This is a genomic window from Vulcanisaeta sp. JCM 14467 (assembly GCF_001316245.1).
GTDB lineage: Archaea > Thermoproteota > Thermoprotei > Thermoproteales > Thermocladiaceae > Vulcanisaeta.
Genome location: NZ_BBDM01000001.1, coordinates 163,384 through 214,262, shown reverse-complemented (window position 1 = coordinate 214,262; position 50,879 = coordinate 163,384). Strand labels below are relative to the sequence as shown.

The window sequence follows — 50,879 nt, the reverse complement described above, 5'->3', positions numbered from 1 at the left end:
CTGGTCATAATAGGCTCTGTGGCTGTTAACCCAGGTAGTGGACGTAGGCTTGGTAAGTCGCATGGTTATGCCGAGATTGAGTGGGGAATCGCTAGCGCCTTGGGCAGGGTAAATGAGGGTACGCCGGTGATGACCACGGTGCACGAGCTGCAGTTGGTCGGTGATGACATTCCCAGGGAGCCCTTTGACTTGCCTGTGGATATTGTGGTGACGCCGAGTAGGGTGATTAGGGTGAGTCGTGTCGACCCTAAGCCGCGCGGTATTTATTGGGAGTTTGTGACCGAGGACATGCTTAGGGAAATACCAATACTTCGCGAGTTAAGGAACATACTCGGCAATAGGCATTAACGCTGGTTGATGGCTTATCCACGTCGATATAGGATTACGCAGTTACTTCGTGGCTTGCTTTATCAGTGTTTCGTATATCCTGCCCAGTAACTCGTATAGCTTGTCGATCCTCTCGCTCAATGCCTTATTGACTGCGTCCAACCTATTGTCTAGCTCATTTGTTCGTGAATCGATCTTACCATTCAACTCCTTTATTCGTGCATCTACGTAGGCCCTTAACTCACTTATTTGGGCATCAGCCTACTACTCACCGCTCTTATCTCGCTCCTCAATTCCTCAACGCTCGCGCTTAATTTATTGCTCAATTCATTTATCCTGGCATCAACCTTATCACTCAACTCGCTTATCCGCTTGATTAACTCGCCATATACCGCGTCGATCCTGGCGTTCACGGCATCAACCCTCGCATTTAATGCGTTATCCCTCTCCTCAGCCCTCTTATCCACATCATCAATCTTCCTCAATAGCTCATTAAACTTCTCATCAACCTTTTTATCAAGCGTTGCGAACTTCTCGTCAATCTTCCTATCGAGCGTTGTAAACCTTTCATCGATCTTCTTATCAAGTATCGCAAATTTCTCGTCGATCTTCTTATCGAGTGCGTTCAACCTCTCGTCATACGCATTAAACCTTGCATTAATCGTGTTTTCCAGGGCATCAATCCTCTTATTGAGGGAGTCAGATAGTGTGTCAATCCTCCTATTGGTTTCCCTGAACATGCCTATCATGAGGATTACGAGGTCTTCCATACTCAGCTTCTTGCCGCTTTCCACCTTCTTCATAATCGCCTCCAACGCCTTATCAATGGCTGGGCCTATCACGGACTCCATAGCTCTAAGCCAAGTCTATTTACCGAGTGTGGGTATAAAAGTGTTTATTCTCTACCGTGGCTTCACGTCGATGGTTTATGGCGCATGCTCAATCAATTCCCAATGAGCAAGGCTTGGTTATACACCTAGTTTGGCGCACAGGTAGTGCTTTAATACCTGCCTGTCAGGTCTTTCCTGCATGACATTGACTAACCTGGCAGACCTGCCCTTACTCTACGGCTACGCACTAATTACCTACATGGCCGTGGCCGGCGTCCTCTGGATCCTGCACAGGCTTGGTAGGGATGACCTACTCCTTCCGGTGGCGGCCATGAACTACGTGCTACTCCTCACCATTAGCCAGTACATAGCCTCAAAGATCGGCGCCTTCATTGGTCCGCTGGTGATACCCATGGGGGTCTTTACATACAGCGCCAGCGTGGCAATGCTCGACTTCCTAACGCTTAGGTTTGGTAGGAGGTTGGTTACTGGGTCGTTAGGGTCGCCGCCTACCTCCAGGCCCTAATCTTCATAGTTAACTGGCTAGTTATTAACTACCCACCGGCACCCTTCTGGGAGTCACTGCAGGGCGCCTTCGCGAGTATAATGGGCGTCTCAGCCAGGGTCGCCATCGCCTCAATAACGGCATTCCTAGTCTCCGAGACATACGACGTATTCCTAGTGAGTAGGATTGGCGGTGGCGTGCTCAGGAGGGTCGGCTACTCAGACCCGGTGGCCATGACCATTGACACGCTGGTCTTCATACCCATTGCGTTCTACGGCGTCGTACCAAACATTTGGCTTCTAATGGCGTCGCAATTGATCGTTAAGGTGAGCCTAGTCCCAATGACCATGCTAGCCGTTTGGATCAACAGAAGGGCCCTCCAGTACGGTTACGTAGCCAGCAGGGCCTAGGCTATAAACACTATGTAGTATCGCTACAACGACTACTTAACTCCATTACGTTCGTCATGGTTAATAAATTGGTGGTAAAGCTTATTAACTCAACTAAAGAGCCTATATAGGGGACCTCCATTGCACAGACAATCACGTTAAGGGATCTGGTATACCCATGGTTACTCGAGGCTGAGGAGTACAGTTTTGAGGATATAAAGGACGGCGTTAGGATGCACCTCAATGAATCACCATACCCACCGCCTAAGCATGTAATCGAGGCAGTGATCCGATATCTCCAATTTTCGAATAGGTACCAGCATCCTGAGTTGTTCAGGAGATTCTCCGAGTTGGCTGCCGAGTATAGCGGTGTCGAGCCCAGCAATGTATTGCCAACGCCCGGCGGTGATGGGGCTTTAAGGATCATATTCTACAACCTGGCCCAGCCTGGGGATAAGGTGGTTACGCTCTACCCATCATACAGCATGTATAGGGTCTACTCATCAGTTAGGGGTCTCAGGCACGTCAGGGTTGGGCTTGTTGAGGGTGAGGATTGGTGGTACGTCGATAGGGATGGGTTGCTCAGGGAGGTTCGTGATGCGAGGCTTGTGGTTATTGATAATCCGAATAATCCCACGGGCTCCGCGGTGCTGGATAAGGACTTGGTCGAGGAGGTGGCAGGCAGTGTTAAGGGCTTCCTGGTCATTGACGAGGCTTACTACGAGTTTTACGGCAGGTCCTTCGCCCAGTTGGTTTATGATTACCCAAACATCCTAATCGTTAGGACTCTTAGCAAGGCCTTCTCCCTGGCTGGGCTTAGGGTGGGTTACCTAATTGGGGATGGGGATGTTATTAAGGCGTTGAGGAAGACCACGACGCCATTTGATATCGCGCTACCCAGCCTAGTGGCTGGTATTAAGGCCCTGGAGGACCCATCTTACGTTAGGGACATCGTCAATGAGGTCAGCGCCAACAGGGAGTACCTGCGTGAGGGACTCATGAAGCTTGGGCTTAGGGTGTTTAATTCATACACGAACTTCCTACTCATTAAGGACAATAGGGACCTATTCACGCCGCTCATGGCTAGGTCCATAGCCACTAGGAATGTACTCTCAGGTTATTACAGGGTTACCGTGGGGACCAGGGAGCAGTGCGAGCTATTGCTGAGGGTGTTGGGTGATGTCCTTGAGGATCGCAATACCGAATAAGGGTAGGCTTCAGCAGCCCGTGCTTCAGTTCCTGGCTAATGTTGGTATTAGGCCGTTGATGAGTGATGAGAGGGCTTTGATTGTTCCGACGAATTGGGAGGGTGTGCAGTTGGTCATGGTTAGGACTGAGGACATACCGAGCATCGTGGAGACTGGGGCTGCGGAGCTTGGGATCACCGGGCATGATTATGTCGTTGAGTCGGGAGCCGACGTTGAGGAATTGTTGAGACTGGACTTCGGTAGTGCTAAGATGGTCCTGGCAGTGCCAGTATCATGGAATATATCATCGCCTGAGGAGATTAGGGGCGAGGTACGCATTGCCACTAAGTATGTCAACATCGCCAGGAGGTACGTTGAGGAGAGGGGTATTAGGGCGAGACTCGTGAAGGTTAGTGGCGCGGCTGAGGTGATGCCGTCGCTGGGTGCTGCGGATGCCATAATTGACGTGATGAGCACGGGAACCACCCTGAGACTCCATGGTTTGAAGCCGATTGACGTTGTCATGGAGACCAGCGCCGTGGTTATTGGCAATAGGGATTGGGCCAGTAGTGAGGAGTATGAGCGGATAAACATAATACTCACACTCATGAGGGGCGTATTGTCGGCTAGGGGCAAGAAGATGCTCTTCATGAACGTGCCCAATGAGAGTCTCGAGAGGGTACTATCCGTCCTACCAGCCATGCTATCCCCAGCCATATCAAAGCTTGCCAATACCAATGCGTGGGAGGTTATCACCGTCGTTGATGAGACAGGTTGCCCGAGGTCGTGGGTAAGGCCGTGGCCAATGGGGCTAGGGACATAGTGGTGATCAACATGGAGAAGGTGATTGGGTGATGCTCGAGGTAATGCCAAGCATAGATATTAGTGAGGGGATTGCCGTGAAGAGGGTCAAGGGCCAGCGAGGCACTGGACTAATCCTAGGCGACCCGTTTAAATTGGCTCAGGAGGCTTATGGTGATGGCTATGATAAGGTTCACATAGTGGATCTTGATGCTGCTGAGGGCGTTGGTAGTAATGAGGATGTCATTAGGAGGATTTGTAGGGAGGTTGGGTTTAGCCATGTGCAGGTCGGCGGTGGCATTAGGGGTATTGAGAAGGCTAGGAGGTTACTGAGGGATTGCGACTACATCGTGGTATCCACACTGCCCGTCACGGACCGAGTGAGTTCGAGGAGTTGGTTAGGGAGGTCGGTAGGGATGGGGTTCTCGTATCCATTGACTATGATGAGCAGGGCAATGTATTGATTAGGGGTTGGAGGGAGAGAGGTAGCGTTAAGGTTGAGTACTTGCTCTCGCTTGAGGTTTATGGCTTCATATTCACCTACGTACAGGGAGGGCACTGGGGAGGGTATTGACGAGAATGTGGGGCTCTACGCCAGTAAGGTTAGGGGTGTTAGGGGAGTACGCGGGCGGCATTAGTACTGTGAATGACCTAGTGAGACTCAGGGAGTTTGGTTTCAATTACGCAATTGTTGGGATGGGCTTTTACAACGGTGCCTTGAGGGGTGTTAGGTTTGTCTAGCAGGGTTGCCAGGTACGTGAGGGAGACCAGGGAGACCAGGGTTGAGGTTGAGCTCAACATTGACGAGAAGGGTGAGGTTAGGGTTGAGACGCCGATAAGGTTTCTAAACCACATGCTTGCCACGATGCTCTACTACATGAATTCCACATCCACGGTCATTGCCGAGGATAGGCAGGGCTATGATGACCACCACGTGGTTGAGGACGTAGCCATAGCACTTGGCGAGGCGTTCAGGGAAGCACTCGGTGATAAGAGGGGTATCAGGAGGTTTGCCAATGCCGTAATCCCCATGGATGACGCCCTGGTGCTTGTTGCAGTGGACATATCGGGTAGGGGAGTGAGTAATGTGGAGTTGAGACTGAGGAGGAGTGAGATTGGTGGGTTGTCCACTGAGAATATACCCCACTTCCTACAGACCTTCTCATACCACTCGGGCGTAAACCTACACGTAATACAGCTCAGGGGATCCAACACGCACCACATACTTGAGGCGGCATTCAAGGCATTGGGCATTAGTCTCTACGAGGCGAGTAGGGTGGTTTCCAGGGAAGTGCCTAGCCTGAAGGGGATTCTATGACGACGAAGAGGATAATAGCGTGCCTAGACGTTAAGGATGGGAGGGTCGTTAAGGGCGTCAACTTCATGAACCTCAGGGACAAGGGTGACCCAGTTGAGTTGGCGGCTAGGTATGAGGAGGAGGGTGCTGACGAGATAGTGTTCCTGGACGTAACTGCGACCATCGAGGGTAGGAGGGCGATGCTCAGGGTCGTTAGGGATACGGCCAGCGTGTTGTCAATACCGTTGACGGTTGGTGGTGGGATTAGGACCATCGACGACGTATCGGCAATACTGGGTAATGGTGCCGATAAGGTCAGCATAAACACGGCAGCAGTCGAGAATAAGCAATTAATAGCCGAGCGCTCGCCAATTCGGCTCGCAGGCCATTGTTGTGGCTATTGATGCGAAGATGGTCGGCAATTATTACGTGGTCTTCATTAGGTCCGGGACGTATAATACGGCTTAAACGCCGTGAAGTGGGCTAGGGAGGTTGAGGAGTTGGGCGCCGGCGAGATACTACTCACGAGCATTGATAGGGATGGTACCAGGGAGGGCTATGACCTAATACTGACTAGCTAGTCGCCGAGTCGGTAGGCATACCCGTAATTGCCAGTGGTGGTGCTGGTAGGATGGAGCACTTCCTTGAGGTCCTCAAGATCGCCGACGCCGCGTTGGCCGCTGGTGTCTTTCATGATGGGGTTATTCGAATACAGGAACTCAAGAGGTACCTGAGGGATCACGGGATCGAGGTGAGGTTATGATATCCCTTGAGCTACCCAGGCTAGGCCTAATGACTTCACGAAGGTTCTACCAATGGTTGAGGAGATAATTAGGGAGGTTAGGGAGGGCGGTGATAGGGCCTTGATTGAGCTTGAGGAGAGGTTTGACGGTGTTAAGCTTGACTCGGTGGTTGAGGATAGGGTTGATGAGCTGGCTAGTAGGGTGCCCAGGGAACTTAGGGATGCCATTGACCACATCTATGAGCAGTTGGTGGAGTTCCATAGCTCAATAAAGCCGAGGGACTTCGCCGGCCGTTCAAGGGGAGTTGAGTATGGGGTTGTTTGGAGGCCGATCAGGAGGGTGGGTATATACGTTCCGGGTGGTGGGAGGGCCTACCCATCAACACTGCTGATGGCTGGTGTACCTGCCAGGGTTGCGGGTGTTGGGGAGATTTACGTAGCAACACCGCCAAGCAGGATTGACCCAGTCATATGCTATATCTCGAAGAAGCTCGGCGTTAAGAGACTTTACAGGCTTGGTGGGGTTCAGGCAATAGCGGCCTTTGCCTACGGCACGGAGTCCGTTATTAAGGTTGATAAGGTTGTGGGTCCAGGCAATATCTACGTCCAGGCGGCTAAGTTCCTCGTGAGTAAGGATGTTGGTATTGACGGTATTGAGGGACCCACGGAATTGGTTATCATAGCTGACGAAAGCACCAACGAGGGATGTAATCCTTGACATGAGGGCCCAGGCCGAGCATGGACCAGCAACGCTCATAGTGCTTATCTCAACATCGAGGGAGTTAATCAACGAGGTAGCAAATGAGTTGAGGAGTGATGAAAACATGTACTACCTGGTGGAGGTGAGCAGTGCAGATGAGGCGATTGAGATCGCCAATGAGCTTGCGCCCGAGCACCTTTCCCTCTACGTTAGGGATCCGCACAGGTACCTGGGTAGGGTAGTTAATGCCGGCGCCGTGAGTCTCGGCCGCACACCACCGGCAATTATTGATTATGCAGCAGGCCCAAACCACATACTACCCACTAATCAATGGGCCAGGTTCAGGGGTGGTTTAACCGTGTATGATTTCCTAAAGCCCATCATGTACGCTAACGCTGAGGAGCCTGGGGAGGAGTTAGTCAAATCGGCCATGGCCCTGGCTAGGCATGAGGGCTTTGAGTTACATGCAAGGAGTATTGGTGTTAGGTATGGCTGGGAGTGATGTGTTGGATAGGCTGTATGAGGTGATACTCGATAGGATTAACACGAGGAGGGAGGGGAGTTACACGGCCATGCTTTACGAGAGGGGTAAGCCGTACATAGCGCAGAAGGTTGGTGAGGAGCCAGTGAGGTGATCGTGGCTGCACTAGCCGAGGGTAGGGAGAGGTTCATTAGTGAGGTTGCTGATCTGCTGTATCACTTACTGGTGCTCATGGCCGTGAATAACGTTAGGCCTGAGGAGGTTTATGAGGAGTTAAGGAGGAGGATGAGGCCATGAGGGCCACGATCATTAACTACGGCGTTGGCAACCTATTCAGCATCTACTCAGGGCTGAGGAGTGCTGGCTTCGAGGTCTCAATAAGCCTGAGCCAACTGGTAACGAGGATCTAATCGTCTTCCCAGGCGTTGGCTCCTTCAGCGCCGTCTCTAGGTACTTGGTCTCGCGCAGGGGATTGTTTGATGACTTGAGGAGGGGTGGTACGTACTTCCTGGGCGTCTGCCTTGGCATGCAGGTGATGTTTGAGGTTGGTACGGAGGGCGGCGTTAATAATGGGTTGGGCTGGTTCAGGGGTAGGGTGGATAGGATCGCTGGGGTTGGGCTTAAGGTGCCGCACATTGGTTGGGATAGGCTAATCGTGATCAACTCAACATGTCCATTAACCAATGGGCTGGACGGCCAGTACGTTTACTATGTCCACAGTTACGTGGCTTACCCAGTGGATGAGGATGTTGTTAAGGCTATAAGCATTTACGGCAGCCCATACCCAGCCATTGTGTGCAGTGACAATGTGGTTGGGACTCAGTTTCACCCTGAGAAGAGTGGTTGGGTGGGTAAGGTTTTCCTGAATAACTTATACAGATGGGTGAGGAGATGATCAGGCTTTCGTATGAGGACGCCGTGAGGATTGCGGATAAGTTCTGGTTTAGGCATACGGACTCAACAATAGTGGCCGTGCTACAGGACGTGGAGACCAAGGAGGTCCTCATGGTGGGACACATGAATAGAGAAGCCCTAATACGAACACTCACGACAGGTTACGTACACTTCTGGTCCCTAAGCAGGAAGAGACTATGGCTAAAGGGCGAGACCAGCGGGCATTACCAAATAGTTGAGGGTTTCAGGATCGACTGTGACGGAGACGCAATACTACTGCTCGTCAAGCCAATGGGGCCCGCTTGCCACACGGGCAATAAGTCATGCTTCTACAGGTCTTACAGGGACATAATCAATGAGTTAAGGAGTGAATTAACAATGCAGGGCAAGAATGAGAACCACAAACCTCCACGTAACTAAGGATAAACATAGAGAATATTACCATCACCATTAAGTCAATGCCCATGACGATCATCAGCGCGCAGGTCTCCGATCCTCATTGCTCAGATCCGTCCCCGCTTTACATCACTCACGATATAGAGCAACAACGTATTAAAAATCCTTTCCAATACGATGCACTACAACTCTCTTAGTCATGTCCTATGCCAATCTATGCTTATCATATTGGGTATGACGTATAGTGAGCTTCTACTAGCATTAGCTTAAAATATACCGTAATTGTTCATGGGCTTATTTTTAAATGGCCCTTACCTGACTAACTCGTGAGGTTTAATGGGCAGTGCTGATGTGCTTAACTTATTGATCAGAGCCAACCCCGTGGAGCTGGAGCGGGATTTTGACTCCAGGGTAGTCACTAGTATTGTTAAGCCACCAATCGTTGTTAGGCTTGACGGCGCCGGCTTTGGCAAGGCCCTTAGTAGCTTTACCTGGCCCAGGGATGAGAGAGTCCACAGGGCCATGCTTGATGCAGCCAGGGAGTTAATGAGGACCTTCTCAGGCGATTACGCATTGGTGATTAGTGATGAGATTAACGTATTCCTCCTCAACTACGTACCATTCAATGGGCGTGAGTATAAGCTGGTCAGCTCAATGGCTGGGTTGGCATCGGCCATTGTTAGCAACGCCCTGGGCAAGATACTGCACTTCGATGCAAGGGTCATAACGCTTAATGACAATTGTCGCGACGTGGCTAGGTACATGCTTTACCGCGTCAGAGTTGGCTTCAATAATTACCACGTTGAGATTGCCCAGAGGAGTAAAGCCATACCGCCAAGTAAGACTCCGCACATTAGCGATGTCATTAAGGCCCTGGGTGGGCCAAGACTAACCTGGGAGTCCCTGGGCACCTGCCTCGTGAGGGTTAGGGTTGAGCTTGAGGGTGTTGATAGGAGGAGTGGCGCCAGGGTTAGGTACGTGAGGAGGAGGATCATTGAAAGGAACCCTATTGAGGTTATTAACGAACTCGGCTCATGCAGTGTTCAATAACATTGTTAATAATGCTTAATAACTGTGTAATTACAGCATTAGTGTATGGTTAGTACTCACGAGAGGCTCAGGGAGTTAGTTGGTGAGTTATGGGATAGGTACGTTAGACATGAGTTTGTCGAGAGACTGAAGGATGGCTCATTACCGATTGACGTGTTTCGGTATTATCTTATTCAGGACACGAAGTACGTTAGGGAAATGCAGAGGACCGTTATTGAGGCAGCCAGCAGGGCACCGCTTAGTGAGGCTATTGACGTGTTGACGGCCGTGTTTAGTAACGTTGAGAGAGGTGCGGAGGTTCATGAGAGGTTGTTCAGGGAATTATCAATAACCGAGGACGAGGTCAATAACACGGGATTCAACCTCGTGAATTACGCATACACAAGGCACCTGCACTACTACGCATCACTGGGTTGGCCGCAATTCCTCGCCGCGTGGGCACCATGCATGTGGGGGTACGGCGAAATAGGCAGGTACGTCGTTGGTACTAGGAATGGATTATTTAATGCGTGGGCGGAATTCTACGCATCGAGTGATTACTGGTCGAGGGTTGAGGCCGTGCTCAGGGCGCTGGATAGGTATGAGGTTACGCCCGAGATGGAGAGGGCCTTTAGGGATAGTGTGAACTTCGAGATAATGTTCTGGGAAGCCTCGCTGAGGAAGGACCCAGCAATATTTTATTGATTATTTAAATTAAATTGAAAGTAATAATAAACACCTAACTCGGTGCTACGTAATAACCCTCTACCACATCATAGCAGTTTCTCTAGCAAATCAGTAAGGCAGGACATTGATGGCACAATTAATCTACCTAGCATCTCTATCCTCCTAATGAACTCCACGGCCAAATTACCCTTAATCTCTGGTGATTCTTTCAGAAGCTCATAATACCTAGCCTCAAGCATCTTCGCCAATTTCCCACGGGCCGTATTAGTCTTCGTTGCATTCATCATAAACGATTTATTTAAGGCTAATATAAAGCTTACATTGTTGAGAACTACGATATGCCACACCGTTAACGCAGTTTCTGAAACACTGCATATATTAAGAATCACTACTTAGGCATAACCATCCCATTTAATGGAAATATCTCAATTATGCCCATTTAAGTATTGAAATTAATTAAAGTTAATCCTCAGGGAAAGGTTTATTAATGCCAGGGAATCATTATACTGATAACTTTATGGACTTGAGCGAGTTAATGAATCTGCTGATTAGTAGAGGCGTGGACTACGTAATGGCGCAGTTGCCAAGTTGGATCAGTAGGAGGGAGGTCTCGAGGGAGGATGCCTCAATAATACTCATGTACATAATGAGCAACAAACTAGACGAGTTGGGCAAGAAAATCGATGACTTAAGTAAGAAGGTTGACACGGGGTTTAACGACTTGAGTAGGAAGATTGATGACTTGCGTAAGGAGGTCATTGATAGGCTAGACTTAATAAGCAATCAATTAAGGGTCTTGAACTCAAACATTGCAGCCACGTATGAGTTAACCTCGAAGGTCATGACAAAGATCATGGAAACCAGCTTCGTGCAACCGCCGCGCTCGTAGTAATTAATCAGCCACAGAAGCTAGTGGTGTATTCATTCTCGAAGCCCGTTACTTGGGTTCCCGAGTTTGGGAAGCCGCTGGGTATTTCGTGCTGGCCATAATTACTTGGTGTCATTCCTGGGCAGGACTCCATGGTTATTGCATAAGCCGTGTAACTAGGCGAGGATAGGCTGGCTAGTGATACCTATTCGCCGAGGTTATTATCGTAAAAGACTACGTCATACACAAGAACATAACCTGGACTTATGGATGCCAGTTCAGCCATTCTAACCAGCCCAGTTAGTGAGTGATGGCCCTCAACCGTATACTTAGCACTATCTAGAGTTGAGACCCTCATTCTCGGCATAAGCCGTACACTCATTATTACCGAGCCGTTTCGGTATTGAACATCAGCAATTATTACACCGACCCTCGTACCATTTCTAGAAAGCACGTTAAACACGAATTCATAACCAACACTGATTACGACATAATAATCACCCTCAAAGCGGCCTGACCAATAAATACCGTAAGATACCAACCTAACACTCCCGCCATCAATGTAATTCCTGACCCCAGACGTTACAGTGAAGTAGTAGGTCAATACCCTGTCCAGGCATTGACCCACCGTTAATTTCCAAAACCTTGCATTTAGAGTATCATTGGCTATATCATTCATAACCTTAGAAATGATGAGACTTCTCAGCGATGGTGATGCATTGGGCATATTAATCGTGGCATTAACGATTAATGATACTGCTGGGCAAAAGTTATTACTCGCGGGAAATTGGTAATACTCCCTAGCCTAGTTATAACCCACTATGGCTACGGCAACCTCGGTCACAACAGCATTCACCGTATACCTACCCCCATTGAGGTTAATGGTCTCCGTCACACTAACGGTATATGGCTGAACCCGTAGCGATGGAACATGCATAGTGGGTTCTGCACAGTTACATTGGTTAACTCACCATTAACGATGATTAATGGGCTGAAGAGCTGCTGCTTCGGTATATTAACTACCACACGAATATCTGGTCCAGCCATTGGTATATGAAGCAATGTCAATAAACCCTCCCAGAATGGCACGCCAGGCATGCTCGATGAAACCATCAACACTAGTATAGACATTAGTATTAGGGTTATGCCAATAGCCATGAACACAGCAGCTAAAACCTTACTGCTCATCAAGATTATGGACAATCACCCATATTTATGAATTTAACATGAGGCTCGCATAATTTCGTTAAAAAAATAATGTTTATTAAGGGGAATTGAATTGAATAGCCACAATGAGTGAGGGATTGAGTGACACAGTAGCGACAATAATCCTCACCGCAGTAGCAATAACGCTGGCCGTGGCTATCATCATTTGGGTATTTGGGATTGCAGACTCATCATCAAGGTCGTTTGGCATAAGGGCAGTCATTGAGGGTCCGAGTATGTCCCAGGGTAATACTACGTTCATAATAATTAATTCAGGCACTGAGTACGTGGAGTTAGCATACATAGTCATTAACAACGCCAAGTTCACACCAAGTAGTAAATGCGCCATACCGCCTGGTGGCTATGCCCTACTTACAATAATCAGTAATGGAACACATTACATAGGCGCAACATTAAAAGTTAGCGAATGCATGGCGAATTATAGTGGTGATTCCAGGATATATGGAATAAACACTGCAGAGGCAGTACTAACCAATGGTCAACAGATAATATACGAAACACTTAACCTACAGGGTCAGTAAAATTATCAAGCCCTTAACTGCGACACCAGGACTCCAATAAGAGCTATTGCCGAACCAATGATCTCCGTCATAGTGGGTACCTTACCGAGGATTAGCAGGGCGAATATGTATGCCGATGCAGGTACGAGTATCGAGATCGAACTAGCGGTGATGGGCCCAAGATCCCTAACACCAAGGAACCAAAACAGGAAACCAGCCACTTGCGCCACCAGGGCCACGAGCACACCCCACACAACAGCATTCACGGATAAAGACATGTAAGGATTGATTATAAGTACGGGAGACGCTATCAACGCCGATATAATAGACATTGATGCGTTCAACTTAATAAGGTCCTCATTAACCAGGTTCCTCCTAAAGTAATGAGTACCGACAGCCCAGGTAAAAGCCCCAAGCAATGCGATGGCGTCACCAATGTCAAAGCTATACACACCAACGGCTATTAATAAGCCGGTGAATGCGAGTGCTATGCCAATGACCTGTAGAGCCCTTGGCTTCTCGTGGTATAGGACTATGGAGAGTATTAGTACGAATATGGGCTGGGTGTAAACAAGTACGGAAACCAGGGCTGGGTTCGTGCTGTACTGAATGGCGATATTGAGGAAAACAACGAACAACGCGCCATTCAGTAATGCATTAATTACATACTTGCGATTAATGATTAGGCCCCTACCAACCAGGGCCAGCACTAACCCGCCGATGGCGAACCTGTACATGGTTAGTACGAATGGCGACATGTAGTACATTGCCACCTTGGATATGGAATATGAGGAACCCCACGCAGTGAGTACGCCAATCATTGCCAGGTACCCACGTAATTTATTATTCATTACCATGACCCAATGCATGGGCGTCATTAATCATTATAAGGATTACTCGGCACCCAAGCCGCAAGGCATTTAAGGACTTACCATTCATTCTAAGTTAATGAGCTTGGGTGCACGCCTGCTTAATAGGCTTGCTTGGTTTTACGTAGGCTTTGTACTGGTTAACTTCGCGTCGTTGCTTTGGCTCTTCATAAGTAGTTACCTAACCATATACACGGACTTACCACTGCCCTACTTCATGCTCTACATACCCAACAACATAGCCATAGTCGCCCTAGTCACCCTGGCCCTAATCCTAGGCCTATACACATACATGGGCGTCACGCTAGTGCGTGGGGGCTTTAGTAGGGGTTACGTGCCTGTGTTTTTCACGGCCTCTGTAGTCGTCGGCCTAGCCTATTGCTAATTAGACAGTTCATAGCGGCGATCGTGGTCCTAATAATCGCCCTGGCCCTATTGATCGGCAATTACGCAGTATTGACGAGCATAGCCACGCATAGGGCTTCGATGTACATGTGGCTAACGAGCACGCTATTGATAATAGCGGCCGCAATACTTGCAGTAATTAGGAGTCCCCTGGTGAATTACGTTGGGGCCACCATACAGTCACTGTCAATACTGGCCTGCGCAATCGAGGTGTGGTCAATAATGGGTAGGCAGGGGCAAGCGAGGTGATGGTAATGGTTAGTGTTGAGTCAATAGTCGTGGGCCCACTCGAAACTAACTGCTACTTGGTCTGTAGTGATGCTTCGTGCATAATCATCGATCCAGGCGATGAGACCGGTAAAATCCTGAGGCCTTGGGCAATAGGAATGCCCTGGCCATCGTAGCCACGCATCTGCACTTCGACCACGTCGGGGCAGCTAGGGAACTCGTTAATCGCCTAAACACACCATTCATGGTTCATAGGCTTGATTGGGAATTGAGAGATATATTTAACGAATTAGCCACCGAGTGGGGATTCCCAAAGCCCGAGTTGCCGGAACCCACGTTTATTGATGATGGTTCTGAACTACCGCTCGGTCTCAAGGTCATCCACACGCCTGGGCACACCCCTGGCTCAATATCAATAGTTGGCGATGATTTCATACTCACAGGGGACACACTATTTGAGGGTAGCGTCGGTAGGACTGACCTGCCAGGAGGTAACATGGATAGGCTTAGGGATTCCGTATGTAAGCTGTACAGGGAGTTGCCCGATTACTTCATTGTTTACCCAGGCCATGGGCCACCGACGACAATTGGTGAGGAGAAGCTGAATAACCTGATAATACCGATGGAAGCGTGCCTGGGCGAGACAGGGAACAACTTTTATGAACAGCCGGAGTAAAAAAATCTCGCAATTAGAGTGGTTGTTATGCCCAACCGAGTGAAGGTACTACGCATAATCACCCTGCAATACTCGCCGCAGCTGCGCTGTCCATAGCCTTCATAACCCTAGCCCAAGCCCAGGTTCAGCCAAAGCCCTTCATGACCCTCAAAGGCGAGACAACACGCATAGATTATTACAACATGAGTAGTATCACGGCGCCAACCCTCGTAATACGCGCATACCTAAACAACACGCCTGCGCCAATCACCGTGAGCCTATTCGCATTCACACCAACGAAGATATACACCATAGGCTACTACTACGGTGTTGGCGCGGTGACCATAAACCTAACAAACCCACTAATGACGAATGTGGCCAGCGCGTGGAAGGTGGCTGGGCTGTGGCCGTCACTGCTTGCATTCATAACATACACATCCAACGAGACGCACACCATAAGGTTCATGATCTTGGCAATACCCTACAATCCAAGTTGGATCATCAGCAGGGAGCACATTGCAATAATGGCGTCGGTGAACCTAACCATGCGAAGCCACTACCAATACCGAGAAACCTAACGAAGCTAACAACCACACTAACGACTAATGCCAAGGCGAACGCGTCAGACCCATACGGATACACCTACGTAGGTTCATGCATGGGGAATAGTACTCCGTGGTCGCCGTTTAGCTTGCCATACTTCCCAGGGCTAGGTGCAACTGGTTGGCAGTTGGAGAGTTGCTATGAGTTTGAAGGGCCGATACCGCTATTCTTCGTAAGTTGGGGCTCAGGGATATGGGATAATGGTGTCACAAAAATGGGTGTCATAATGAGTAACGGGCAAGTTCAGGCAGGTAGTGGGTTTTACGCCTCATACGCTATTTACAACACCTCAGGTTACTACATTATGTCAACCACATCTAATGGGCCAACAATTACCTTCTCACAATCAGCTAATATGTATCTATATTCGACTTCATGCGGCTATATCATAGGTGGAGTATCAATTCATTACGGTAATTCCTTGAGCGAATCCTGTGGTTCAACTAGTGTAAAATATTACGTGCCCGGTTCTGGGACTATATACATAGGACCGAGTGGTTATGTAGCTGCGGTCACTTATTATTATTGTTCATTCCAAGGTGACACTTGCACACCAACTTATATAGCCAACGGGACGATGGTTCTTGGCGTTACATCACTTATCTCAGGTAATCTTTACGTCTATCCGTATCTTGATATTGGCAATGGTTCCGTGACGAATAACCTAGCGTATTAATAAACCAGGGATTAGCTGGTGAGGCATTCTCGGTACTTGATGGTCAGTACATTTCATATAATCCATCTGCTGAGTCCTCACCAACGTACGTCCAGGCCTGCAGCAATGCGCCTACGCCTAGCAGTATGTCGAGTAGTGTTGTGGAGTATAATCTACAGAAGGTGTTGGTGACGTATAACCCTGGCATTCCTGCCTGGGGCGCTGGCATTGGTGGTGTTCTTGCTGAGATCATTGTTGAATACATTTTTGATGAATTACCGCCTGTTGTTGGGCCGCTCATCGGCTTTGCCGTGTCATACATACTTAATTATTTAACGTCATCCACAGCCACCATATACCAAAACTATGTTGTAAATATCTTCACTAATCCTGACACGTCGTGGCAGTTCTACACCACATTCGTGGGCTCGCCAGCTATTACCGCGTCTAGTGGTAATGAGTATTATTGGCCTACGGGCATTGTGATTAACGGTAGCGGTTACTACCTGGATTACCTGCCTACCTATACCCATCGCCCGGTTCCACCGTGTGTCAGCTGAGCGTCGTTGATTAGGTTTATTGCTTGGTTAAAACAATCTTGAGTATTTCCTTAACCTTATTTATCGTCTCATCAATGTTTGTTACCGATCCCTGGCTTAGGCTTAGCCATAGTTCCTTCACAGTAGGTAGTTTATCTGATAGGCGCATTACCGCGCTCGTAATCAGCTGATTAGTCCAATAGCCAGTCCTCGCAGCGTCTTGAGTCTCGGGTAACCCCTCCCTGATCGCCAATGCCTTTACTGCGTAGTTGAATGCCCTCCTTAAGTTATCGATTGGTAGGTACTCACCCTAGCCATGTCCAGCTCACGCTCTGCACTAAGCATTAATGCATCTATATCGTTGAAGTTAGCGATCCTGTCTAGCGCGAGTGTTGTTAGGTAGTATAGGTAGGCAATGGCTGGTGCGTATGTGATTATGCCTAGGCTCACGCCTGTTATACCCACGAGGTTTAGGATAATACTCACCATCAGCAGGGCTATTGCTGCGCTAGGTACTTGGTTGTTGGGCTGTACGTGGTTAGTAGCCTGTACGTGGCTATGATCGTCATTATGAAGCCGACAAACAGTATTATGATGCCTATTAGTGCTAGGATCGCGGCCGTCAATAACCCCTCAGCTGCCGAGATTATGCCTGGCGTTATTGATGGAGTTACGTGCTCAATGGCATACACGGCGAATGGCTCGGCTAGTATGAATATTGCTGGGTAGGCGATCATTAGGAGTATTATGCCGAATATGTTCACCAATGAACCGTAGTAACCAATTCGGACATTACCACCACCAGCTTGCATTGTCAAGCGGTCTCACCGTGCCCGGCCACGTGGCAAACCTACTATACGTCACGCCCCAGGGCCGATTAACCATGGGGAACCTGGCGGGTATTGCTACGTACATGACGATGGCGTCGGTAATCATTGATGCGGTGTACGCGCTGTTCATCGTGGCCATGGTCTTCCTCAAGGATGGGTTCCTTAAACTAGGGTTCATCAATGAACTTCCCGTGAGTATTGATGACATTAGGAATGTAATTGTCATGATTATGTTTATGATGCTCGTAACCAGGAATATTAACATGCCACGACCGAAGCGATAAATGCCGAGTGGCACTGATGAGTTGCTGGTGGGCCTTCTCATGGGTTTAATGAGGAGTAGGTAAATAATGGTTGACAGGGCCCCTATTAGTAATACTAGTATTACAATGAATGCGCTGAAATATAGCCAGTCAGGTCTTGCATTGATTATAGTAGGTACTGGGCGTAGAACTACGTATGTGCGTAGGAATTTGCAGCTGTTGTTAATCATCGTAATGTTAAACCAGGGACCTAACTGGGCGTAGGCGATGTAGTTAGTGATGTTAATTGGGTATACCGCGTAGCTCCAGGTGGCTGTTAACTTGGCTGTGTAGAAGAAGGGTGGATTTGGCGATACGTAATTAATAGTTTCATTAAGGAATGATATGCTGACCTGGGGCGCTCTTTCGCTGAGTGTTATTGGTATGGTCTTATTAAATAAGCCAGCGGTAATCGGGGGCCAACGCGCGAAACGGCTTGGGCTAATCCTCGTGTAAAACACGACACTGTACGGGAAGCCTGTTGAGGTTAAATTAATATTAGTGAATATGTAGCAGCCGCCGAGTGCGATTACTGCCTTGGGGACTATCATTAATGCTAGTACCGTAATTAACAGTAGAATTGAACGTACTGCCATATGCGTAGCCGTGGTTGTCATATGACCCCTCATAGATTAAAACAAGTAATTACGCACTAGGAATTAAGTTTTGCAAGTACGTACTTAAGGCGTTAGATGTATGCGAATACTTTAATTTAATCAGTCATGCAATCCTTAGATTGGGGTTAATGCTTGATAAATCAGTGATTGACAGGTTGAGGAGGTTTCCATGGGGTAACTACGGCATTTACTACGCGGTGCTCTTCGGCTCCGTAGCTAGGAGGGGCGTTGGCGAGGATGTCGATATAGCCGTGGAGTTTGTAAACGGCTTCGACCTAGACAGGTACTCGAAACTCCTCTTCGACCTAGTGGATTACCTGGGCACGGATAGGGTGGACCTAGTGCCTATTAGTGAGGGTACTGATTGTTATCTGGTTCATGAGGTGTTTGGCGATGGCGTTTTACTCTACATGGCGGGTGATGATACGTGGTGGAGGATGCATAGGATCGCCTCCATATGCGAGGACTTCCTAATCGATGCTAAAAAAAATTGGACCTGGTGCTTAATGCGGGCAGGGCCCTGGTGAAACGATGGCAGTCCTAGATAAATTACTGGGCATTATTGAGGATATGACCAGGAAGCTCGACGAGCTCGTGGACCACGGTTACGACCTGAGTAATTGGCGGGACCAACTGGCGTCAATACACGCCCTCCAGGTCCAGGCCCAGGCCTTCATCGACCTATGCCAACGCCTACTATCGAACATGGGCATTGTGGTTGAGGGCTACTCCGGCATTGCCAGGAGGTTGAGGGAGGCGGGGTTGATCACTGGGGATGAGGAGTCCTTTGTTAGGGCGTTGATTGGTTTTAGGAATATTGTTGTTCATGGCTATGCGGTGCTTGATATTAACGTGGTTGATGAAGTGCTTAGGTCGAGGAGGTATAGGAGGGTTCTCGAGCTAGCCCTCGCCCTTAGGGACAGGGCTGGGCGGTATTGGGACCCGTGATTAATTGGGTAGTGCATTAAAGGGCGTGGCTTTACCCTTAATTAATGCGTTGGTGGGAGCTTACCTGGCCTGAGTTCGAGAAGATCGATAAAACAGTAGCCCTACTACCAACGGGCATTGTTGAGGCTCACGGGCCACACTTGCCACTCGGCACTGATGCGTTGATGGCTACGTACATAGCTGAGGAGGCTGCTAAGCGGACAAACGCGCTCCTACTCCCAACTGTTTGGTATGGGAATACCTACGTACTCGATAAGTTTCCAGGGACAATATCTATAAGTAACGAGACCCTCTACATGCTTTACAGGGACATATTCAGGGAGGTGGCGAGGAATGGCGTTAAGTACCTGGTCGTAATAAATGGCCACGGAGGAAATGCCGACGCACTGAACATGGCCGCGAAGGACGTGGCTAAGGAGACAAACCTAACAATAATAATCATAAACTGGTGGATAGACCTGGCAAAGGAGGCTAGGAAAAAGGTCCTGGAAACGCCTGAGGGTCATGCGGCTGAGGATGAGACGAGTGAGGTGTGGGCTGCCTATCCTGACCTTGTTAAGTACGTGCCTAGGGACGGCTCGGCCGATGAGTGGGTTGAGGCTAGGTTTAGGGTTTATGGTAAGGATGTTTACTCCATGGAGTATACGAAGGCAGTGCAGGGTTACCCATCGAGGGCTAGTCAGGAGAAGGGTAGGGCTATTCTTGAGGCTGCGATAAGTGAGGTGGTTCAGTTGATAAATGATTTGAGGAGTGGAAAGTTGCCTGTGACGAAGGTTAAGTAATGACATAAATAAAAAATTTGCTTTGTGTCTTTCAATTTGTTTTTATCATAATGAATCAATGGGTACGTTCATTTAAATAATTGCCCCGACCTTGAAGGAGGGATGAGGTATCAATATAGCTGTTTTTCAATGGAAGTTATAAAGTTTGGGACCTCCTAATAGTAGAGAGATCGGGTGAGGTTGCTGGATGTATCTAATTGATGAGCAGTATGAAGTTCAAAGGACTGTGGATAGGAAGGGTACTTCCTCGTATTACACGAGTCGTGATGGCCTAGCGTGATTAGGGACTTCCTTCAAGATGTTGATGAGGATCATCGGAGGGGCATCATTATGGACCCATTCGCCGGCTCTGGCGTTATGCTCTCGGCCATTAATGACTTGGTTAGGCCCAGGAGGGTTGTGGCGATAGAGATTAATGAGGGACCTGCATGTTGGCTCGTAGGGTTTTATCCTCACTGTATAGTGATGCTGAGGTCATCTGTGGCGATGCCTTCAGGGTTGCGTGGAGGTATAGGGCTGACATTGTTATTACGAACCCGCCCTTCGTCAGGTGGCACCTTGTGCGTAATAGGGATGAGTTGCTGAGGATCATGGACTCAATGGGTTATGGGGACCTCATTATTAGGAGGGACCCGGGCCTTCATGTACTATCCTTCTTCCTAATAGATCATATTCTCAATGACGGTGGGTATGCAATACTTGTGATGCCTGCATCAACCTTTTACACGAGGCAGGGTGAGGGTGTTAAGAGACTGCTGAAGTTGAGGTATGAGGTTATTGGTCTCGTGGAGAATAGGGTCAATCCATCGTTCAGTGATGGTAGTGGTTTTAAGGAATTGATAATCTTCATCAGGAAGATAGGTGAGTTATCGAGCTCCACTGATGATCTAAGTAGGGTATCGTGGATTTACCACTATGACGGTAATCTGAGGAAAGTTGGGGCTGTGGATTTAAGAGGGTTACTAGCCTTTGCTGATCGGAATTGGTTATCACTATTTGATTATGATAGGGCTATGAGACTCATCTTAGTCATGGAGAATGCCATGAGTAGGGGATTGATGCGTTACTTAAGTAGGCATGAGGTAGTGAGGGGTGTTGAGATGTACGGCCCAGACTTCTTCTTTATACCGAATAAGTACTGGAGGATTGCCGAGGAGGAGCGGGACTACGTGGTTATCACGAACAATGACGAGCAGTTGGAATTGCCAAGGAGGTACCTGGTTCCATGTCTCAGGAGGCCCGAGTATTACGAGGGTGAGGTCCTAATTCGGAACCCTGGGTTTTACGTGCTCGCCATAGGTGACGAGCCGAGCGGTGATGTGCTTAGGTACGTTAGGTGGGGTGAGGGGGTGAGGGTGCCGGCCCTGAGGTTCGGCAGTAAGTGGTATAGGCATGTGTGGGCTCAGTTGAGGTCTAAGGCGCCCTTTGGGCATGTGTTCATACATGATAAGGTGGACCTCACTAGGCACAGGGTCATCGCCAACTATAGCGATAAGCACTGTGCGCCTCAAAGAACTTCTACATAATTAGGACCAATAACCCAATGATCGCTGCCTGGTATAACTCGGCAATATTCAGGGAGGTCCTGGCAGTATTTGGAAGGAAGATATCGGAGAGCTGGACAAGGCTTCTCGAGGAGGACTACCTGGGATTACCAGTACCATCGAGGTCCATGGGCATTGATTCGTGGGATATCGATAGCATGAACAAGGTGATAAATGAATACCTGGGCCTTGCAAGCCGAAACTAGGCAGGGCCGCTGCCCTGGACTGATCGTATTATTACGTTGTGCTACTATTCTATGCGTCATGTTTCCTCAACTCATTCACCATGGCCTTCACAGCCTTGACTAATCTCCTCACATCGATTGATGCATCCTCATCACTCCTATACACAGACAGCGCACCCTCCGGATCTGCTCCATTGTACTGATATCTATGTAGCTCGAGGGCCAGCAACGTATTTGCGTAAGTATCTGGGTACCTAGTCTCCAAGGCCCTGGCTATGTCCCTCATCCTCGTCGTTGGTACGAGTGCTATTACGTAATCAACCTCCTTGATTACGCCGCCCTCAACCTCAACATCCCTATTGAACAATTTGGCGAGCTCATCCCTGGCATTAACGGCCAAGGCACCAAGCAGCGCCTTCCATGCCTGGAAAGCCTTACCAGCGGCGTTACGGACAAGCCCAATCTCGAGGAACTTCTCGGCAAGCCCAGCCTCCATGATGGCCTCCTCAATCCTCACCTCCCTATACCTGCCAGGGTCAAACCAGGCTTAGCCACAGGACCTATCACCCACCAAGCCTTAAATATTTACTCAAAAACACCCTATGCGGTGATTTGGATCTCGAGTGCTGATGAATAATGATGAGGGCTCGCAATGATGATCAACCAATAATCACTTCGGTCAGGGATGGGGCTAGTGCGTGACAACCCATAGTCATTACTTAACATGATGCATTGTGATCATCATTCGGATTACGAAGGGTATTCCTCTTCAGGAATTTAAGGGCTTGATCAAAATCATTCTTTGCCGTCTCCCATTAATTGGTTGCTCGACCTATAGATGATCTTCGTTATGATAATGCTCATTATCATACCCACGATAACCGCCAAAACCACCATGGCAGCCAGCAGTAGGTAATTACTAGTAAAACTGCGAGTTGAATTGGGAGGTACTGGGGCAGCAAGTGCATTTACTGGTGTGGTGTTTGTCCCCATGACGGTGGTTGGAGGCGCAATAGGAATATTGGGGTAATAGTAATAACCGTTGTAGTTACTGGTATTAGTAATGGCACCGTTAATGTAATAGATCGGCGTAATTGATGGGTGAATTGGGATTGGGGTTACGCTAACCGTGATCTCAATGGTGCCATTACTGGGCACAGCGATGGTGCTGCCATGCACGATGATTATTGGTGGACTTACCTCATAAACAATCTCCTCAGTCACAGTAACATTCAATGAATAACCATATTCATTAATTGTTTTATTGAACACGCTAATTACGGTACTATTACTTAGGGACACGGATTTTGTGTAGATCATTATGTACGGTATTGTTGGCAGTCTCAGGTAAGCCACACCATCACTGACCGGGACACACCTAAGCATGTGGACGTACATAAGTGCTGGCAGCGGCAATATGGGATTGACACATATATAACCACCACTGACCAGCTCCCCGTTTGGCGCCTTAATAATGACCCTTACAGTCGATACTGGGTACTCATCCAGGGGTTTGAGCCTTACATTAGTCCTTACCCAGGAGTATAGGTATTGTGGGCCCCTACTCAGTATTACCGACAACTCCTCACCACTAATCTCCGCATAACCAACCTCGGGCGTCCACCTTGCTTGGGTATGCCCATTAACCACCTCATAACCTGACTGAAGCCAGTACAGGGCTATAACGTAGTAATTAATGGACTCGATTGCATGTAGTACCTTACCGGTTACTGGTAGGCCCGAGCTGTTGTATATAATCTCGTTGGTGCTTACAATGGCCGTGCCATTAATACCCTCTATAAGTACCTCTAGCGTACCATTCGCGGGCACTGTATAGATGGTGTTGGGGTTGATATCAATGAAGTAGTGACTGGTTAATGGATTGCTCTTCATTGGATTAGCCGCGTAGATTACATGGGCAATTACCGCCGTTAAGGCCATCACCACTAACGTTATTACCAAAGTCCTAGTCCAGGCCTTGGATTCGTCCATCAGGTTAATCAGGCGTTGGACCTATATTTTTCTAGTCCCTAGAACGCCTTGTTTCAGGACCTAGAACTTTAAGTACTTGAGCATGGCATTACCGTGAATGCGCGGTGGTGATAGGGCTGACTTGAGTGAGACGGCGCTCAGGATTTACCTACTGCTCGTTAGGGAGGGTAGGCCCATGAGTATTAGGGAGATCCAGAGAACCCTTGGCCTATCGAGCCCTGGGCAGGTCTACCACCACCTAGAGCGGTTGAGGGACCTGGGTCTCGTGATTAAGGACTCAGGTGGCTATAGGGCAGTTAAGAGGAATGGGATTGTCGAGGGTGCGATAATCCTCTGGTCCAGCGTACTCCCTAGGTCAGCCTTCTACCTAGGCTTCTCGGCAACGCTCACAATCGCCTATGCAATCACCGTCATCCTAGGCCTAGTGAGGCTCGACCCCATGGCCATTGTGCTTTAACCTCACTAATGGTTTTCTCCACCATTGAGTTTAGGAGCCAGTACGTGAGGTTGAGGAGACTACTCAGGATTAGTGGTGATGAGGAGCCCAGCAGTTAATCCACCATATTAGTTAATTAGAGTTGATAGAGTGAAGAGTCAATGATGAGCCCAACGCGTTGTTCAGGAACGCCCTAGGCCGTGATATTTGCGGCTTAAGCGATTAAAGCCCGCCTACTATTCACGTACTAAGCCTGGCATATCTTAATTTAGCCTTACGTTCTAGTCCTTAGAACGTTCACCTACTAATGCCTAGAAATAAGTACCTCCTCACGTGAAGGTGGTTGATGACCGGGCGTAAACCATCCGCGCTAATGGCAATAATAATCCTAGCAGCGGTGGGTGTATCAATACTACTCATTATCAGTCACATACTTAACCACCACCCCTTAGGTAAACCAGTTCCTATTCCAACTATTGCGCCTAGGGTTACGTATTATGGCTTTTTGCAATGTTATGGCCACCTCATAGTCATTCCCAGTAACTCCATTATTATGCTTAATTACCGCGTACGTAGCAACGCTACCATAGACTTCGTCGGCATTTACATGGCTTTTCCAGCAAGCATTATTAATGAGGCCTTGACTGTATTCTCGAGGTTGTCGAATCCAAGTGATGCGTTGATAATGAGTGTTTATGTGAATGGTAAGTTGATAGCGAGTACTAATGATCCAGGGCCGATCCAGGGCCTGGAATTCGCAGTCAATAACTCCAACGGCTACATAGCCGTGGCTTATACCGACGATGATGTCTCCTTCCCACCAATTAACTTAACCAATGGTGATGTAATAACCGTACTCATTTACTCAGCAGTACCCTACGCCCTACCCACATGCCAGTATCCAATGGGGGTGGGGGAGGGGCGGCAATAATTGAGGAGCCCGTGATCTACATAACAAATGTGACAAGATCAATGAGCCAATTACCGCAGGTATTAACGGCAGGACTAATCACGAACGCGAAACCATTCACCACTAACTACGCACCGTCATATGTAATGGGATACGAACAATTACCGCAGTACGTAAGAACCACAAGCAATGGGTGATGGGTATGGCGGGCAGTCTCAGGATTACATTGATAATTGTGTTATCACTCCTCACAGTACTAACCGCGTTAACGATATTGCCGAGACATGTCACTGCGCAGAGTAATTCATGCACCGAGGCAATTAGCGGTTGTAATTACGAGTTCACGACGAATGGCGTGACGCCAAGCTTTGTCAGCGTCCTTGCCGTCATAACGAATACAATGACCGTACAATCCTACGGCGCAGGTAATCAACCAATGGTATCACTACAATATACCCCAGACGTGGATATGGTGTGCAGTACTTTAGGAAGCACTGGAAATGCTGTTCAGGGAATTATTTATTACAATGTGACGAGTGGTTACCCAGGAGGACCAGGTAGTACTGGAAACTTAACCTTCCTTGTGCAGGTTTGGTACCCGTGCATAAGTCCTCCTGAACTTCTATGGCAAAATCCTCGGATTGTATACGCTGATGTTCCGGGCCTCTTGTTTCTGCTCCTCAGTGGAATATTAATGCCCAGTGGTACATTGAGTATGACATTGGTAGTAATGGGTTGATTAGTGAGGTTTGTGAGGAGGTGAAGATACCGATTGCCTACGAAACCTACGATATATTTTACAGGTGTATAAGCATTCCGTCTCAATACACTAATCATTGGTATAGGTCCAACGTGGTCTGGGCGGGAATGAGTCTTTTATACTCGAATGGGACTTTCGTACGAGGCTTGTGAACTTCAACCCAGGTGGTTCTGGTTACTTCCAATTCTGCTCCAACGTGGACCTATACCAGGGCCCGTTGGCCAATAACACGGTTGAAGGCTCCAACGTGGTGTATACCCAGATGTATGACCAGGGAACAACATGCGGCATGTACCAAGACTTCCAAACATAATGCGGTAGTAGGCTCATGGCTCAAAATCAAAACCTCCTTATTTCTCTTTCATTTCTTCTTTCCTCTCCTCACTTCCTTACTTCATGTTGCTCATTGCCGGTGGCGTAAAAGTCCTTGCTCTTTAATGATGGCAGGCTCATGGTGGGACGTTTGGTCAAGTGGGCTTACTGTCCTGGCTGTCTGCCCTATTTGCCGGTTGGTGTGTGGGTTTACGTATTAGTGGTGATGCGCCTAGTGGTTAGTACGTGGTTTTCCAGTGGGTAGAAATAACTTGGGCCTGTGTGCTTTGGTCGTTGATGGGTGGGTATAGGTTGTTTACCATACTATCAATGGTCGTGTTCGTGATAGCGGCATCAATACTGATAGCCCTGCTACTGAGCTCGGCGGGTGGCGCAAGTAATGCGCGGCATGTGCCTAGTGTGGTGCTTGTGCAGTTTGGTAATGGCTCCATAGGCGTTGTCATCGGCAATACCACCCCGGGCACGGGGTTGGGCAGGTTGATTGCCAACAATACCGTTGACGTGTTGGCAATAGCCACATTGCCAAGGCAATTCACAATCACTGGCGTATACGCAGACCTACTCCGCAGTGTCCTGGGTATCCCCAGGAACTCCGCTGTGGAGGTCTCTGTGCCAGTTAATGGGTGGGTTAGGCTTGCCTGGCACATTGATTACCTAACCTGGTAATGCCCAACGGGACTGAGGTTGTCATTGAGGTTAAGACGCAGGTAATTCAGTTTTTAGTTAACGGCACGTGGGTTACGGTACCGCCAGCCTTCATAAGGCCCAGCTATGATGTAACGATCATTAAGGGTAACGAGACGTTAAGCGCAATCATGGTGGTGGCGAGACAATTACTAAGGGATATACTGAGGAGCCCACCGCGACCACCATCAATTATAATGGAGGTTACGATAATACCGCCACTCATTCTCGTTCCTGGCTACGTCCCACCAAGTTACTTATGGCAAAATTACACGCACGCCTCATCACCTCATCAACTACCGCAAACCAGGAACTACGTTAATCTAAATAGTAGTGACCCAACGGCGTTGACGTGGGCCCTGTCGGGCTTTGTCAATGTTAATTCGAGTAGTGAGGTCTGTGGCTATGTGTACCCGCTTAATGGTAGTGATTTGGTGATGCCCGTAAGCGATTATGCCGGTGTGCCATTAACAATATTCCAAGAACTCAACTTCTACTACACGGTTAATGGGTCTACGATTCATTATATCGGCTTCTTAATGGCTCAGTCAATCGCCCAATTATGGCCGCCAACACTTATGGAGAATACATGGGTCTTCAATGATACTCCGCCCTATCAACACCTCATTAGCGTATACAATTATAGTCTCACGAGTCCCGTTGATTGGCTTGCCACTGGGGTTACCCTCTGCATTTCGCAGTTAAGCCTCGGCAACGGTAATTACGAATTAACATTAACGGCGGTGGTTAATGGGCAGAACTACACGATTGCCACGATAAATGAGGACAGAATTAGTAATTACGATTACGAAATCACCGTTAACATCAATGGCAAGGCCTACAACAGCACTCAGCAGCTCGCTGATCCAGTGCTTGATTCCGTGTCTTACCCATACATTTTGACCTACCCATACAATGTGACGCTGACCTTTTACCCATCAATTGCCTTTGAGACCAATGACACCTCCACCTCATTCTTTGGTGGCAACACGAACTTCGCCCTCGAACTCCAAGTGGGTAATAGCCCGTCAAGCGTTGGTGAGTGGCCGCTCTATTACTCAATTAGTAATGACACGTGGGTATGCCAGGGCATATGGGGTTCTAGCGGTGTAGGCACTACATGGTCTCCGAGCAACACTGTTTGGGGTGCAAGTGGTAGCACGACTGAGATTACTTACGAACGCTTAATTTCCTACGATGCCGCCGTTGGTTCAATAGGCCAATTGAGGGTTCACGGTTACACAAATACCGTGGGTATAGCCTGCAATTACGTGGACACGGACCTAAGTGCGTTAAATACGAAAACCATGGCTGATGAGTCACTGCATGGTTTAGAAGTCACTTAAAAATCAATCCCAACCCCTTACGTAATACCATTCTCCGTAAACCCATAATCCATGCACCGTACACGTTAGGTCTAAGTGAAATGGCACGTTCTAATCCCTAGAACGCTACTTACCAGCGCCTAGAGTTAAGTACCTCCTCACGCAAAGGCAAACCGATGGGCAGGCGTAGGCTACTCACGCTGGTGGCGGTGATAACCCTGGCGATAATAGGCATATCAATACTACTCATTGCTACGCACACTAAGTACTTCTTCATGCCTAGGCATCCTCCTCCATCGTACACGGCACTCCCTGGTATCAGTTACGGCTCCCTCTCCTGTAATAACCACTTCATTATTATTCCTGGCAATTCTATGGTTGTTCTTCGTTATCACGTTCATGGTAATGTTGCGATTAATGGCGTGGTTATTTACATGGCGTTCCCGGCGGCATAATCAATGAGTCCTTGGCAGCATTATCGAAGCTACCAAACCTCAATGATGCCTTAATCATGGGTGTATACATCAATGGAAAACTGATCGCGAGCACAAACAATCCGGGGCCAATCCAAGGCCTGGAGTTCGCCGTTAGCCACTCCAATGGCCCAATATCCGTGGGTTACACCAGTGATGGTGTCTTCTTCCCAACAATTAACTTGACGAGCGGTGATGTGATAACCGTTGTTATTTACTCCGCAGTACCATATGCATTGCCCTCATGTGCCGTGGCCAATGAAAGTGAGGAGACTGGATTAATGGTTAGGAATAATTGGATTGGGGTGATGGGCATTGTTAACGGCACACCAACGGCTGAGCAACTCTACGAGGAGGGCAGGTACATAACCGAGGAGCCCGTGATATACATAATCAACACCACAAGTCCAATGAACCAATTACCGCAGGAGTTAACACCAGGACCACTCGCTGAAGCGAGGCCCATAGCCACAGGATACGCACCATCATTCACAATGGGAGCACCATTAACAAACAATGGGTGATGCGTGCCAAGTATGGAGACTTAATACAAAGTTAAAATTATTAGTTATCATAAGATAAGATTGGAAGTAGAGTTAACAGTTCACTTAAGTAATTCGTTGAATGCTGTTGCGTTGAAATAGTTTGGTTCGTAACTTATTAGTTCTGATGTGCCGTGGGCGTCAATGTGTGTGGTGGTGCTTGTTTGTGGGAATTCCATGATTATGGTATTATTAAATATCGTGATGGCGGGTAGTCCGTTGGGTAATAGGCACGTATACTTCTCTGTGTGGTATTTCTGGATCACCATAGGTGAAAAGGTAGTTTCAGTCGTGTTGCAAAGGTTACTGTAAATTGACTCGCTAATTACCTGGAAGCAGTAAACCTTCTGTCCATGCCACTCAGTGGCATTTACGTAGTGTATATGGGTGATCATTGTGTAGTTAATGTTGCAGCCCTCGGTGGTTAAGGTTATCGTGACATTGCCCAGGAACTCCCTGAATGGCGTGACTGACTTAATCAATTCATTAGACGCATGCGGTAGACACTGGGTCTCACCTTTAATGCTGTGGTTATCGAGTACCAAACGAGCTACGTTACACATGCTCGTCCCATTTACCCAGTAGGCGATTTCCTGCGTGGATATGGGAATTGTATTGGGTGGTAAGCATGAATTTTTAATGATCAGGAGGATAGCCCTGGTACCGTTGATCGACCCGATACTGTATAATGTTGTTTCATTACACTGTGATACCTGGCTTGAGGCACCTCCTGTCGAGAAGCTCACGTAATTGTTACTGTATATTGCCGTGAATGTGCCATTAATTAATAGGTGCCTGAGGTTATCTACGTAAGTCAATGATGCGTTGTGCATTGACGGTTTCATTAATACAATAATTGCTGCAATAATTACTGCGGTAACAACTAGCACCATCACTGGAAAGAGTAACCTCATAATTAATACTCATAATGCACCTACCCGTTTAAAAACCTTGTCCTGAAGGATCTCGCTAATACGGCAACGATTTATAACACCTAAGCAATTTTCATGATCATACTCATCAGTTTTGTAACCCACTATACAGCAGTGAGGTGATTCATTGAGTGATGAGACTGCTTAGGACAAGGTGGCGGGCAAAAGCTTAAAACTGGCGGGAACAGAGAAATTGTGAAGCCCCGGTAGCTCAGCCTGGGAGAGCGACCGGCTGAAGACCGGTAGGTCCCGGGTTCAAGTCCCGGCCGGGGCACCATCCATGGCTTATCCATCACCAATCACATGCAAGGTTTTTATTATTCCAGATAAGGTAATTGACTGGCGCACTAACGTGATAATAAGCGATAGACTAGCCATGGCGAGGAATTACGTTAACGTTCTAAGGTCCATCAGGAGTTCTGTGAGGAACGTTGATGATTTGAGTAGGGACTTGATAATCAGGGGTGCCGTTGAGCGTTACCTGCACCTTGCCGTTGAATCGCTGATTGATGTTGGCATGAGGCTTTGCTCAATCCTTAACCTTGGTAAGCCTGAGAGGTATAGGGATGTTGCTAGGATAATGGTTAACGCCGGCATCTTCGATAGTGAGATTGGTAGGCTTTTTGAGATGTGGATTGGGTTTATGAATGTTCTTGTTCATGGCTACGCTGTGATTGATCCCGAGAGGTTGTTTGAGGCGCTGAATGAGGTTGATGAGTTGGACAAAGTGATTGATAAGATAAGTGACTTCGTTAGGGGCAGGTCGATAGATCCTGGCGGTAATCAGTCTGTTGCTTTGAATAATAAGGAGCTGGTTAACCTGGTCAATGCGGTTAGGCAGGTGCTTGAGGGGTTCGATTATGTATTGTTTGCTTATGTGTTTGGCTCAAGGGTTACTGGTAGGGCGTCCCCAGGGAGTGATGTCGATGTTGCCGTGTTCACGAGCAGGGACTTGAGTTGGAAGGAGTTTGTGGGTTTAATGCATGCCCTGGAGGACTCACTAGGGCTTGGGGTTGATTTGGTGCACCTTAATAGGGCGTCGTTATTGCTTGCGTATGAGGTGGTGAGTAAAGGCGTGCCTGTCCTGGATAGGGACGTTGATAGGCGGGTCGAGTTTGAGGTTAGGACTATTAAGGAGTTCCTGGACTTCAAACCAAGGCTCCTTGAGTATTACAATGCCGTGCTCAAACACTGACCTTAGTCAGCACATCCAGTACTGCCCTGCCGACCCTCATAACGACATCCCTAAGCCCACTAGCCGTTAAGAACCTGCCCGACCTGCCCTCGGTCAGGTTATTACTGACTATTAGCACCGCCGCTGTCTTTACGTTCCTGATTAGGCCCAGTAGGAATAGTATTGCCGTCTCCATCTCCACGCCCAGGAAGCCCCTAGAGCCGAGCAGGCTTACCAGGTCCTCCTCTGCGTAGAAGGCATCACTACTGTATACAGGGCCTACCCAGGGCTTGAGGCCCATTGACTCAATGCCCTTAACCAACTCATTGAGCAGTTGATAGTTCGGTACTGCAGGGTATACTATGAAGCTGCCCAGGTATTGCGCGTATATGCCTCCGTAGTTGTATGCGGAGCCCGTGGGTATTACCACATCGCCGATATTTATCTCTCTCCTCAGGGCCCCTGTCGTCCCGAGCCTGATTATTGCTCTGGCGCCCATGCTTATTAACTCCTCAATAACTATGGCCGCCGATGGAGCCCCAATGCCGTGCGTGGCTATTGTGACGTCAACACCATTGTACTTGCCCGTGTACGTTATTAAGCCCCTGTTCTCATTAACGAGCCTCGCATTACTGAGTAACTCGCTTAGTTGCCTAGCCCTCTCTGGGTCGCCAACTATCACGACCCTCTCCGCAATATCCCCTGGGTTAGCCCTGATGTGTATTGGCACCTCGAATCACCTCAGCATATCCAGTACTGGCGTTTTGCCGAAGTCCCCAAGATCAACCTCAGGCTCATTGCCTGGGTACGGTATTAACCTAAGGCCCACTGACCTGCGTTTAATACTGACTATGGCGTGTAGGTCATTGATGAGTTCCTTTACGAATGCGACCTGGCCGCTTGGTATTGGTACCATGTCCACGCCGGCTACGCAGGTAATTACGTACTTTACGAGTTTCGAGAACGTGATTAAACCCTCCCTAGCCCTAGCCTTTAACATCTCATCCTCAGCAAGCGGCAGCATGACCTCGTTGAAGCCCGTCACCCTGAACTGGCTGGACACGTCCCAAATGGTCCTATTCAACTTGTAAATAGCGTTCAGTGTTCCAGGTCCGCCGAACTTGATTCCGTAAATCCTCTCAATGGCGCTGACGACTGACTCCTCACCCCAGGGTGATAGTGATGTGTCAATACCCAGGTAATCAATGCCCAACTCACTGGCTATCTCCTTACCAACGTCCTCAGCAGCCTTGAATACCCTGGCCAGGTCGTTGCGTAGGCTTTGCTCATTGCTTAATTCACCTGGGTATAGTATTGATAGGCTATGCCGTGCCTATTGCCTAGGTTTATTGAGTCTGGGTAGTATGGCGTGAGTATCGCATCGCCTATTAGGGCGGCAATCCTCCTTGAAAGGACCCATTGATCGAGCTCCACAAGCCTCCTGAGCACATCTACGAAGAGTTCCACGTTATAATCATCCAACTCCCTGAAATCACCAACCCAAATACTTAGGTAGCTATCCGACTTAATGAAGGAATTAACCACCCTATCCAACTCGAACCTCGAGTCCATGGGTATATTGAGCGAGGCATGTATGTAACCAAGGTCACCGCTTAACCTGCCCACTGTCGTTGATAATTCCTCGAAGTTCCAGGAAGGATTCGTGAAGGGTAGCGTTACCCTCCAGGTCCTAATTTCAATCCCCCTCTCCCTACCGACATTCTCTATTACGCCGTGTAATTTGGTTAATTCCTGCCTAAGGTCATTCGCGTTAATCTTATCACCCTCCACGGGATAGAACAGGGTGACTGCTCGAATAATCATTAACCCAGTAATGCCATGCACTCATTTAAGCATTTCATTAATCAGTAGTAATACGTTAGGTAGTGGTTGTGTTCGTTAATGAAGGACCCCCTGGCATGGGCATTACAGACATCCCTCAATGGGCACCTATCACATTGCGGCTTATCCCTAACGCAGACAGTCCTGCCAAGCCTCCAGAGGAAGTCATCAAGGGCTATTGGGTCTAACTTACCAATCCTGACAACGGCATCCCAGGCATCGCGAACTATAAGCCTAAGCTCTACATCGAGCTCCCTGCTAAAGTGAATATTACGTCTCATCAACTCGAGGACCCAGTCCTCAAGCCTAACAATGCCCAGCCTATAGGCAATCCTAGTCAGGTGGTTATCAATCGGCAACTTCATCTCCTGTGGCTTAACCTTCAATAATCCACGCAGCGCCAGGAACTTAATCAGTAGGTATGCCTTCTTCCTGACTGGGTCCTCGTAAGCCGCCATGCTGGACAACCTATCAATCAACTCCTCAATACTCGAAACATGGAATAACCTAATGGTTGTTCCATAGTTCCTAAACACGTATGCCCCAGCATCCCTAAGCAGGTAGGCCCTAACACCATAATCCAGACGGGGCCATAATCACCAACAAGCCAATCCCTAACCACGGCTGGGTCAAGCCTCATTAAATTTATGGGGCTAAAGAAGGAACTATCCCTATTAAACATCTCCATACCCAACCTCCAGAGTAGGTCTGAGCCCGTGAAAACCTCACCACCTACACGCCTGGTGAACTGCCTATCCCCAATGTTAGTCCTATGGTCTATGGCTACCATGGCTAGGAAGTAGTTGTACGTATCCTCAACATCTGCATCCTTGGGAGGGTAAAACCTGGTATCGAAGGCGTCTGACCTACGTAAGTCCAATGAAGCCAAGGCCCTGGCTACCTCAATGATTTTATCCAGGCTCAGTGTTGCGGGTATCCTAGCCATAAGTAGTTAAGCGCGTTTGTACTTATAATCCCTACGTAATTATTGCGAAACACGATAAGCCCTAATAATACTTCTTAAACCCCAATTGCGGTGCAACCTCCCTGAAACACCTCCTGCACAGGTAGAGCCCATACTTCCTAATGACAGCCTCATGAGTACCACACCTTTGACACCTAATTACAGCCCTCCCAAACCTTCGTTCCTTTGGCGGCTTTATCTTCGCCATTCACGTACTCGGAGAAAAGCCCAGTTAAAAAAAATTATCTCCTAAGCCTGGGGTCCACATTGATTAATGGCGATGAGGAATTTAAGGGGTTGGTGTTGGGGAAGGTCGTTCCAGCCCATCGCCAAAGCCCTTATTAGCCTGTCCATGATTGGCTTGGTGGTTGCGTAAGTCGTGCATTGCCTAGGCACGTCACTACCTAACTGCAGTGCCTTATTAATCCAGTTGAGAACTTGGTGTTGGTATATGTCCGGTGCTCTGGGTGGGTTTGGTGAATTCAACATGGAGCTTTTGTGGAGGAATAGGTTTTGCCAAGGCGTTAAGCGTGGTGGGGAGTACGTCTGCGGTGGTGAGGCTGACGAAAACGCCGTAAATAAAGTTGTCGAGTTGTTGGGTGAAGCCGTTGGGCGAATTCTGAAGTGGCGCGTTTGGGAGGCGTGGTGGGTTGTGGAGGCGATGGATTTGTCAAGGATGGCTATGCGGCTATGAACACGACACAGGTTTGGCAGGCCATTGTTTGGTCGCTTCTTTACCCGGGTGAGGATTACGTGCATGTAAAAGCGGTTAATGTCAATGAGGGTGGCTTGACGATTACGTGGCGTTTAAGGACTAACCATGACCCGCTTAAGGGAGGGTCCTCAATGACGTTGAGAAGCTCGGTGAGGAGGAGTTATTGGCGTTCACGTTCACTGCAGTGCTTGGTGATGGCTATGCAGATGTTGAGGAGCTCAAAATCAATGGCCGCGTCTATGATGAGGCCGTGATTGCAATCGCGATGTCTGGTGAGAAGTTTAAGAGGTGGGAGCCATTGTTGGAAAAGCTGAAGGGCATGGGTTTTAACTGGGGATCAGTGCCCATCAATAATAGTGTAATCAACGTGAGGTTTTACAGCGGTAATGCCATCAACCTGGCAAGGGCGATGATCAACGTTCTACCGCCGATCCTTAAGGACATTCTCGATGCGTTGGGCTTCGATAAGTGGGTGAGGATTAAGCGAATAGCCGAGATGGAGGTTAAGTTCAGGAGGGGTGAGATGCGAATTACAGTGACTGGTTATGGATTCACAGTACATGTTCAAAAGGGCACTGTTGAGTTGGAGCATTGGATGAAGAGCGATGTTGAGGTCGATGAGGTCATTAAGCGTTGAAGGCCGTGTATGGTAATGGATTGCAGGCGCGTGTTAATACCCGCAAAAGTGGTAAGTATAGGGTTGTGACAATTCCAATGCACGTATTTGAGAGGTATGAAGACATTAAGGCGCAGGTCGTTAAAGTGCTCTGTAGGAAGCTCGAGAGGGTGAAGGACGAGAGGAAGAAGCAAATAATCACAAAGCACCTAAGGCGACTAACACCCACAAAGGGGGCGGTCGCGGTGGAACATCCAAATCGAGAATCCACCCAAGCCAACCCAGGCAACCAAAATTTATAAAGCCCTAAATAAAGTCATGCACTAGAGGATCTTCAATAGAATATTGAAAGTTTTTGAATGCGGGCTTCGATGCGTCGGTTCCCGTAAGTGGGCCCGACGCCTTAAACCTATTTCGTTGCGTGATTTAAGTAACCAATCAATCGCTTCCTCGGGTTTAGGCAACCGTAACTCATCATGTTGGCGTACTTAGTCGTGAATCCCTCCCTAGCCAACACACTCGTTAGTTCCTCCCTACATACCCGCCTCACTTTGAGGTGTAGATAATAGTATTTGCCCGTGGAAAAATAAATAAGCCGGTAATCGTTCCCTGTCTAAATGGTAACTACCATAGTTAGTACGGTTGAATTACCTGAAAGGGCTAGGGAGATGCTGAAGGGCTATGGCGTAGACCTATACGAATTACCGAGGTTGAGCAGGGATGAGCAATTGAATGCATTGTCAAAGGCCGAGGTATTACTGTGCTGGTGCGGTAGGGAGTTTGACCTGGCAGGTAATATTGGTTTAATGCGGAGGTTAAAGGTGATACAGACATTCTCCGCTGGCGTTGATCACTTACCATTCTCGGCAATACCGAGCAATATCGAGATCTACAGCAACGCAGGTGCGTATTCAATACCCGTTGCCGAGCATGCCTGGGCGATGATATTAACACTGGCCAAGGGGCTGCATAGGCCTGTACTTAATGCCAGGGAGTACCTAGGTAATGAATTAACGAGCCCACGTAAAGTATTTGAAGCGACCCTGCTTGTCCTGGGCACTGGTGGTATTGGTAGGGAGATTGCGAGGATTGGTAAGGAGGGATTTAGGACATACAACATTGGTATCAACAGGAGTGGTAGCTCGCCGAGTACTTTGATGAGGTTCATCCTACGAGTAGGTTACTTGAGGTCCTGCCGAGGGCCGACATTGTGGCGATAGCGTTACCGCTGAATAAGTATACGATGGGCTTGATTGGCGAGAGGGAGCTTAGGGCTTTGAAGAGGGGTGCCATAGTGGTGAATGTTGGCCGTGGCGACGTGGTTAGGGAGGAGGACCTGTACAGGTGCTTAAGGAGAGGCAGGACATTAGGTTTGGCACGGACGTCTGGTGGGTACATGATGGGCATGAGGAGATTCCGCCGAGGACTCCATTAACGACGCTACCCAACTTCCTGGGTACACCGCACATAGCTGGTGGTGCGCAGAGGGATATTGCCGAGTATGCCATTATGAGGGCTGTGGAGAACGTGATAAGGTACATAAGGGGTGAAACACCAGTTAACAGGGTTAACAGGGACGACTATATCTAGGATGCAGTCACGGATTTAAAAATGATCGAGAATCTCGCTAGAAATTTCCAATTACAATGAGGCATGGGCATGTATTAACCGTGCCATTACTCCTCCCAGTAGTCACTGCCGTAACCAACCACTACGCCTAGGTAATCATAGATGAATCCTCTCCTGACGGCATCCTCATAAATCCTCCAGATGCGCTTCACGGATACCAAGCCGACGTAGAAGCCCTCTTTCCTGAGTTCCTCGCGGACCTTGTCAGGGAAGTCCATGGGCTTTATGAGGGGTTCCCTGGAGAATACCCTGAGCATGGCGTTTAGTATGTCGCTGTTGTGTGGGTATGGCTTCTTCCTAACCATGGATCACCGGTGTTTAGGTACCTTAGCCATTAATTAATAATTTCCTGTAGAATTCACGGTCATAAATAATGTAGTAGATAAATAGTGGTAGGTAAATAATCGGTGCTATATTTACGTAATTAATTGAGGACCTTGTGAATGTACCGATGTCCTCATTAACCAGCCTTACCGCTGTCCTATTGATTACGAATGAAGCCTCTATGTAACTCATCTCATAATTGGTTGTGAAGTAGTTACCGTGCATGTTAATTATTGCCGTTATTGTTACATTTATTGGAAACACATAATTATAATTATTGATCGTGCAGTTGACTAAAAAGCCATTTGGTACTGGTAAGTGATTACTCATGGTCAATGCGGGTATGTAAATCCATGAGACCTCGCCTGGCTTAATTATAGTTTCAACGGCGGTACCTTCGTAAACCACCTGCGGCTCAGGGCTGAGTGTGAGTGGTGTTGGGGGTATTTCGATCGGTATTGTATAATTTGTCCTGTAAGTACTCATGGGCGCCACGGTAGTTACGCTTAGGCAGGATTTCGTGCCTACACCGACCTTGATATAGTAGGGTTGGAGGAATACCGCGATATAGCCCAGTATGGATACTGAATTTGGCGTGTAGGTTTGGTTTGTAACGCCTATCTCTATTATTGAGTAGTTAGTTAGTGCTGTGTAAGCCGTGAAGTGCTTGATGGTAGGTGCAAGTATGTCTATTGGGTCTAATCCGTAGTACTGCGGGCTTAGTGACGTGGATAGTAATGATGATGATATCACCAGAGCCATTAGTGAGAGCGCTATTGACCAGGCGATTATCCTTATGGCATGCTTCTCCGTGAATTTGACGGGTTCATTATCCCTTAACTCGTTAATAGGCATTAACCAGGCAATGAGGAGTAATGCATATACTATGAGCATTATGAAGGCGCCAATCAAGGCTATATAGAGCGCCGCACCGATCATCAGCAGAATACCCGCATACCTATGTAACCTACCCAATCCATTAATTGAGCGATAGAGGAAGTATGAGTAGGCAATTATTAAGGGCCACGACGCAGCCATCAGCGAGTAAATGAGCGTTGCCTGATTTGATGGGTACCTCAGCCACGTGGGCATATTAGGCGATAGGTTAATGATTGCGTGCGATTGAATGATTGTAACCTTAATAGGCCCGTATAGCCCAGTTATGATTGCAGTCGCCGTATATATAAATAATACGTTCGCAATCATCATTACTAATGCAAAACCGGCATTACGGAATCGACCAACCAAGCCATATGTCCTGAATGCATACAATAATGTTAATAGGCCGAGGATTGTGAATACCTCATGGGCCGTGAACCTTATTGAACCTACTATTAATAGGATCGATGATAATACGCCGAGTGATCTTACGTCCTTAATCACTCGGCGATTTACCTCAGTCATTTACCTAATTCATGGGTTAGGTCATTTATTCCTTACTTCACGTAGAGTGATCATAACCTATCCTGCTCGTAATCCCTGAGTAGGAACGCCCTAGCCAACTCCTTCCCCAGGTACATGGCGTGTGAGTAGTTCGTGAAATAATTACTATTCTTAAGCGCATTATACGCCTCCTCAAGCGAGTTGAACGAGAACCTCCTGTGCAGGAGGTTCGTCACTGGCAACCTATGCTCGACAATCACCGAGTCGCCCTCCCTCATGACCAGGAAGTTACCCCTTGGATCCTCCACGAACTCCCTGAATACACCGGCGTTCCTCTTCACGAAATCCTCAGCCTGCCCAAGTCCTTCACGTAAATCCTAGCTGAGAACGGTATTATTGCCATAGAACCCACGCTGTACCAGGCGTTGAACTCCCTGTTAAGGCGTCAACCACGCTCTTCGCCAGGGACCACCACCTATACAATTGCCTGCACCAGTCATTAAGTACGTCAACGCTCCTCAGGTAAACAACCTGGTTATAGTAATCACCACTTATGACGCCCTGAACCAGGTAGTCACTGCCGTGGTAAACAGCACCCATTGAGTATGGGTTAATCCTCAACTCATTGATGATGGCTTTACCCACGTCGGCGGGTAGCGCAAGGCCCCTAAGCCCTGCCTCACTGAGTCTCCTGAATGGGTGCGGCTTACCCACTGAGTCTATGACAACCATGGGTGCTATGAACTCCCTATAATCGCCCTTATCAAAGCCGTAATTCAGGACCAAATCAACGAGCTTAACCCAGGACCTGTAGGTATCCCTCTCATAAATAAAGGCGCCAACCAGGGGCAGTACCCAACCGCCGCCACGCTCGCTCTCACGAACCTTCACATTAATTAACGGCCTAACAGGCCTACGCCCAGGCCTATAATTCTCGCGAATAGCCCTTATTATTAAATCAATGTTGTACGCCTTAAACGCCTCCCTAAGGTCTATGACCCTCACCGTAGACCTAACACCATCAGCAACACCCCTATCCACAAGCAACGCATCCAACGCACCATCTAAAGAACCTAATCAGTAAGTCGCCGACACCGTTATAGTCAAGGCCGAGGACTATCAACGTATCAATCCAGTTAAACCTCGATAACGTGGCTATCATGTAATTAATACCCACCGGCGTGTATAGATTGCCGATGATTCCCACGAGCCTTATTGAATCACCAAGCAACCTCTTTACCTGATCAACACTACTCCATAGAGTAACAACAGCTATGTTAGAGTCCTCATTAACCACCTCATAACTAAACCTCACAACTACCGCAGTGATGAGCTAGGTTATAATCCTTGCCATAACATTATAGTATAAGCCTAGGTATTAAAGGTATTAGTAGGGTGATCGACACGACAAAGGCCGTAACCCAAACCCTAACATCATCCCTAAATACCCTGAAGCCATCAAGCACTATGCCTGGCAGGGCCAGGGGTAACATGTTGAAGAAGCCGAGCCAAGCATTGATGGCATATATTAAGAAGGCATAGAATGATGATGAACCTGGAAGTAATAATGAGAGTGTTAGGAAGATCACTGCGAAGACCATGTTAGTTGCTGGGCCTGCGAGGCTATCCTCAGCTCATCACGCCTTGATGGGTAACCCCAAACCTTTGGGCCAATTACTGTGGCCCCGGGCAGGGCTATAATGACGTGAAAAATAGAGGTCACCAGTGCTAATAATAGACCGATCCACCAGGCCCTGAAGTAGGCGATGTAACCCAACCTCCTGGCAACCTCCCTATGCATTAGTTCATGCCCTAGGAATCCCGTGAGTACGGCAATGAAGGTGGCTATTAAACCGTCAGTGCTGAATAATGTGTTGAAGAGTAGGGCAAAGGCCACGGTCATAGCGATGAGGGCAATCACGATATCCCTAACCTCATGTCTATACGGCCTAAATGGCACTCCGTAACCGCCACCCCAATAATTAAGCCTCATTGAGACGTGGTGACTAAGTAATTATTAAAGCCTTTCACTCAGTCTCGCCAATACCTCTTTAAACAATCTATTAAATACGAAGGGACCCTCATAGCGAATGCCGTAACCACACCAACCATGTTCGCACCACTCCTCATTAGGTCAACCACCTGCCAACCATGGAACACACCGCCAAGCCCAATGACGGGATTCCTAAAGCCCCACCTCCTAACCTTAATAATTAGCGACTTAACAATTGGGTATATTGGGTAACCACTCAAACCGCCATAGCCCACGGAAATCCTGGGCTCCTTAACGGGCAGGGTATTCGCTATTGTCAACCCAAATCCACGCCTACCAGCGATGCTCACAATCCATCTATAGAAATCAACGTCAACACCAAGGGGTAACTTTATGAATAATGCTCCAGGAAACGACTCAACACCATTAAGCAACTCACCCAGATAATCCCTATCCGACACCCATGAGCCACGGTACGTGGGACTGCTAATATTCAACTCCACGGCATCCACATCATAACCCCTCAACTTACTCAGCATATACATGAACTCATCAATTGAGAAGCCTGCCAAACTAAGGATTACGTAAACATCGAATTTACGCAACTCACTAAGTATGCTGGGTAACCTGGTAAGGAAGTCCGTAAAGCCTCTCGACGGCAGACCCATGGCGTTAACCATGGCCTTCAAACCAGGGTACTTAACCATCCGCGGCTTCGGATTGCCAGTGCGTGGCTTTAACGTGATTGACCCAATGGTTATGAAACCAATGCCCGCCCTCGCAATACGTGGGGCTAGGAAACCATCCTTATCAATACCCGCACCAAGTCCCAGTGGATTCTTAATAAGCCTACCATTCACCTCAATGGGCATTTCAATACCGTAGCTACGATAATTCACAACACCACTCCTAATGAGCATGTGAGATAGTTCATGGGTGAGGTCGGGAGGCAGGTAATTAAGAAGTTTGAGTACCCGCACCAACACGCGTACTCACCAGGTAATTAATTATTGAGTTACGCAATTCATCACTGATCAAGCCGTTCCTGGTAAGGGTATTTATGATCTCGGTAATCCTCATCAACGCAACTGCATTAACGCCCTCACTCCTAATGGCGTCAAGCCCACCCTGCTCCCTATCAATGAAGACCGCGGCAAGGACCACATCACCACCGTAACTCCTAATAGCCCTTATAGCCCTAATTATTGAGCCACCCGTAGTCACCACATCATCAATAACGGCGACCTTCATGCCCTGCCTTAAATCACCCTCAATGAGCTTAGCCGTACCGTGCTCCTTAGTCTCCTTCCTAACGTAGATTATTCCCTTATTGAGTTCGTAAGCCACCATTGAGGCCCACGGTATGCTGGCAGTCTCTATACCGGCGATGACATCTACGGCGAAGTTGGAGAGTAATTCAGCCATTGACTTAACCAACCGCTTATAAATACCCGGGTGCGTTATTGCGAGCCTAAGGTCTATGTAAAATGGACTTTCAAGACCACTCGTCAATTTAAACCGCCCAAACCTAATCGCACCAATCCTATAAAGATCAATCACTAAATCATCACTCAACATACCCATCACGCCAGTCCAAAGTACTTCTCGATATCACCGAGTTCATGTATCGTACCACAATACTCACACACCAGCTTAAGCGGTTCCCTGGAAATAACACGGAACCTACTCCTAATTGGCTCCCTCTGCTGGTTCGTTATGCACCTCGGATTCTTACACTTAAGCAATCCCTCTACTACGTCTGGTATTGAGACCTTAAACTTACTAACTACCTCGTAATCCCTAATTATGTTCACCGTGGCCGTTGGTGCAACGAGGGCTACTAGGTTCAATTCATCCTTAGTTAATTCCCTACCCTCAATCTTAACAATGTCCTTAGTACCTAACTTCCTACTCTCCACATTCATAACCAACGCAACCCTAAAACCCTCACGACCACTTATACCCAGCAGCCGAAGCACTAGAAGAGCCCTACCAGCAGGTATATGGTCAATGACCACGCCATCCCTAATCTTACTAATTATCAACTCCCTCTTACCACTCACGACCTATCACCCGCAAGCACAAGCTTAAGCAACGCCATGCGCAGGGGCACGCCTAAGCCGGCCTGCCTGAAGTACCTGGCCTGCGGCATGTTATCAACCGCGAAGTCAACCTCATCAACCCTAGGCAGTGGATGCAGGATTATTAGGCTTGGCTTACCCCTCTCGATCAATTTAGGCGTTACCCTATAGGCGCCCCTGACCTTCTCATACTCCATCGGGTCCGGGAACCTCTCCCTCTGGATCCTGACCACGTAAAGCACGTCTAAGTCACCAATCACGTTGTACGGGTCGTCAGTCCAGTCATACTTCATACCCCTCGAGTTCATGAACTCAATAAGCTCCTGCCTAGGCCTGAGGAGCTCGGGCGATATTAGGTGAAGCCTGACTTTATAGTATGACAGTGCCTGAACCAGGGAGTTAACAACCCTGGCATACTTAAGGTCGCCAAGTATACCAATAGATAAGCCATCAATAACCTTAAACTCCCGCCAAATCGTGTATAGGTCGAGCATGGCCTGCGTCGGGTGATTCTGAGAACCATCACCTGCATTAATTACCGGCGACTCCGCAACCTCGGTAGCAAACTTGGCCGCACCCTCGAGACTATGCCTAATCACTATGGCGTTCGCATATGCATCAAGCATCCTAATAGTGTCGGCTAGGTTCTCGCCCTTAGCCATCGACGTAGCTCAGTACCACTAAAGCCGATTACCCTGCCACCGAGCCTAAGCATTGCCGTCTCAAAGCTAAGTCTCGTCCTAGTACTCGGCTCGAAGAAGGCCAGGGCAAGAACCTTATCACTAAGTATATCAAGCCTAGACTTGGCATACCTCTCCATGCTTAATGCCTCAGAAAACAGGACCTCGAAATCCTCCCTACCGAAATCCAGCACGCTTATGACATCCCGATTAAACCAGACCAAGGAACCCACCAAAGCGGCAACAGCTAATTTAATAAAGGTTTCTTCGAAAAATGAGGAGTATTTATATACTACTTATATTATTTTTGTTATTATCAACCCAGTATCCTAATGGTGAACTTACCACCGTGCATAACCCTAACGATGTTGCCCGTCATTACCTCGTACTTACAACCATCGCACTGAACCTCCTTAGGCGTAACTGGCGAGTCTATGAGCAATTCATACTGCCCAACACCAACGGGCTTGCCCAAGCCTTCGTAGTTTATCACAAACTCATTACCCCTCATAAACGCACTCACGCTCTTTACGAACCCATAAATCGTCGACACATTACTCGCCGTAACCCCCCGCCTTAGTAGGTCCAGGGGCATACCCCTAAACAGTGTTGGCGTCTCGAACAAATCATTTATCACTAAGTCCCTAATGAGCATTATGAAGTCGGCCGCAGCCCAACCATGAGGCTCATCGCCCTGTCCACCCCTCTCAGTTATTATTGATATTCCCTCAGCCCAACCATACGTTGGCGATGCATGATTTACTATCCACATTAAGTACTTACTAACTCGCTCCCTATCACCAAGTATTGCCCAGGAGTGGGCTAGGTTCATGGTTAAGTAACTACCGTAAGTACCCCATTGATGCGTATTCACTACTCCACCATTCAACCCATACAACTCCTCAGTAACCTCAAGCGTCCTCCTAACCAATGGATTATCCAGCGGCAGGGCCATTGTCGGCCACACAACCGCTATAACCCTCGTCATCGCCGAATCGGCAACCCTCTCAGGCGCCGGCACTATGTAATCAATGCCAAGTCTCGACCTGACAACGTTTATTGAGTTGATTAAGGCGTCCGTAAACTCATTGTGTAACTTAATAACCCACTCATAATCCTCGTGATTAATTTCCCTGAGCACCTTACCCAACTCCCTCAACCCGGCAATGGCCCACATGTCATCCCAATAATGATGGTCCATGGGCCCGTATCCTCGGCAGACCAGGACGGCGGTAATAAACCCCTTATCGACTCATCACCCGCCACCTCCCTATTCATCTCAAGCCACTCAACACCACGCCTAATGACTGAGTACCACCTTCTTAACATGTCGTAATCCTTCGTCAACTGCACATACTTACTCACAGCCCACAGGACTTGCCCATTAGCGTCATACTCCCTCACATCGAAATCCACAGCCTTGAAATACCCGGTGGGGTCAATCCTCCTCAGTAATTCCTCAATGACTGCCTTACCCATTTCGACTAGGTTAAGCATTGTGAGGGCAGTCGCCATGTAGGATCCATCTCTTATCCAAAAGAGGTGGTAAATCAGTGGACCCGGCGTTATCCTACCACCATCCCAAAGCATTACCAGATTCGCCATTGACTGGCGAAGAATATCGCCAATGACACTATTACCAATGGATATCGAGAGAGACCTCTCGTTTATCGCGTCCCAATTACGCAATTCATTCATGATGTCATTATCACTAACCGACTTAACTAACGCCCTATTATGCCACGTATTCCTAAGCGAATCAATCGGCGCCTTTACCCTGAGTCTCCACTCATTACTCCCATTAATGACCGCGTTAAAGCCAAGGGCTGCGTGAGCCCAGCCCAACTCATCATTGACATAGAGCTCACCATTAAGCCTACCGAAGGCAGCATCCTCACTCGCATCCCTATTCACATTGTATGAACCAAACTGCGATGGCTCCCTATCCGTAGTCAATGCCAACTCCCCATTAACAGTTATGAACCAACCATCACCCTCAACACCCACACTCCCGACCTCAACTACGTGATCAACATTATAGGGCCTCGTCACAAGGTAAACAATGTAATTACCAGGCAAGCCAATCAATCTTAGGTCTATAACCAATACGTCAACCCCCGACCTACTGGCGACGGTTGACCTAGCAATAACCTTCACGACCCCCAAATCCCACTCATTAATTATCACCGGGTAACCAGGCCTCTCTAGGTATTGCCTAAATGAACCACGAAGCCCGGCGTGTACAGCCTCGAACCATCATAAACCCACACCTCAAACGCAACATTCCTCCTAGTCACAAACAACATGGCTGGGTCTATCACAGCCTCATTAACGCCTTGCACAGTACCAACCATACCCCAATCCTTAAAGTGAACATTCCTAAACGGCATCAACTGGCAGGTTCAAAACCCCTACCATTAGGATCCAACTGCTGCCTCAACCACCTTGGCCAAGCCCAATTAGGTTTCCTATAGTACAGGCCCATTATGAACATTGAACTACCAAAACCATTAATCGCAGACTCAACGAATTTATCCACATCCCTACCCCACATCCTCGCGGCATGCTCGAAACGCTTACTAACGTGGCTCATCTCAATCTGACACCCATTAACTTAGGCATTTTAATAAAGTTCCCATGTAATGAGTTAGTAGGACTTAATGATGGGTCTACCCATTATTGCTGTTAACACTGGTTATACCTAGCCCTGTTGGAAAAATTTATTTTTATTTTAAATAAATTCAGGGTACTGTAGGGACATGGTTAGGGTTTACCTGCATGAGGTTACTAAGATATTCGGGAAGAACGTAGTGGCGCTGGACAAGGTGGAGCTCGAGGTTAGGTCTGGGGAGTTCATGGTAGTAATGGGGCCGTCCGGCCACGGAAAAACAACACTGCTTAGAGTTGTGGCAGGACTTGAGGAGCCGACTGATGGCGAGGTCTGGATTGGCGATACCCTAGTTGCATCACCGAGGAAGGGCGTCTTCATACCGCCAAAGGATAGGAATGTGGGCATGGTATTCCAGAACTGGGCCCTTTATCCGCACATGAGGGTTTTCGATAACATAGCCTTCCCACTCAGGATTAAGAAGCTGCCCAAGGCGGAGATTGAGAAGAGGGTTAGGGAGATAGCCGAGGTGCTGGGCATAGCCGAGACCCTGGATAGATATCCAAGGCAATTATCCGGTGGTCAGCAGCAGAGGGTTGCCATTGCAAGGGCGTTGGTTAAGGAGCCGCAGGTCCTCCTGATGGATGAGCCATTCTCCAACCTGGATGCCAGGATTAGGGTTACGGCAAGGGCCTTCGTGAAGGATATCCAGAGGAAGTTAAGCATAACAACGATACTTGTCACCCACGACCCGGCCGATTCACTGACGCTAGCCGATAGGATAGCGGTGCTTAGGAGGGGTGTTATCCAGCAGATAGGACTTCCCAACGAGATTTATGACAAGCCGGCTAACATATTCGTGGCAAACTTCATAGGCGATATAAACCTATTTGAGGGCTCAATAGTTAGTAAGGGCAATGAGGTGTATTTCGATGGAGGTGATGTAAAGGTTCAACTACCACCTGGCGTGAATGTGCAGGGAACTGAGAATGTAATACTGGCATAAGGCCCGAGGACATAATACTGTCTAAGGAGACCATCAGCAATAATGACTTAGTATACGTCGGCAAGGGTGTTGTGGAGATTTCCGAATTCGCTGGCGGTAAGTTCAATGTAATGGTTAAGCTACAGAACACAGAGGTTAAGGTCGTCTCATCAACGAGCTTCAGCCTCGGTGAACCAGTAAACATATACTTCAACTCACGTAAGATAAAGCTATTCGACAAGCAAACCGAGAAGTTACTATATGGATGATTAATCATTAAAATTTTAATACTTCAGTAAGTCAACGCATTGACCCAAATGTCATATAAGGTCAAGGACATATCGCTGGCGGAGAAGGGGCGCCTACTGATTGAGTGGGCCGAAAGACACATGCCCGTTCTAATGAAGATTAGGGAGAGATTCAGCAGTGAAAAACCACTCGAGGGGATCAAGATATCGGCCAGCCTTCACGTGACTAAAGAAACCGCAGTCCTAGTCAGGACATTAGTTACCGGCGGAGCAACGGTAACACTGGTACCCTCAAACCCACTCTCGACACAAGACGAAGTGGCCGCAGCGCTGGCTGAGGAGGGCGTGCACGTGTACGCGTGGAAGGGAATGAATGAGAGAGAGTACTATAACGCCATTGGCTTCGCAATTTCCCAGGAACCAGTCGTAACAATGGATGATGGCGCCGACCTAACAGTAACGCTACATAAGCTAGCCCTCGGCGTTAAGAGCAACGAGGTTAGTTACGCACTGGAAACCGCCGGCGATAGGGACTTCGGTAGGTTAATAGGTAACATTTATGGTGGTACTGAGGAAACGACGACGGGCGTGATTAGGCTAAGGGCCATGGCGAAGGAGGGGACGCTAAGGTACCCAATAATCGCCGTCAACGACTCATACACCAAGTACCTATTCGACAATAGGTATGGGACTGGGCAATCGACTTGGGATGGCATACTCAGGGCCACGAATATACTGGTCGCGGGTAAGGTAGTCGTGGTGGCCGGCTATGGCTGGGTTGGGCGTGGGATAGCCATGAGGGCTAAGGGACTTGGCGCGCGCAGGGTCATTATTACCGAGGTAAACCCTGTTAGGGCCCTTGAAGCCGTCTTCGATGGCTTTGAGGTAATGCCCATGAGTGAGGCTGCGGAGGTAGGTGACATATTCATAACGGCCACAGGCGACATTAATGCAATAACGCTGGACCACATACTGAGGATGAAGGATGGCGCAGTACTGGCCAATGCGGGTCACTTCAATGTGGAGATCGACGTGGCTGGGCTCGAGAGGGTTGCGAGTGAGAAAAGGAGGATTAGGGATTACGTGGTTGAGTACGAATTACCAAACGGTAAGCGCATCTACCTACTCGCTGAGGGCAGGCTCGTTAATTTAGTGGCTGCCGAGGGACACCCAAGCGAGGTTATGGACATGTCCTTCAGCAACCAGGCCCTCGCCGTTGAGTATATAGTGAAGAACAGGGGTAAGTTGTCACTGGGCGTGCATAAGCTACCTGATGAGCTGGACATGGAGGTTGCAAGGCTTAAGCTTGAGACCATGGGCATAAGGATTGACCAACTAACTGAGGAGCAGAGACACTACATAAGCAGTTGGGGTCTCGGTACATGATGGGGAAATTTTTATAGGAGCATACACTCATTAAAGCTGCTAATCAAAATGGTAATTACGCCATTAATGCTAATATGGATAATAACACTATACGGTAACGGCACATCAACCGTTAGCTTAAACACCACGCTGACCGGCGAATTCGTAACACTACAACTACCCGTCCAACCACAGTCATACGCATTAGTCCTCGTTAATGGAACACCAACCGCATACATGATTAACGGCACATCAATAGTAGTGCCGGTTCTCGCACCGCAAGCGTGTCCATAACATACGTGCCCAAGGTATTCGTTGAAGAAGGCTTCATTGGGATGAGCGTGGGTAATGCCACGGTTAAGTTAATCATACCAAGTAACATACTCATATACAACATAACGCTATCATTAATCAGCATGAGCATGGTGAATGGCGAATTAATAATAGAGGCGAGGGGACCCGGTGAATTTCTCTACACGGTAATGCCAACCACGATTACCAAGCATACAACGCATGTAACAACAACGGCAACCCACCCACATTTCGGGTTGTGATTATAATCCTCATTGCCGTAATCATAATCGCAGCATTTACACTATATGCAATGAGAACTAGGCAAAAGCGGAGGGGAAGTGAGAAGGGTGCACTTACAGGTGAATTCCCGTCGACGCTGAGCCTCAATGATTATGAGATGGCAATAATTAGGTACCTAAGGTCCAGGGGCGGCTCCGCATTTGAAGTTGATATTTCCAGGGATTTGGGCATACCTAGGACAACCGTTTGGAGGAGCGTGAGGAGACTTGAGGAATTAGGTATTGTTAGAATTACCAAGGTTGAGGGTAGGAACATGGCCATGTTAATCAGGGATCCGGGGATTTGATTAACCCGGCAATATCGAGGAATGCCAGGAGCATGCCCTTAATCAACCCATCACCAATCCCCTGAACTAAATCCCTAAAATCCCCGAGCCATGACGAATCACCCTTAATAAGTAGGGCTGAGACGCAATGAGTGATTGGGTAATGTGGGATAAGTCGCCGTCATTAACCGCAACCCTCAATAATTCCACTGGGTTTATTGCAATTGACTCGCCACTCATTAGCCTAAGCATGCCAAGGCTTAGGCAATACAATGCGTGGAGGATAGATGCACGTCTTAGTGTATCGCCAGTTAGTTCCGTTGATTCCGAAACGGTGTATGTGAATTCCTCATGAAGGAGTTCGGCGGCCGATGATATGTAATCCCTATTACCTGCCCTAAACGCAGTCATCAACGCATTAACTATCTCATTAATCCTCAACTCCCTCACCAACTCATTCATTGAAGACATCAAATCAGTAATTCCCTGTAAGGAAAAATAAAAATTAGGGCTTAGCATAAACAATTTGTATTCATGGATAGACTTGAGGATAGGATTAGGGAATACGTCATAAGGTACATGGACCCTAATAAATTTGGCGGTAAAGTAATAGTAATCCACGGTAGAGACATCATGGAATTCACAGAGCTAAGTAAGGCTAGAAGCACGGCACTCTCAATGCCTGGAATTTCCGTATTAATCGCCGTGCCGAGGAAGGACGAGGTTGACTACTCATTCACCAGGTTTTTAAGACTTAATAAGGGTACTTAGTCCTACATCATCTAAATAATGTAAATGCTTAAATTAAGGTTAGTCTGCGTAAATTAGCGTGAGACTCCTCGAGTATAAAGGTAAGGAATTACTGAATAGGTATGGCGTCAAGATACCCAGGGGAGCAATAGTAAAGAGCCTCGACGACATAGACGTACTCAACACCCTCAAATTCCCACTCTACGCCAAGGCCCAAGTACCTTTTGCGGGCAGGGCTAAGATGGGGCTGGTGA

General features: G+C 48.1%; 82 protein-coding genes, 1 tRNA gene and 8 pseudogenes (2 of these 91 only partly in view). 54 read left to right on the top strand and 37 right to left on the bottom strand.

What is annotated here, in order from left to right; all coding sequences use genetic code 11:
* A protein-coding gene (locus JCM14467_RS01295; RefSeq protein WP_054848848.1) for a 5-formyltetrahydrofolate cyclo-ligase crosses the window boundary here: on the top strand, nt 1-348 show its 3' end. Its footprint begins 390 nt before the window's first position; only the last 348 of its 738 coding nucleotides appear in the window; its start codon lies off the left edge, out of view; the stop codon is at nt 346-348.
* Between the two features lie 42 nt (nt 349-390).
* Here JCM14467_RS01295 and JCM14467_RS14780 read toward each other — a convergent pair whose 3' ends face one another.
* Both JCM14467_RS14780 and JCM14467_RS01290 read right to left on the bottom strand, forming a co-directional pair.
* Nucleotides 391-534 carry a hypothetical protein gene (locus tag JCM14467_RS14780; RefSeq protein WP_252900340.1) on the bottom strand — a complete coding sequence of 48 codons (144 nt, stop codon included), beginning with the start codon at nt 532-534 and terminating at the stop codon, nt 391-393.
* Between the two features lie 38 nt (nt 535-572).
* Complete coding sequence (locus tag JCM14467_RS01290; protein WP_054848847.1) at nt 573-1,178, bottom strand: hypothetical protein; 606 nt, start codon at nt 1,176-1,178, stop codon at nt 573-575.
* A 178-nt stretch (nt 1,179-1,356) separates the two neighbouring features.
* On the opposite strand from JCM14467_RS01290, the gene JCM14467_RS14775 reads away from it, so the two are divergent.
* The 14 genes and pseudogenes from JCM14467_RS14775 (at nt 1,357) to JCM14467_RS01230 (ending at nt 10,283) form a co-directional block, all read left to right on the top strand.
* Complete coding sequence (locus JCM14467_RS14775) at nt 1,357-1,683, top strand: hypothetical protein (RefSeq protein ID WP_252900339.1); 327 nt, start codon at nt 1,357-1,359, stop codon at nt 1,681-1,683.
* Complete coding sequence (locus JCM14467_RS14770) at nt 1,683-2,072, top strand: VUT family protein (RefSeq protein ID WP_342765435.1); 390 nt, start codon at nt 1,683-1,685, stop codon at nt 2,070-2,072. The genes JCM14467_RS14775 and JCM14467_RS14770 overlap by 1 nt, the downstream gene beginning before the upstream one ends.
* Nucleotides 2,073-2,284: 212 nt before the next feature.
* Nucleotides 2,285-3,259 (top strand): histidinol-phosphate transaminase, encoded by a 975-nt coding sequence (hisC, locus tag JCM14467_RS01280; RefSeq protein ID WP_252900338.1) that lies wholly within the window; start codon nt 2,285-2,287, stop codon nt 3,257-3,259.
* Nucleotides 3,237-4,093, top strand: a pseudogene (gene hisG, locus JCM14467_RS01275) (ATP phosphoribosyltransferase). The gene hisC and the pseudogene hisG overlap by 23 nt, the downstream one beginning before the upstream one ends.
* Nucleotides 4,093-4,780 (top strand): annotated as a pseudogene (gene hisA, locus JCM14467_RS19685) (1-(5-phosphoribosyl)-5-((5-phosphoribosylamino)methylideneamino)imidazole-4-carboxamide isomerase). The pseudogenes hisG and hisA overlap by 1 nt, the downstream one beginning before the upstream one ends.
* Nucleotides 4,773-5,357 (top strand): imidazoleglycerol-phosphate dehydratase, encoded by a 585-nt coding sequence (gene hisBd, locus JCM14467_RS01265; RefSeq protein ID WP_054848845.1) that lies wholly within the window; start codon nt 4,773-4,775, stop codon nt 5,355-5,357. Before hisA ends, hisBd begins: the two are co-directional and overlap by 8 nt.
* A pseudogene (gene hisF, locus JCM14467_RS01260) lies at nt 5,354-5,917 on the top strand (imidazole glycerol phosphate synthase subunit HisF). Before hisBd ends, hisF begins: the two are co-directional and overlap by 4 nt.
* 50 nt (nt 5,918-5,967) lie before the next feature.
* Complete coding sequence (locus JCM14467_RS14755) at nt 5,968-6,099, top strand: hypothetical protein (RefSeq protein ID WP_252900335.1); 132 nt, start codon at nt 5,968-5,970, stop codon at nt 6,097-6,099.
* Nucleotides 6,096-7,280 (top strand): annotated as a pseudogene (gene hisD, locus JCM14467_RS19680) (histidinol dehydrogenase). Before JCM14467_RS14755 ends, hisD begins: the two are co-directional and overlap by 4 nt.
* A pseudogene (gene hisE, locus JCM14467_RS01250) lies at nt 7,267-7,556 on the top strand (phosphoribosyl-ATP diphosphatase). The pseudogenes hisD and hisE overlap by 14 nt, the downstream one beginning before the upstream one ends.
* A pseudogene (gene hisH / locus JCM14467_RS01245) lies at nt 7,553-8,154 on the top strand (imidazole glycerol phosphate synthase subunit HisH). Before hisE ends, hisH begins: the two co-directional pseudogenes overlap by 4 nt.
* Nucleotides 8,139-8,573 (top strand): phosphoribosyl-AMP cyclohydrolase, encoded by a 435-nt coding sequence (gene hisI / locus JCM14467_RS01240; RefSeq protein WP_054848844.1) that lies wholly within the window; start codon nt 8,139-8,141, stop codon nt 8,571-8,573. The pseudogene hisH and the gene hisI overlap by 16 nt, the downstream one beginning before the upstream one ends.
* A gap of 312 nt (nt 8,574-8,885) precedes the next feature.
* Nucleotides 8,886-9,599: a tRNA(His) guanylyltransferase Thg1 family protein gene (locus JCM14467_RS01235; RefSeq protein WP_054848843.1), complete on the top strand. Its 714-nt coding sequence runs from the start codon at nt 8,886-8,888 to the stop codon at nt 9,597-9,599.
* A 45-nt stretch (nt 9,600-9,644) separates the two neighbouring features.
* Entirely contained in the window at nt 9,645-10,283 is a 639-nt protein-coding gene (locus JCM14467_RS01230) for a TenA family protein (RefSeq protein WP_054848842.1), read from the top strand.
* Between the two features lie 68 nt (nt 10,284-10,351).
* Here the strand turns inward: JCM14467_RS01230 and JCM14467_RS01225 are convergent, their stop codons facing one another.
* A complete protein-coding gene (locus tag JCM14467_RS01225) occupies nt 10,352-10,549 on the bottom strand; it encodes a hypothetical protein (protein ID WP_252900331.1) in 198 nt (65 codons plus the stop codon).
* 251 nt (nt 10,550-10,800) lie between these two features.
* Here JCM14467_RS01225 and JCM14467_RS01220 point away from each other — a divergent pair, with 251 nt between their 5' ends.
* Nucleotides 10,801-11,154 carry a hypothetical protein gene (locus JCM14467_RS01220; RefSeq protein WP_252900330.1) on the top strand — a complete coding sequence of 118 codons (354 nt, stop codon included), beginning with the start codon at nt 10,801-10,803 and terminating at the stop codon, nt 11,152-11,154.
* A gap of 184 nt (nt 11,155-11,338) precedes the next feature.
* Here the strand turns inward: JCM14467_RS01220 and JCM14467_RS01215 are convergent, their stop codons facing one another.
* A complete protein-coding gene (locus tag JCM14467_RS01215; protein ID WP_054848839.1) occupies nt 11,339-11,860 on the bottom strand; it encodes a hypothetical protein in 522 nt (173 codons plus the stop codon).
* A gap of 164 nt (nt 11,861-12,024) precedes the next feature.
* On the bottom strand, nt 12,025-12,321 hold the full coding sequence (locus tag JCM14467_RS01210; protein ID WP_054848838.1) for a hypothetical protein: 297 nt from the start codon (nt 12,319-12,321) through the stop codon (nt 12,025-12,027).
* A 104-nt stretch (nt 12,322-12,425) separates the two neighbouring features.
* Here JCM14467_RS01210 and JCM14467_RS01205 point away from each other — a divergent pair, with 104 nt between their 5' ends.
* Complete coding sequence (locus JCM14467_RS01205) at nt 12,426-12,881, top strand: archaellin/type IV pilin N-terminal domain-containing protein (protein ID WP_054848837.1); 456 nt, start codon at nt 12,426-12,428, stop codon at nt 12,879-12,881.
* Between the two features lie 5 nt (nt 12,882-12,886).
* On the opposite strand, the gene JCM14467_RS01200 is transcribed toward JCM14467_RS01205, so the two are convergent.
* Complete coding sequence (locus JCM14467_RS01200) at nt 12,887-13,711, bottom strand: DMT family transporter (protein ID WP_054848836.1); 825 nt, start codon at nt 13,709-13,711, stop codon at nt 12,887-12,889.
* A 97-nt stretch (nt 13,712-13,808) separates the two neighbouring features.
* Between JCM14467_RS01200 and JCM14467_RS14740 the strand changes: the two genes are divergently transcribed.
* The 7 genes from JCM14467_RS14740 to JCM14467_RS01175 all read left to right on the top strand — a co-directional run bounded on the left by JCM14467_RS14740 (nt 13,809) and on the right by JCM14467_RS01175 (nt 16,835).
* Nucleotides 13,809-14,114 (top strand): hypothetical protein, encoded by a 306-nt coding sequence (locus JCM14467_RS14740; protein ID WP_252900329.1) that lies wholly within the window; start codon nt 13,809-13,811, stop codon nt 14,112-14,114.
* Nucleotides 14,108-14,383, top strand: a complete 276-nt coding sequence (locus JCM14467_RS14735; RefSeq protein ID WP_252900328.1) for a hypothetical protein — start codon at nt 14,108-14,110, stop codon at nt 14,381-14,383. The genes JCM14467_RS14740 and JCM14467_RS14735 overlap by 7 nt, the downstream gene beginning before the upstream one ends.
* Nucleotides 14,384-14,388: 5 nt before the next feature.
* Nucleotides 14,389-14,538 carry an MBL fold metallo-hydrolase gene (locus tag JCM14467_RS14730; RefSeq protein ID WP_252900327.1) on the top strand — a complete coding sequence of 50 codons (150 nt, stop codon included), beginning with the start codon at nt 14,389-14,391 and terminating at the stop codon, nt 14,536-14,538.
* Nucleotides 14,508-15,038: an MBL fold metallo-hydrolase gene (locus JCM14467_RS01190; RefSeq protein ID WP_252900326.1), complete on the top strand. Its 531-nt coding sequence runs from the start codon at nt 14,508-14,510 to the stop codon at nt 15,036-15,038. The genes JCM14467_RS14730 and JCM14467_RS01190 overlap by 31 nt, the downstream gene beginning before the upstream one ends.
* Before the next feature lie 182 nt (nt 15,039-15,220).
* On the top strand, nt 15,221-15,595 hold the full coding sequence (locus JCM14467_RS01185; RefSeq protein WP_054848835.1) for a hypothetical protein: 375 nt from the start codon (nt 15,221-15,223) through the stop codon (nt 15,593-15,595).
* A complete protein-coding gene (locus JCM14467_RS01180) occupies nt 15,511-16,296 on the top strand; it encodes a hypothetical protein (RefSeq protein ID WP_252900325.1) in 786 nt (261 codons plus the stop codon). The genes JCM14467_RS01185 and JCM14467_RS01180 overlap by 85 nt, the downstream gene beginning before the upstream one ends.
* 125 nt (nt 16,297-16,421) lie before the next feature.
* The gene (locus JCM14467_RS01175) at nt 16,422-16,835 is read left to right on the top strand and encodes a hypothetical protein (protein WP_252900324.1); all 414 of its coding nucleotides are present in this window, start codon (nt 16,422-16,424) and stop codon (nt 16,833-16,835) included.
* A 16-nt stretch (nt 16,836-16,851) separates the two neighbouring features.
* Here JCM14467_RS01175 and JCM14467_RS01170 read toward each other — a convergent pair whose 3' ends face one another.
* From JCM14467_RS01170 to JCM14467_RS01155, 4 genes are read right to left on the bottom strand one after another with little or no spacing between them, the layout of a single operon-like run.
* Nucleotides 16,852-17,067: a hypothetical protein gene (locus JCM14467_RS01170; protein WP_054848832.1), complete on the bottom strand. Its 216-nt coding sequence runs from the start codon at nt 17,065-17,067 to the stop codon at nt 16,852-16,854.
* A gap of 29 nt (nt 17,068-17,096) precedes the next feature.
* Nucleotides 17,097-17,300 carry a hypothetical protein gene (locus JCM14467_RS01165; protein ID WP_252900323.1) on the bottom strand — a complete coding sequence of 68 codons (204 nt, stop codon included), beginning with the start codon at nt 17,298-17,300 and terminating at the stop codon, nt 17,097-17,099.
* Nucleotides 17,301-17,311: 11 nt separating this feature from the next.
* Nucleotides 17,312-17,626 (bottom strand): DUF973 family protein, encoded by a 315-nt coding sequence (locus JCM14467_RS01160; RefSeq protein ID WP_054848830.1) that lies wholly within the window; start codon nt 17,624-17,626, stop codon nt 17,312-17,314.
* A complete protein-coding gene (locus JCM14467_RS01155) occupies nt 17,607-18,575 on the bottom strand; it encodes a hypothetical protein (RefSeq protein WP_054848829.1) in 969 nt (322 codons plus the stop codon). Before JCM14467_RS01155 ends, JCM14467_RS01160 begins: the two co-directional genes overlap by 20 nt.
* Before the next feature lie 116 nt (nt 18,576-18,691).
* On the opposite strand from JCM14467_RS01155, the gene JCM14467_RS01150 reads away from it, so the two are divergent.
* From JCM14467_RS01150 to JCM14467_RS14725, 5 genes are all read left to right on the top strand, one after another.
* Nucleotides 18,692-19,090 (top strand): nucleotidyltransferase family protein, encoded by a 399-nt coding sequence (locus tag JCM14467_RS01150; RefSeq protein WP_252900322.1) that lies wholly within the window; start codon nt 18,692-18,694, stop codon nt 19,088-19,090.
* Between the two features lie 4 nt (nt 19,091-19,094).
* Nucleotides 19,095-19,511, top strand: a complete 417-nt coding sequence (locus JCM14467_RS01145) for a DUF86 domain-containing protein (RefSeq protein WP_054848828.1) — start codon at nt 19,095-19,097, stop codon at nt 19,509-19,511.
* Nucleotides 19,512-19,555: 44 nt separating this feature from the next.
* Nucleotides 19,556-20,293: a creatininase family protein gene (locus tag JCM14467_RS01140; RefSeq protein ID WP_054848827.1), complete on the top strand. Its 738-nt coding sequence runs from the start codon at nt 19,556-19,558 to the stop codon at nt 20,291-20,293.
* A gap of 428 nt (nt 20,294-20,721) precedes the next feature.
* Nucleotides 20,722-21,819, top strand: a complete 1,098-nt coding sequence (locus JCM14467_RS01135; protein ID WP_252900321.1) for a hypothetical protein — start codon at nt 20,722-20,724, stop codon at nt 21,817-21,819.
* A gap of 17 nt (nt 21,820-21,836) precedes the next feature.
* A complete protein-coding gene (locus JCM14467_RS14725; protein ID WP_252900320.1) occupies nt 21,837-22,043 on the top strand; it encodes a hypothetical protein in 207 nt (68 codons plus the stop codon).
* Nucleotides 22,044-22,092: 49 nt separating this feature from the next.
* Here the strand turns inward: JCM14467_RS14725 and JCM14467_RS01130 are convergent, their stop codons facing one another.
* Together JCM14467_RS01130 and JCM14467_RS01125 are read right to left on the bottom strand one after the other, a co-directional pair.
* Nucleotides 22,093-22,539, bottom strand: coding sequence for a PaREP1 family protein (locus JCM14467_RS01130; protein WP_054848826.1), 447 nt, complete (start codon nt 22,537-22,539; stop codon nt 22,093-22,095).
* Between the two features lie 278 nt (nt 22,540-22,817).
* Nucleotides 22,818-24,014: a hypothetical protein gene (locus JCM14467_RS01125; RefSeq protein WP_054848825.1), complete on the bottom strand. Its 1,197-nt coding sequence runs from the start codon at nt 24,012-24,014 to the stop codon at nt 22,818-22,820.
* A 97-nt stretch (nt 24,015-24,111) separates the two neighbouring features.
* On the opposite strand from JCM14467_RS01125, the gene JCM14467_RS01120 reads away from it, so the two are divergent.
* Nucleotides 24,112-24,471 carry a helix-turn-helix domain-containing protein gene (locus tag JCM14467_RS01120; protein ID WP_054848824.1) on the top strand — a complete coding sequence of 120 codons (360 nt, stop codon included), beginning with the start codon at nt 24,112-24,114 and terminating at the stop codon, nt 24,469-24,471.
* Between the two features lie 276 nt (nt 24,472-24,747).
* On the opposite strand, the gene JCM14467_RS19275 is transcribed toward JCM14467_RS01120, so the two are convergent.
* On the bottom strand, nt 24,748-24,870 hold the full coding sequence (locus JCM14467_RS19275) for a hypothetical protein (RefSeq protein WP_256359185.1): 123 nt from the start codon (nt 24,868-24,870) through the stop codon (nt 24,748-24,750).
* 133 nt (nt 24,871-25,003) lie between these two features.
* Between JCM14467_RS19275 and JCM14467_RS14720 the strand changes: the two genes are divergently transcribed.
* The 8 genes from JCM14467_RS14720 (at nt 25,004) to JCM14467_RS01090 (ending at nt 29,459) form a co-directional block, all read left to right on the top strand.
* A complete protein-coding gene (locus tag JCM14467_RS14720) occupies nt 25,004-25,381 on the top strand; it encodes a hypothetical protein (protein ID WP_252900319.1) in 378 nt (125 codons plus the stop codon).
* Between the two features lie 11 nt (nt 25,382-25,392).
* Nucleotides 25,393-25,557, top strand: coding sequence for a hypothetical protein (locus JCM14467_RS14715; RefSeq protein WP_252900318.1), 165 nt, complete (start codon nt 25,393-25,395; stop codon nt 25,555-25,557).
* Nucleotides 25,557-26,099, top strand: a complete 543-nt coding sequence (locus JCM14467_RS01110) for a hypothetical protein (protein WP_252900317.1) — start codon at nt 25,557-25,559, stop codon at nt 26,097-26,099. Before JCM14467_RS14715 ends, JCM14467_RS01110 begins: the two co-directional genes overlap by 1 nt.
* Nucleotides 26,100-26,268: 169 nt before the next feature.
* Nucleotides 26,269-26,433, top strand: coding sequence for a hypothetical protein (locus tag JCM14467_RS14710; RefSeq protein WP_252900316.1), 165 nt, complete (start codon nt 26,269-26,271; stop codon nt 26,431-26,433).
* Between the two features lie 245 nt (nt 26,434-26,678).
* Nucleotides 26,679-27,119 (top strand): hypothetical protein, encoded by a 441-nt coding sequence (locus JCM14467_RS01105; RefSeq protein WP_252900315.1) that lies wholly within the window; start codon nt 26,679-26,681, stop codon nt 27,117-27,119.
* On the top strand, nt 27,119-28,483 hold the full coding sequence (locus tag JCM14467_RS01100) for a hypothetical protein (RefSeq protein WP_054848820.1): 1,365 nt from the start codon (nt 27,119-27,121) through the stop codon (nt 28,481-28,483). The genes JCM14467_RS01105 and JCM14467_RS01100 overlap by 1 nt, the downstream gene beginning before the upstream one ends.
* A gap of 155 nt (nt 28,484-28,638) precedes the next feature.
* Entirely contained in the window at nt 28,639-28,917 is a 279-nt protein-coding gene (locus JCM14467_RS01095; protein ID WP_054848819.1) for a hypothetical protein, read from the top strand.
* A gap of 56 nt (nt 28,918-28,973) precedes the next feature.
* Nucleotides 28,974-29,459, top strand: coding sequence for a hypothetical protein (locus JCM14467_RS01090; RefSeq protein WP_252900314.1), 486 nt, complete (start codon nt 28,974-28,976; stop codon nt 29,457-29,459).
* Nucleotides 29,460-29,539: 80 nt separating this feature from the next.
* Here the strand turns inward: JCM14467_RS01090 and JCM14467_RS01085 are convergent, their stop codons facing one another.
* Nucleotides 29,540-30,391 (bottom strand): hypothetical protein, encoded by an 852-nt coding sequence (locus tag JCM14467_RS01085; RefSeq protein WP_054848817.1) that lies wholly within the window; start codon nt 30,389-30,391, stop codon nt 29,540-29,542.
* 218 nt (nt 30,392-30,609) lie between these two features.
* Here JCM14467_RS01085 and JCM14467_RS01080 point away from each other — a divergent pair.
* Both JCM14467_RS01080 and mntA read left to right on the top strand, forming a co-directional pair.
* Nucleotides 30,610-30,686 (top strand) — tRNA-Phe (locus tag JCM14467_RS01080).
* A gap of 75 nt (nt 30,687-30,761) precedes the next feature.
* Entirely contained in the window at nt 30,762-31,604 is an 843-nt protein-coding gene (mntA, locus tag JCM14467_RS01075; protein ID WP_252900313.1) for a type VII toxin-antitoxin system MntA family adenylyltransferase antitoxin, read from the top strand.
* Here mntA and JCM14467_RS01070 read toward each other — a convergent pair.
* The 6 genes from JCM14467_RS01070 to JCM14467_RS01055 all read right to left on the bottom strand — a co-directional run bounded on the left by JCM14467_RS01070 (nt 31,594) and on the right by JCM14467_RS01055 (nt 34,597).
* Nucleotides 31,594-32,313: a purine-nucleoside phosphorylase gene (locus JCM14467_RS01070; RefSeq protein ID WP_054848816.1), complete on the bottom strand. Its 720-nt coding sequence runs from the start codon at nt 32,311-32,313 to the stop codon at nt 31,594-31,596. The genes mntA and JCM14467_RS01070 overlap by 11 nt on opposite strands.
* A gap of 6 nt (nt 32,314-32,319) precedes the next feature.
* Entirely contained in the window at nt 32,320-32,808 is a 489-nt protein-coding gene (locus tag JCM14467_RS14705) for a DUF711 family protein (protein WP_252900416.1), read from the bottom strand.
* A 68-nt stretch (nt 32,809-32,876) separates the two neighbouring features.
* Complete coding sequence (locus JCM14467_RS14700) at nt 32,877-33,407, bottom strand: hypothetical protein (protein WP_252900312.1); 531 nt, start codon at nt 33,405-33,407, stop codon at nt 32,877-32,879.
* Between the two features lie 41 nt (nt 33,408-33,448).
* The gene (locus tag JCM14467_RS14695) at nt 33,449-33,961 is read right to left on the bottom strand and encodes a hypothetical protein (protein ID WP_252900311.1); all 513 of its coding nucleotides are present in this window, start codon (nt 33,959-33,961) and stop codon (nt 33,449-33,451) included.
* Nucleotides 33,901-34,371, bottom strand: coding sequence for a hypothetical protein (locus JCM14467_RS14690; RefSeq protein WP_252900310.1), 471 nt, complete (start codon nt 34,369-34,371; stop codon nt 33,901-33,903). The genes JCM14467_RS14695 and JCM14467_RS14690 overlap by 61 nt, the downstream gene beginning before the upstream one ends.
* A gap of 61 nt (nt 34,372-34,432) precedes the next feature.
* The gene (locus JCM14467_RS01055) at nt 34,433-34,597 is read right to left on the bottom strand and encodes a 30S ribosomal protein S14 (RefSeq protein WP_054848815.1); all 165 of its coding nucleotides are present in this window, start codon (nt 34,595-34,597) and stop codon (nt 34,433-34,435) included.
* A gap of 243 nt (nt 34,598-34,840) precedes the next feature.
* Here JCM14467_RS01055 and JCM14467_RS01050 point away from each other — a divergent pair, with 243 nt between their 5' ends.
* The 4 genes from JCM14467_RS01050 to JCM14467_RS01040 are packed head-to-tail and all read left to right on the top strand — an operon-like array spanning nt 34,841 to nt 36,022.
* The gene (locus JCM14467_RS01050) at nt 34,841-35,083 is read left to right on the top strand and encodes a hypothetical protein (protein ID WP_054848814.1); all 243 of its coding nucleotides are present in this window, start codon (nt 34,841-34,843) and stop codon (nt 35,081-35,083) included.
* On the top strand, nt 35,035-35,358 hold the full coding sequence (locus JCM14467_RS14685; RefSeq protein WP_252900309.1) for a hypothetical protein: 324 nt from the start codon (nt 35,035-35,037) through the stop codon (nt 35,356-35,358). Before JCM14467_RS01050 ends, JCM14467_RS14685 begins: the two co-directional genes overlap by 49 nt.
* Entirely contained in the window at nt 35,268-35,741 is a 474-nt protein-coding gene (locus JCM14467_RS01045; RefSeq protein WP_054848813.1) for a hypothetical protein, read from the top strand. The genes JCM14467_RS14685 and JCM14467_RS01045 overlap by 91 nt, the downstream gene beginning before the upstream one ends.
* Nucleotides 35,738-36,022, top strand: a complete 285-nt coding sequence (locus JCM14467_RS01040) for a hypothetical protein (protein WP_054848812.1) — start codon at nt 35,738-35,740, stop codon at nt 36,020-36,022. Before JCM14467_RS01045 ends, JCM14467_RS01040 begins: the two co-directional genes overlap by 4 nt.
* A gap of 107 nt (nt 36,023-36,129) precedes the next feature.
* Here JCM14467_RS01040 and JCM14467_RS14680 read toward each other — a convergent pair whose 3' ends face one another.
* Entirely contained in the window at nt 36,130-36,270 is a 141-nt protein-coding gene (locus tag JCM14467_RS14680; RefSeq protein ID WP_252900308.1) for a hypothetical protein, read from the bottom strand.
* Nucleotides 36,271-36,337: 67 nt separating this feature from the next.
* Between JCM14467_RS14680 and JCM14467_RS14675 the strand changes: the two genes are divergently transcribed.
* Genes JCM14467_RS14675 through JCM14467_RS14665 form a run of 3 tightly spaced genes read left to right on the top strand, consistent with a single transcriptional unit; the run spans nt 36,338 to nt 37,310 of the window.
* Nucleotides 36,338-36,940: a hypothetical protein gene (locus JCM14467_RS14675; protein ID WP_252900307.1), complete on the top strand. Its 603-nt coding sequence runs from the start codon at nt 36,338-36,340 to the stop codon at nt 36,938-36,940.
* Entirely contained in the window at nt 36,931-37,155 is a 225-nt protein-coding gene (locus JCM14467_RS14670) for an NAD(P)-dependent oxidoreductase (protein WP_252900306.1), read from the top strand. Before JCM14467_RS14675 ends, JCM14467_RS14670 begins: the two co-directional genes overlap by 10 nt.
* Nucleotides 37,065-37,310 (top strand): hypothetical protein, encoded by a 246-nt coding sequence (locus tag JCM14467_RS14665; RefSeq protein ID WP_252900305.1) that lies wholly within the window; start codon nt 37,065-37,067, stop codon nt 37,308-37,310. The genes JCM14467_RS14670 and JCM14467_RS14665 overlap by 91 nt, the downstream gene beginning before the upstream one ends.
* Nucleotides 37,311-37,396: 86 nt before the next feature.
* Here JCM14467_RS14665 and JCM14467_RS01030 read toward each other — a convergent pair whose 3' ends face one another.
* From JCM14467_RS01030 to JCM14467_RS14635, 15 genes and pseudogenes are all read right to left on the bottom strand, one after another.
* Nucleotides 37,397-37,654 carry a hypothetical protein gene (locus JCM14467_RS01030; RefSeq protein ID WP_054848811.1) on the bottom strand — a complete coding sequence of 86 codons (258 nt, stop codon included), beginning with the start codon at nt 37,652-37,654 and terminating at the stop codon, nt 37,397-37,399.
* A gap of 22 nt (nt 37,655-37,676) precedes the next feature.
* A complete protein-coding gene (locus tag JCM14467_RS01025; protein WP_054848810.1) occupies nt 37,677-39,056 on the bottom strand; it encodes a hypothetical protein in 1,380 nt (459 codons plus the stop codon).
* 71 nt (nt 39,057-39,127) lie between these two features.
* Nucleotides 39,128-39,397 (bottom strand): DUF4346 domain-containing protein, encoded by a 270-nt coding sequence (locus JCM14467_RS01020; RefSeq protein ID WP_054848809.1) that lies wholly within the window; start codon nt 39,395-39,397, stop codon nt 39,128-39,130.
* Nucleotides 39,398-39,449: 52 nt separating this feature from the next.
* Complete coding sequence (locus JCM14467_RS01015; protein WP_252900304.1) at nt 39,450-40,103, bottom strand: hypothetical protein; 654 nt, start codon at nt 40,101-40,103, stop codon at nt 39,450-39,452.
* A complete protein-coding gene (locus JCM14467_RS01010; protein ID WP_054848807.1) occupies nt 40,090-40,371 on the bottom strand; it encodes a hypothetical protein in 282 nt (93 codons plus the stop codon). Before JCM14467_RS01010 ends, JCM14467_RS01015 begins: the two co-directional genes overlap by 14 nt.
* A 43-nt stretch (nt 40,372-40,414) precedes the next feature.
* Nucleotides 40,415-40,657, bottom strand: a complete 243-nt coding sequence (locus JCM14467_RS14660) for a hypothetical protein (RefSeq protein WP_252900303.1) — start codon at nt 40,655-40,657, stop codon at nt 40,415-40,417.
* Nucleotides 40,642-41,049, bottom strand: a complete 408-nt coding sequence (locus JCM14467_RS14655) for a hypothetical protein (protein WP_252900302.1) — start codon at nt 41,047-41,049, stop codon at nt 40,642-40,644. Before JCM14467_RS14655 ends, JCM14467_RS14660 begins: the two co-directional genes overlap by 16 nt.
* A gap of 38 nt (nt 41,050-41,087) precedes the next feature.
* Nucleotides 41,088-42,029 carry a dihydroorotate dehydrogenase gene (locus JCM14467_RS01000; protein ID WP_252900301.1) on the bottom strand — a complete coding sequence of 314 codons (942 nt, stop codon included), beginning with the start codon at nt 42,027-42,029 and terminating at the stop codon, nt 41,088-41,090.
* Nucleotides 42,007-42,633, bottom strand: a complete 627-nt coding sequence (gene pyrE, locus JCM14467_RS00995; RefSeq protein ID WP_054848806.1) for an orotate phosphoribosyltransferase — start codon at nt 42,631-42,633, stop codon at nt 42,007-42,009. Before pyrE ends, JCM14467_RS01000 begins: the two co-directional genes overlap by 23 nt.
* Nucleotides 42,633-43,112 (bottom strand): aspartate carbamoyltransferase regulatory subunit, encoded by a 480-nt coding sequence (pyrI, locus tag JCM14467_RS00990; RefSeq protein WP_054848805.1) that lies wholly within the window; start codon nt 43,110-43,112, stop codon nt 42,633-42,635. Before pyrI ends, pyrE begins: the two co-directional genes overlap by 1 nt.
* Nucleotides 43,109-44,034, bottom strand: a pseudogene (pyrB, locus tag JCM14467_RS00985) (aspartate carbamoyltransferase). Before pyrB ends, pyrI begins: the two are co-directional and overlap by 4 nt.
* Nucleotides 44,035-44,126: 92 nt before the next feature.
* Nucleotides 44,127-44,987 carry a hypothetical protein gene (locus tag JCM14467_RS14650; protein WP_252900300.1) on the bottom strand — a complete coding sequence of 287 codons (861 nt, stop codon included), beginning with the start codon at nt 44,985-44,987 and terminating at the stop codon, nt 44,127-44,129.
* Nucleotides 44,966-45,997 carry a hypothetical protein gene (locus JCM14467_RS14645; RefSeq protein WP_252900299.1) on the bottom strand — a complete coding sequence of 344 codons (1,032 nt, stop codon included), beginning with the start codon at nt 45,995-45,997 and terminating at the stop codon, nt 44,966-44,968. The genes JCM14467_RS14650 and JCM14467_RS14645 overlap by 22 nt, the downstream gene beginning before the upstream one ends.
* A gap of 17 nt (nt 45,998-46,014) precedes the next feature.
* On the bottom strand, nt 46,015-46,164 hold the full coding sequence (locus JCM14467_RS14640) for a hypothetical protein (RefSeq protein WP_252900298.1): 150 nt from the start codon (nt 46,162-46,164) through the stop codon (nt 46,015-46,017).
* A gap of 35 nt (nt 46,165-46,199) precedes the next feature.
* The gene (locus JCM14467_RS14635) at nt 46,200-46,403 is read right to left on the bottom strand and encodes a hypothetical protein (RefSeq protein WP_252900297.1); all 204 of its coding nucleotides are present in this window, start codon (nt 46,401-46,403) and stop codon (nt 46,200-46,202) included.
* 166 nt (nt 46,404-46,569) lie between these two features.
* On the opposite strand from JCM14467_RS14635, the pseudogene glcV reads away from it, so the two are divergent.
* The 5 genes and pseudogenes from glcV (at nt 46,570) to JCM14467_RS00955 (ending at nt 49,896) form a co-directional block, all read left to right on the top strand.
* Nucleotides 46,570-47,672 (top strand): annotated as a pseudogene (gene glcV, locus JCM14467_RS00975) (glucose ABC transporter ATP-binding protein GlcV).
* Between the two features lie 48 nt (nt 47,673-47,720).
* A complete protein-coding gene (ahcY, locus tag JCM14467_RS00970; protein WP_054848804.1) occupies nt 47,721-49,037 on the top strand; it encodes an adenosylhomocysteinase in 1,317 nt (438 codons plus the stop codon).
* A gap of 48 nt (nt 49,038-49,085) precedes the next feature.
* Nucleotides 49,086-49,310, top strand: coding sequence for a hypothetical protein (locus JCM14467_RS00965; protein ID WP_054848803.1), 225 nt, complete (start codon nt 49,086-49,088; stop codon nt 49,308-49,310).
* Entirely contained in the window at nt 49,301-49,570 is a 270-nt protein-coding gene (locus tag JCM14467_RS00960; RefSeq protein WP_054848802.1) for a hypothetical protein, read from the top strand. The genes JCM14467_RS00965 and JCM14467_RS00960 overlap by 10 nt, the downstream gene beginning before the upstream one ends.
* The gene (locus tag JCM14467_RS00955) at nt 49,567-49,896 is read left to right on the top strand and encodes a helix-turn-helix transcriptional regulator (RefSeq protein ID WP_054848801.1); all 330 of its coding nucleotides are present in this window, start codon (nt 49,567-49,569) and stop codon (nt 49,894-49,896) included. Before JCM14467_RS00960 ends, JCM14467_RS00955 begins: the two co-directional genes overlap by 4 nt.
* Nucleotides 49,897-49,962: 66 nt before the next feature.
* Here the strand turns inward: JCM14467_RS00955 and JCM14467_RS00950 are convergent, their stop codons facing one another.
* Nucleotides 49,963-50,346, bottom strand: coding sequence for a hypothetical protein (locus JCM14467_RS00950; protein WP_252900295.1), 384 nt, complete (start codon nt 50,344-50,346; stop codon nt 49,963-49,965).
* Nucleotides 50,347-50,409: 63 nt separating this feature from the next.
* Here JCM14467_RS00950 and JCM14467_RS00945 point away from each other — a divergent pair, with 63 nt between their 5' ends.
* Nucleotides 50,410-50,646 carry a hypothetical protein gene (locus tag JCM14467_RS00945; RefSeq protein WP_054848800.1) on the top strand — a complete coding sequence of 79 codons (237 nt, stop codon included), beginning with the start codon at nt 50,410-50,412 and terminating at the stop codon, nt 50,644-50,646.
* 58 nt (nt 50,647-50,704) lie between these two features.
* On the top strand, nt 50,705-50,879 hold the start of the coding sequence (sucC, locus tag JCM14467_RS00940) for an ADP-forming succinate--CoA ligase subunit beta (RefSeq protein WP_054848799.1). It continues 950 nt past the right edge of the window; the window shows 175 of its 1,125 coding nt (coding positions 1-175); its start codon is at nt 50,705-50,707; its stop codon lies off the right edge, out of view.

What these genes read in the sequence shown, in the direction of transcription:
- JCM14467_RS01290 (WP_054848847.1), bottom strand. Translation starts at nt 1,178, where the DNA reads ATGGAGTCCGTGATAGGCCCAGCCATTGATAAGGCGTTGGAGGCGATT.
- JCM14467_RS14775 (WP_252900339.1), top strand. Translation starts at nt 1,357, where the DNA reads ATGACATTGACTAACCTGGCAGACCTGCCCTTACTCTACGGCTACGCA.
- hisC (WP_252900338.1), top strand. Translation starts at nt 2,285, where the DNA reads ATGCACCTCAATGAATCACCATACCCACCGCCTAAGCATGTAATCGAG.
- JCM14467_RS14755 (WP_252900335.1), top strand. Translation starts at nt 5,968, where the DNA reads ATGGAGCACTTCCTTGAGGTCCTCAAGATCGCCGACGCCGCGTTGGCC.
- hisI (WP_054848844.1), top strand. Translation starts at nt 8,139, where the DNA reads ATGGGTGAGGAGATGATCAGGCTTTCGTATGAGGACGCCGTGAGGATT.
- JCM14467_RS01235 (WP_054848843.1), top strand. Translation starts at nt 8,886, where the DNA reads ATGGGCAGTGCTGATGTGCTTAACTTATTGATCAGAGCCAACCCCGTG.
- JCM14467_RS01230 (WP_054848842.1), top strand. Translation starts at nt 9,645, where the DNA reads ATGGTTAGTACTCACGAGAGGCTCAGGGAGTTAGTTGGTGAGTTATGG.
- JCM14467_RS01225 (WP_252900331.1), bottom strand. Translation starts at nt 10,549, where the DNA reads ATGAATGCAACGAAGACTAATACGGCCCGTGGGAAATTGGCGAAGATG.
- JCM14467_RS01220 (WP_252900330.1), top strand. Translation starts at nt 10,801, where the DNA reads ATGAATCTGCTGATTAGTAGAGGCGTGGACTACGTAATGGCGCAGTTG.
- JCM14467_RS01215 (WP_054848839.1), bottom strand. Translation starts at nt 11,860, where the DNA reads ATGCCCAATGCATCACCATCGCTGAGAAGTCTCATCATTTCTAAGGTT.
- JCM14467_RS01210 (WP_054848838.1), bottom strand. Translation starts at nt 12,321, where the DNA reads ATGAGCAGTAAGGTTTTAGCTGCTGTGTTCATGGCTATTGGCATAACC.
- JCM14467_RS01205 (WP_054848837.1), top strand. Translation starts at nt 12,426, where the DNA reads ATGAGTGAGGGATTGAGTGACACAGTAGCGACAATAATCCTCACCGCA.
- JCM14467_RS01200 (WP_054848836.1), bottom strand. Translation starts at nt 13,711, where the DNA reads ATGAATAATAAATTACGTGGGTACCTGGCAATGATTGGCGTACTCACT.
- JCM14467_RS14740 (WP_252900329.1), top strand. Translation starts at nt 13,809, where the DNA reads ATGAGCTTGGGTGCACGCCTGCTTAATAGGCTTGCTTGGTTTTACGTA.
- JCM14467_RS14730 (WP_252900327.1), top strand. Translation starts at nt 14,389, where the DNA reads ATGGTTAGTGTTGAGTCAATAGTCGTGGGCCCACTCGAAACTAACTGC.
- JCM14467_RS01185 (WP_054848835.1), top strand. Translation starts at nt 15,221, where the DNA reads ATGAGTAGTATCACGGCGCCAACCCTCGTAATACGCGCATACCTAAAC.
- JCM14467_RS01175 (WP_252900324.1), top strand. Translation starts at nt 16,422, where the DNA reads ATGTCGAGTAGTGTTGTGGAGTATAATCTACAGAAGGTGTTGGTGACG.
- JCM14467_RS01160 (WP_054848830.1), bottom strand. Translation starts at nt 17,626, where the DNA reads ATGCAAGCTGGTGGTGGTAATGTCCGAATTGGTTACTACGGTTCATTG.
- JCM14467_RS01155 (WP_054848829.1), bottom strand. Translation starts at nt 18,575, where the DNA reads ATGAGGGGTCATATGACAACCACGGCTACGCATATGGCAGTACGTTCA.
- JCM14467_RS01150 (WP_252900322.1), top strand. Translation starts at nt 18,692, where the DNA reads ATGCTTGATAAATCAGTGATTGACAGGTTGAGGAGGTTTCCATGGGGT.
- JCM14467_RS01145 (WP_054848828.1), top strand. Translation starts at nt 19,095, where the DNA reads ATGGCAGTCCTAGATAAATTACTGGGCATTATTGAGGATATGACCAGG.
- JCM14467_RS01140 (WP_054848827.1), top strand. Translation starts at nt 19,556, where the DNA reads ATGCGTTGGTGGGAGCTTACCTGGCCTGAGTTCGAGAAGATCGATAAA.
- JCM14467_RS01135 (WP_252900321.1), top strand. Translation starts at nt 20,722, where the DNA reads ATGTTGGCTCGTAGGGTTTTATCCTCACTGTATAGTGATGCTGAGGTC.
- JCM14467_RS14725 (WP_252900320.1), top strand. Translation starts at nt 21,837, where the DNA reads ATGATCGCTGCCTGGTATAACTCGGCAATATTCAGGGAGGTCCTGGCA.
- JCM14467_RS01125 (WP_054848825.1), bottom strand. Translation starts at nt 24,014, where the DNA reads ATGGACGAATCCAAGGCCTGGACTAGGACTTTGGTAATAACGTTAGTG.
- JCM14467_RS01120 (WP_054848824.1), top strand. Translation starts at nt 24,112, where the DNA reads ATGCGCGGTGGTGATAGGGCTGACTTGAGTGAGACGGCGCTCAGGATT.
- JCM14467_RS19275 (WP_256359185.1), bottom strand. Translation starts at nt 24,870, where the DNA reads ATGAGTAGTATTGATACACCCACCGCTGCTAGGATTATTATTGCCATT.
- JCM14467_RS14720 (WP_252900319.1), top strand. Translation starts at nt 25,004, where the DNA reads ATGCTTAATTACCGCGTACGTAGCAACGCTACCATAGACTTCGTCGGC.
- JCM14467_RS01110 (WP_252900317.1), top strand. Translation starts at nt 25,557, where the DNA reads ATGGGTATGGCGGGCAGTCTCAGGATTACATTGATAATTGTGTTATCA.
- JCM14467_RS01100 (WP_054848820.1), top strand. Translation starts at nt 27,119, where the DNA reads ATGCCCAACGGGACTGAGGTTGTCATTGAGGTTAAGACGCAGGTAATT.
- JCM14467_RS01095 (WP_054848819.1), top strand. Translation starts at nt 28,639, where the DNA reads ATGGGCAGGCGTAGGCTACTCACGCTGGTGGCGGTGATAACCCTGGCG.
- JCM14467_RS01090 (WP_252900314.1), top strand. Translation starts at nt 28,974, where the DNA reads ATGGGTGTATACATCAATGGAAAACTGATCGCGAGCACAAACAATCCG.
- JCM14467_RS01085 (WP_054848817.1), bottom strand. Translation starts at nt 30,391, where the DNA reads ATGAGGTTACTCTTTCCAGTGATGGTGCTAGTTGTTACCGCAGTAATT.
- JCM14467_RS14700 (WP_252900312.1), bottom strand. Translation starts at nt 33,407, where the DNA reads ATGATTATTCGAGCAGTCACCCTGTTCTATCCCGTGGAGGGTGATAAG.
- JCM14467_RS14690 (WP_252900310.1), bottom strand. Translation starts at nt 34,371, where the DNA reads ATGGCTAGGATACCCGCAACACTGAGCCTGGATAAAATCATTGAGGTA.
- JCM14467_RS01055 (WP_054848815.1), bottom strand. Translation starts at nt 34,597, where the DNA reads ATGGCGAAGATAAAGCCGCCAAAGGAACGAAGGTTTGGGAGGGCTGTA.
- JCM14467_RS01050 (WP_054848814.1), top strand. Translation starts at nt 34,841, where the DNA reads ATGTCCGGTGCTCTGGGTGGGTTTGGTGAATTCAACATGGAGCTTTTG.
- JCM14467_RS14675 (WP_252900307.1), top strand. Translation starts at nt 36,338, where the DNA reads ATGGTAACTACCATAGTTAGTACGGTTGAATTACCTGAAAGGGCTAGG.
- JCM14467_RS01030 (WP_054848811.1), bottom strand. Translation starts at nt 37,654, where the DNA reads ATGGTTAGGAAGAAGCCATACCCACACAACAGCGACATACTAAACGCC.
- JCM14467_RS14660 (WP_252900303.1), bottom strand. Translation starts at nt 40,657, where the DNA reads ATGGTCTTCGCAGTGATCTTCCTAACACTCTCATTATTACTTCCAGGT.
- JCM14467_RS14655 (WP_252900302.1), bottom strand. Translation starts at nt 41,049, where the DNA reads ATGAGGCTTAATTATTGGGGTGGCGGTTACGGAGTGCCATTTAGGCCG.
- pyrE (WP_054848806.1), bottom strand. Translation starts at nt 42,633, where the DNA reads ATGGGTATGTTGAGTGATGATTTAGTGATTGATCTTTATAGGATTGGT.
- JCM14467_RS14650 (WP_252900300.1), bottom strand. Translation starts at nt 44,987, where the DNA reads ATGTGGGCCATTGCCGGGTTGAGGGAGTTGGGTAAGGTGCTCAGGGAA.
- JCM14467_RS14640 (WP_252900298.1), bottom strand. Translation starts at nt 46,164, where the DNA reads ATGGTTGGTACTGTGCAAGGCGTTAATGAGGCTGTGATAGACCCAGCC.
- JCM14467_RS14635 (WP_252900297.1), bottom strand. Translation starts at nt 46,403, where the DNA reads ATGAGCCACGTTAGTAAGCGTTTCGAGCATGCCGCGAGGATGTGGGGT.
- ahcY (WP_054848804.1), top strand. Translation starts at nt 47,721, where the DNA reads ATGTCATATAAGGTCAAGGACATATCGCTGGCGGAGAAGGGGCGCCTA.
- JCM14467_RS00965 (WP_054848803.1), top strand. Translation starts at nt 49,086, where the DNA reads ATGGTAATTACGCCATTAATGCTAATATGGATAATAACACTATACGGT.
- JCM14467_RS00950 (WP_252900295.1), bottom strand. Translation starts at nt 50,346, where the DNA reads ATGTCTTCAATGAATGAGTTGGTGAGGGAGTTGAGGATTAATGAGATA.
- JCM14467_RS00945 (WP_054848800.1), top strand. Translation starts at nt 50,410, where the DNA reads ATGGATAGACTTGAGGATAGGATTAGGGAATACGTCATAAGGTACATG.